The sequence below is a fragment of the Mucilaginibacter inviolabilis genome (assembly GCF_011089895.1).
In the GTDB taxonomy this organism is placed as follows: Bacteria; Bacteroidota; Bacteroidia; order Sphingobacteriales; family Sphingobacteriaceae; genus Mucilaginibacter; species Mucilaginibacter inviolabilis.
Map to the genome: position 1 here is coordinate 3,285,974 of NZ_JAANAT010000001.1, position 57,671 is coordinate 3,343,644.

Below are 57,671 nucleotides of genomic sequence, written 5' to 3' on the forward strand. Positions count from 1 at the left end.
TCCATACCTACAATAACTAACGCTATGATAATTGCAGCAACCAGCACCAATATAGCACTGCTTTGCAATTCGCGCCAGGTTGGCCAAGTTACTTTTTGAGTTAACTCGATGTATGATTCTTTAATATATTCAGCTACGCCTGCCATTTTTTATTGTTTGCTTATGCACGGGAACAAGGATTCGAACCCTGATCAAAGGTTTTGGAGACCTCTATTCTACCATTGAACTATTCCCGTGTATATTTTATAATAAGAAAACATAAGTTTGCTTTTTACAGTCAAACTTATGTTTCCAATTAACCTTTTTGAAATTTTTATTTCAAAATTTCAGTTACCTGGCCAGCACCTACAGTTCTGCCACCTTCACGGATAGCGAAACGTAAGCCTTTTTCCATAGCGATAGCGTTGATCAATTTTACAGTGATGGTAACGTTATCACCTGGCATAACCATTTCTACACCTTCGGCCAGTGAAATCTCACCAGTTACGTCAGTTGTACGGAAATAGAATTGCGGGCGGTATTTATTGAAGAATGGAGTGTGACGGCCACCTTCTGCTTTTGATAATACGTAAACTTCTGCTTTAAAGTCAGTGTGTGGAGTTACTGAACCTGGTTTGCAAATAACCATACCACGACGGATATCAGTTTTTTCAATACCACGTAACAATAAACCTACGTTGTCACCAGCTTCACCACGGTCAAGGATTTTGCGGAACATCTCAACACCTGTTACGGTTGATTTTAAGTTCTCAGCACCCATACCTAAAATATCAACAGCTTCACCAGAGTTGATTACACCACGCTCAATACGACCGGTAGCAACAGTACCACGACCAGTGATTGAGAATACGTCTTCAACCGGCATTAAGAAAGGAAGCTCAGTTAAACGTGGAGGGATAGGGATGTAGCTATCTACAGCATCCATCAACTCCATGATTTTACCAACCCAGGTAGGATCGCCGTTAAGACCACCTAATGCAGAACCCTGGATAACTGGGATATCATCACCTGGATATTCGTAGAATGATAATAATTCACGAATTTCCATTTCTACTAATTCTAATAATTCCGGATCATCAACCATGTCAACCTTGTTCATAAATACAACAAGTGCAGGTACACCTACCTGACGTGCTAACAGGATGTGCTCGCGGGTTTGTGGCATCGGACCGTCAGTAGCAGCAACAACAATGATTGCACCATCCATCTGAGCAGCACCAGTAACCATGTTTTTCACGTAATCCGCGTGACCTGGACAGTCAACGTGTGCATAGTGACGGTTAGCTGTTGAATACTCAACGTGTGCTGTATTAATGGTGATACCACGCTCTTTTTCTTCAGGAGCTGAGTCAATTGAATCAAATGAACGAGCTTCTGATAAACCTGCATCAGCTAATACTTTAGTGATAGCTGCAGTAAGGGTTGTTTTGCCGTGGTCAACGTGACCGATTGTACCGATGTTTAAGTGCGGTTTACTGCGGTCAAACTTTTCTTTTGCCATGATTTATAATTATTTTGTAGGTTAATTTATACTTAAAAATGTATTCTGTTTTACTCTTTGTTTTATTGAGCCAACAATGGGATTTGAACCCATGACCTCTTCCTTACCAAGGAAGTGCTCTACCCCTGAGCTACGTCGGCTTATTTTAATTATCGAATTAATGGTTTAGTGAACTATTGAATTTTAAAACCTCTACTCAATCACTAACTCAGCAATTCAATAACTCATTAATTAATTCCCGAGCGGAAGACGAGGTTCGAACTCGCGACCTATAGCTTGGAAGGCTATCGCTCTACCAACTGAGCTACTTCCGCAATTAAATGAGTGAATTATCGAGTTAGTGATTGGATGATTTAAAAATCATTCTATAATTCACTAATTCAACAATCCACTCATTAAGGTGTGGGGGGAGAAGGATTCGAACCTTCGTAGCCGAAGCAACGGATTTACAGTCCGTCCCATTTGACCGCTCTGGTATCCCCCCATTAGTTAATTCCGGATTTAAAATGTCCAAAGTTGAAGCTAAACACTTCAATCCGAAAAAAACTGAGCCTCCTATCGGGATCGAACCAATGACCTACTGATTACAAGTCAGTCGCTCTACCAGCTGAGCTAAGGAGGCTTATATTTATTTACCTTTTCTTATTTTATAACCCTTAAGAGGTTTCAAAATTGAGAGCGGCAAAACTAATAAGCTTTTTTATATTTTAAAGAACAATCCCAACTTTTTTTTCAGTGCTTAGCACCTCTCTGAAAGGGATTGCAAATCTACAAAAAATTAAACCCCTGCAAAATTTTTTATCAAAAAAAATCGACGAGTGGAAAACTCGTCGATTTTTGCCTAAAAAAGGGCTTTTTTATACTATAAATCGTCTTCAGCCGTCATCAACATAGCCTTTTTGGCGGCGGTGTCGGCAATAGTTTTCTTCTGTTTATGCTTTTCTATCTGCTTACGAAGGCTTTCAATGGCCAAGTCTGTAGCCTCTTCAAAACTTTTGCACTTCTCTTTTGCAAAAATCTGGTTACCCGGGAGCAACAATTTTATCTCCGTTATTTTATTTGCCTCATCTTCTACATTTTCCAGTTTTAAATAAACTTCCCCGCTAATTATCTGATCATAAAACGTATCCAGCTTATCTGCCTTTTTTTGAATAAAATCTAATAATTTTTTGTCTGCGGTAAAATGAATTGATTGCACTGTAATTTTCATGTTTCCTCCTTGAATTACGCCTTTGGATGGGCTTGTTTGTAAATAGACTTTAATCTTTCAACTGAATTGTGTGTGTAAATTTGGGTTGCGCTTAAATTAGCATGGCCCAAAAGTTCTTTTATCGAATTTAAATCGGCTCCGTTGTTGAGCAAACTTGTTGCAAACGTATGCCTGAGTACGTGAGGGCTCTTTTTATCCTGGGTTGATATGTTGGATAGGTATTTATGCACTATTAAATATATTAGTTTCGGATAAGCATCAGCTCCTTTATTTGTAACGATTAATGTTACCGAATTGTTATCAAAATTTTGATTTTTCTTTAACTCCAGGTATTTACCCAGCAGGGTGCGCAGTTCCGTGTTCACCGGTATAATGCGTTCTTTGTTTCGTTTACCTAAAACCTTTAACGTACCCTCATATTCATTAATATCCTGATCCTTAAGCCCCAGCAACTCGGCCAGGCGCATACCGGTGCCAAACAACATTTCAACAACCAGCTTATCCCGCTGGCCTATAAAATCGTTTGTAAATATTTCGTTATCATCCAGCATTTGGGTCAAACGGGCATCTTCAACAACCACAGGCAGGTTCTTGGGCGTTTTTTGCGACCTTATTTTGGATGTGGGATTATCATTAATGATGCCCTCCTGCAATAAAAATTTAAAGTACTTACGCAGCGTGGCCATTTTGCGGTTTACGGAACGGGCAATGATTTTTTGCCCCATGAGTTCAACCATCCAGTTACGGATGTCCTGATAGCTTATCTGATTAGGATGGGTAATAATAGGCTCCGGAATATGACCAGTCTCATCCGCATTGTTTAAAAAGCGCATAAACTGATCCAGGTCCGATTTATAAGCAGATACCGTGTGGGGAGAGTATCGCTTTTCGAACTTAATATATTGGATAAAACGCTCTAAAAACATAAAAACTATTTGAACATCCAGAGATTGAATGTACAAATAGTTTTAATATAGTGTTAAGAAATTTGAAAAATTCTTTTACAAGAATTAAACAGTTTCTTGATTCATACCTTGCTTGTAGATAGCATGTTTAACAACATGACGACGAGTTACAGATTTTTTCTCGAATGCCTGACGGCTGCGAAGCTCTCTCAACACACCTGTTTTCTCAAATTTTTTCTTGAAGCGTTTCAATGCTTTATCTAATGATTCGCCTTCTTTTACGTTGATAATGATCATAATTCCTAAAATACCTCCTTTCAAGGAGGGTCAAAGGTAAGCACAATTATTTGAAAATCAAATAAGATGCATATTTTTTTAGTATCTACCTGTTTTAATTTATGGTCTGTAACGAACAAAGGCTGCCTGAGGCAGCCTTTGTTCGTTACAGAAACTCATACTATTGTTTATCCCAATATACCCTGGTATTAAGCGCGTCAGGACCTTGACGAGCCACTACAGCGTTATAGTTAGCTTTGTTCAAGTCGATCTCTGTTTGAGGGTACTGTTGTCTACGCGGAATATTCTGGCCCGGGCTTAATGATCCTGGTACCGGATCGAGCAGTTTAGGTAAGCCTGTTCTGCGATACTCGGCCCATGACTCCCATCCGTCTCCTAAAAATCCGGCAATCCATTTTTGGGTGTGTATTTGCTCCATCGCAGTACCCACAGCGAACTTTATGGAAGCCTGATTTAAATACGTCTGTGAGTCGGCATCACTTACGCCATTCTGAGCTAAAGAAGCAGTTACTCCTTTATTATAAAAATCGGCAGCAGCACCATCTCCTCCTGGTATCCATCCTAAATGTGCGGCCTCCGCTTCAGTAAATAATACTTGCGCATATGAGGTCCATACGGTTGGTGAACTTTGATTTGATACAGCTAAACCTATTAATGACACATTGCCTGGATTATCTCTTGTACCTGCATTATAATCATTCAGAGCATCACCAAAAGTACCATAAGGCAAACCAACGTAAGTGTTGGTTGCTGTTGGCGCTACATAAACCGTTAAGCGCGGGTCATTAAGGGTAGTAAGTGTATTAACTACCAAACTACTTACGGCATAATCATAACGATTGCGGTAATTAGTAAAATATGGATTTTCATTTGTTTGGGCAGCCAGATAAGTATATGATGCATTATCGGTATTTGATACCATCAAACCAGCTGTTACTGCCTTTGCAAATTCGGCTCGCCCGGTTGTTGGATCAACCTTTGATAGTCTTAATGCCATAATAGCATGTAAAGAATTCGCCCAATGCTTCCATTTATTATTATCCCCGTTAAACAAAATGTCACTTGACAGTGCACCTTTATCATCAAATTGATTTTGGGCATCATCCAACTCTTTCATTAAAGCGGTGTATACATCTTTCTGAGCGTCAAAAGCCGGAGAGAAATTTGCATCTGCCTGTAATGCCTGAGAATAAGGAATATCGCCCCACCTATCGGTTATTGTCAAGAAGATAAATGCTTTAAGTATCCTTGCTGCCGCTATCTGATTATTGTTTGAACCGTATCTTAATGTAGTTGACTGATTTTTGGTAGCAGCATTTGTATTCACATCGATAACCGATTGCAGATCTTTTAAAGGTCCTGTATAATACGTTTGATAATCATATTGTTTTAATGCAAACAATGATTCATTGGTGTAAAACGTTTCGGACATATACTGAGAATATAATTCACCAGCAAAAGAATTAATGTTGGTAGTAGCACCCGCGCCATTTACACCACCTAAAAACTGTATCGCACTATTTAACAAATAGCCACCCTGCGCGTTTGGTGATTGATTGGGGTTAACATTAACATCGCCTCCCACTTTACATGAAGCCAGGATGATTACACCAGCCCCAATGATATATTTACTTATTATAGATATTTTTTTCATGATTTTTTGAGCTTATTAGAAGGTTAGCTTAATGTTAAACCCTAAGTTTCTTGTGTTTGGTAACTGCCCGCCTTCATAAAAAGAAGTTTGCAGTTGCGACGGGTCAACACCTTTAACTTTAGAGTAGATCATCCATGGGTTTTGAGAGGTTATACCAAAATAAGCTGTTTGAAATGGAGTTTTAGCCAACATTTTTTTAGGGAATGTGTAACCTATACTTACTTCCCTTAATTTAACATATGAAGCATCATAAGTCCATTTTTCCCATATTTGGCTGTATACCTGTTCATATAACGACCGTGTTTCTACATAGGTAGTATTAGGAGTACCATCAGCATGTACACCTTGTACCAAGGTACCACCGCCGTCTGCTACAGCGTTACGAACCGGATTACCTTTGGCATTATTACCAACAGTTTCAGCACCCAGGCCTGAACCATTTAAGTTTTGCTCGGTAACTGATACGAACTTACCACCTTTCTGAAAATCAAGAGAAAAAGCAAGCGTAAAGCCTTTATAGTTAAAAGAGTTTGTGAAACCACCGGTATAGCTTGGCAGCATACTACCTAAATTAACATTGTTATTTACAATTGGCATGCCTGTATCGTCAACTATGATATTCCCATTTTTATCGCGGGTAAAACCAGAACCAATTATCTGGCCATAAGAACTGCCAACTACACCATTAACGCCAAAGCTTGGTGAGCCAACAAATCCAAAGCTTTTTGCACCTGCGGTCTGGTTACCGCCAGATATTCCGTAACCGCCTAAACCATCGGGTGTAACTTGTAAACTATTTACACCAGGGTAAATTGAGATAACCTTGTTGCGGTTAAACGCAATGTTAAAATCAGCAGTCCAAATAAAATCTTTTGATTTAACCGGAGTACCGCCCAGACTTATTTCGATACCATGATTTTTGATTTCGCCGGCATTGACTATAGCAGTAGAGTATCCGGAAGTACCATTAACCGGCAATGGTAATATCTGATCTTTAGTATTACGTGTATAATAGTTGAAATCAAACTTAATTCTGTCTTTTATAAAATGCAGCTCTGTACCTATTTCATAAGCAGTAGAAAGGGTTGGTTTCAAGTTTGGGTTTGTCAGGGTATTGGGTACCGTCTGTATCGGATCACCGCCATGAGGAGTTGTACTCAGATCAAAAGTACGGTAAACCTGATATGGCTGAGCATCGGAGCCTGTTTTAGCCGCAGACAGCCTTAACTTACCAAAAGTAAATACATCATTTTTAGGCATCAACTCTGTAAAAACAAATGATCCGGAAGCACCACCATACCAATATGAATTATTGTTTATTGGCAATGTTGAAGAAATATCATTGCGTATGTTCAAATCCAAATATAAAAAGTCCTTATAGCCAAATGAGGTAAATCCATAATAACTGTTTACCCGGCTTAAAGCATTATAACTTAATGCTGTTGGCGCATCAATTGAATTGCCAAGAGTATATAACTCCGGAACGGCTAAACCACCGTTAGTGTTACCACTTGTATACAGATAGCGATCCTGACGGGTTTCGGCATATAAACCAGCTTTTAATGACAAATCACCAAAAATATGATTGTATGCTAAATTCGCTACATAATTATTCTCTTTGTAGGTATACTGACTTTGAGAATAATAGTCGACGTTTACTGTACCCGATCCAACGCGTGAATTATCATCTCTGTTCAAAAGATCCTCTCTTGCAATTATAGAGAATGATAGATCCTTTGTGAATTGATAGGATGCAGTAATGTTTCCATATATCCGGTTGCTATTGGATTTAGAAGTATTGACGTAAGCTTCTGTATAAGGGTTATCCCAATAGTGAGGAGACAAATCATCCGGACTAATTATATTCCAGGCAGTATAGGTTCCATCAGCTCTTTGATACTTTTTTAACTGATCGATTTCAATATCCCTATGAAACCACTGGCTAAATGAACCGGCAGTTTGTGTTCCGTAACCTTCTTGCGGAATATTGTTCGAATTAATTTGCGAGAAGTTAAAGTTAGCGCTTACTGTAAACTTTTTAGTTAACTTCAATTCACCATTCAAACCAACGTTGTTACGTTTTTGATCGCTATTGGGTGTAATACCCGTACGGTCAATATTGGTATAAGATACGCGGAAATTATAATTATCTGCGGCTTTAGAAAATGCAGCATTGGTATTATAAGTAACACCGGTTCTATAAAAATCGCGCACATTATTAGGCTGGGCAACAAATGGTTTTAATTTTCCGTAGTCTGGATTTGTTGGATCCCAAAAATACCAGGGGGCATACAGTGTACCATCAAGTTTGGGACCCCAACTTTCATCAACACCGTAGTTATAATATTTAACCCCATTAAAATTGGCATTTGAAGCCGGAGAAATTCCCGGCTGATAAGTATAGGTATTCCAATTTAAACTTGTACCGCCGCCATATTCATTCTGATATGCTGGTAATTGATATACCTTTTCAAAAGTAGTTGATTGATTAAATGAAACACCAACGCCTTTATCAACACCTTTTTTGAGTGTAATAACCACAGCTCCTTCAGATGCACGCTGGCCATATAATGCTGTTGCTGCCGGACCTTTCAAAACCGTTAATGACTCAATATCGTCATTATTAACAGCATTAGGATCTGTAACAACACCATTCACCACATAAATTGGGTTACCACCTGATAGGGAGTTAACACCACGAATACGGATAGTTGAGGTTCCAAATTTAGCACCAGATCCGCCCAACACCTGCACACCTGCAATTTTACCCGCCAGAGCAGTATTTAAATCGGATTGCTTGGTTACCGTTAAATCATCGCCTTTAACTGCCTGAGCAGCATAACCCAATGATTTTTGTTGGCGTGAGATACCAAGGGCCGTTACAATTACTTCATTTAAGCCATTGCTTGATGATACCAAAACAACATTTAGTTGACTGTTGCTACCCACCGGAACATCCTGGGTGGCATAACCAATAAAACTAAATGATAAAATTGCATTAGGAGGAGCATTTAAGGAAAACTTACCGTTGACACCGGTTTGGGTACCGGCACTTGTTCCTTTTACTTTTACGGTTACGCCAGGCAAGGGTAACCCATCTTCTTTAGCCGTTACTGTACCAGTAATGGTTCGGCTTTGCGCAAAAAGCTGTGTAACAGCCAATAACATACAGCACAAAACGAGGAGTATTCTTTTTTCCATAGAAAAGAAATTAGTTAATAGTTAAGCCGGTAAAACTACTTACGCTGGTCAAAAAAACAAACCAAAAGATGTAACATTTCTTTTACAAACATTTTTTTAACTATAATCAACTATTATTTTCAATAATTGAAAAACAAATTATTTTTTTGTTCGTTCTAACCGTATTACTGATTCATTCAGTTAATAATAAGACAGTTAATTTAGTTAATTAAAAAGGGAGAAAATACGCGAGGTATTTTCTCCCTTTATTTTTATAACTATCAGTTATACAGAGATTAATTCGTAGAAATATAAAACAAGAAAAGGATGGGAAAACCCATCCTTTTCTTGTTTTATTGAAATATACTTTTACTTATTTTGCAACTTTTTTTGCCGGGATCAATGGTAATATAATAACAGCTAAAAAGGCAACAACTTCTAATACAACTAACATAACTTTAATTTTTTTGATTAATATTTAACTCTTTTCTGCATGGCTTGCGGCTAAAAACATGCCATAGCCAAAAAGTTATTCCGATCAAAAAATTGTGTATTTTTTAGATTTTGCTGAAGTTTCCAAAACAATCAAAAAAAGAGCAGACTATTAAATTTTAAAGCTAATTTTCGATAAGAGCTGACAAAAAACTGATTTTCAACAGTAATAATTCTTGATTTATTAAAAAACACTGGTATTTATGCCGGATAAATCTGCCAGAACATCCAAAACCACTTAAAATCAAAAAGTTAAAAATTGGTTTTGCAATTTAATGGCATCGGTCATTAAGCAATGATCAATTTTGCATTTTCTTGTTAAATCAAATCCTGGAATTATCCGAATTCTTTTTCGGTTAGTCATCAGAGTGTAAATATTGTCAATTTGTCAGCAAGCATGACAAGCCACAACCTACTGACAAACAGACATTTAAAATAACCTACAAGTAAGAGCAAATTACACCGTTACCCTCTCAACACTTCCCTGCTGATCACGATCTTTTGTATTTCGGATGTGCCCTCCCCTATGGTACATAGCTTGGCATCACGATAGTATTTTTCTACCGGAAAATCCTTGATATAGCCGTATCCACCAAATATCTGTACAGCTTCATTAGCCGTACGCACTGCTACCTCCGATGCATAATACTTAGCCATAGCCGATTGTTTGGTTACCGGCAGATGCCTGGTTTTCAGGTCGGCCGCCTGCATCACCAAAAGTTCAGCTGCTTCTATTTCAGTAGCCATATCAGCCAGTTTGAAAGATATGCCCTGAAAATTACTGATAGCCTGACCAAACTGTTTACGTTCTTTAGAGTAAGCCACCGCGGCGTCAAACGCTCCTTTGGCAATACCTAAGGATAAGGCAGCTATAGAAATACGCCCGCCATCCAATATGGTCATGGCCTGTTTAAAACCTTCGCCCTGCTTACCCAGTAGATTTTCTTTGGGTACGCGGCAATTATCAAATATAAGCTCGGTTGTTTCCGAGGCACGCATACCCATTTTGTTTTCCTTTTTGCCATGGGTAAAACCTGGCGTACCTTTTTCAATAACAAGGGCCGAGATACCTTTTGAATCACCCTTTTCACCTGTCCGCACCATTACTACGGCCACATTACCCGATTTGCCGTGGGTAATAAAGTTTTTTGAACCATTCACTACATAATGATCACCATCCAATATCGCGGTAGTCGCCATACCCATGGCATCAGATCCGGTATTCGCTTCGGTAAGTCCCCAAGCGCCCAACCATTCGGCAGTGGCCAGTTTGGGCAGCCATTTTTGTTTTTGCTCCTCGTTACCAAAAGCCAGTATATGACCGGTACATAAAGAGTTATGTGCAGCTAATGACAGACCTATCGACCCGCATACCCTGGCTATTTCAGATATCACGGTTACATATTCGGCATAGCCAAAGCCCGAGCCGCCATATTGTTCAGGTACAACAACGCCCATCATACCCAGTTCGCCCATTTGTTTAAATAATTCAAGCGGAAAATGTTGCGCCTCGTCCCATTCGGCCACAAATGGCCTGATATTTTTTTCGGCAAAATCCCTGGCCATCTCACCTACCATTCGCTGGTTATCGCTAATAGAAAAATCAAACCCTACCGGGCTGTCTGTTAATAAAGAATCCATGTTTTATAATTGGTTATTAGCAAAGTAACGGATTAATTATCAAGATAGTTTGCCCCGGATATGGGTCGAAAAGAAGTACAAATTGGTATCTGGTATAAATTATAGGTTTAGTTGAAATAGGGTTATTTTTGAGGCAAAAAGAAAGACAGAAATTATTTTTCAGAATTTAACAAATTATTGCTTTTGCTGATATAACCCGAAGGAAAAGAGGAGTAATATCGAATAATGAATTCTGAATTTCCAATATTGAGATCAAAAGGTCTTCCGAGGTACCCTGCAGAAGCCTCTGAGGGGTTTAAAACAGGACAAATCATGGTTTACACTTTTTCACTACAAATTCAAACAAAATAACTGATTATCAATTATTTAAGTCAATACAAACCATAAAAAGTGTAAACCATGTAAACCCACTTTTTAGCAAAATAGGTCATGTTTATGAATGCATGTAAAAATATATAAGGGCGTTGCCTGCGGCCAGGCTTTACACTCATACTGCACGGGCCTTAAGCACTGGCCGGTACCCGTTTCAATCCTTAACGCAAAGAATGTATCTAAAGCCTATAATGACTTATCCATAGTAAATAAACCTGGAGCCTTCTTTTCGGAGTTTAAAAGCTTAATCACCTTAAATAAGATAAAAATGACTGCTGCCAATGGAAGTAATTCCAATAAGTTAAAAATCTTCCCTAAAAGCTTTTCGGGCAAATGTAAAAAAGGAGATATTATCTTTAACACAATTACCGATAACGATATTATTCCAAACAATCTAAAAGGATAGGCTAATATCGGGTTCCTGATCCTGAAAATGTTGATCAATACATAAGCCCGGATGATGATAACAAAAAGGTAATTAAAATACAGTTCAATCGTGGGATTTGATTGCTTACCCAGTAAAAAGGGCAAAGCAAACCTAATGATATTATATATTAATGCTACAATAAACGCTGTTATTATGGAACTGCTTTCATGAACATATTTTAAAACACCAATCAGATAAGCATAGGTAGTAACTACAGCAATAAACGAAAAAAAGTAAACTGCGTAAAGTACAGACGTATTCACCTGCACTGCATTAACCATGAGCATAAAGTAAGCCAAACCAATTATTAGACAAAACACACTGAGCCCAATAAAACCCCAGGTTGCTTTAATATTTACTTTTATGCTCATGTGACTGGTTTATTTAAATAACTATTGCGAGTAATCAAAAAACTAAATAACAACCACTTATGCACTTAATACTCGGCCAATACCACCAATGTGTCACTGATAGATGCAATCCGTTTGCGGCCCTCTAAAAAGCCCAGCTCAACCACAAACGAGAAACCCGCTATTTCGCAGCCCATTTCTTTGATCAGTTCACTCGCGGCGGTTACTGTACCACCGGTTGCCAGCAAATCGTCATGGATCAATACATGCTGCCCGGGTTCAAAAGCATCGGTATGACATTCGATAATAGCCGTACCATACTCCAGCTTATACGCCTTTTGTTTAATGGTGAAAGGTAATTTACCGGCTTTCCGTATCGGCACGAAGGGTACACCCAATTTGGTAGCGAGTGTAAGTCCGAACAAGAACCCCCGGCTTTCAATTCCGGCTATCACATCTATCCGTTTACCTTTTAATTGCTCAACAAAAGCATTAACAATGCTATCGCACAAAACAGGGTCTTTCAGTATGGGGGTTATATCTTTAAAAACAATTCCGGGTTTCGGAAAATCGGGAATATCACGAATGGCAGACTTTATTTGCTGGGTTATCATTTAAAAAGTAAATATGGTTCAATTTTACGCAAAATTCCGTCATCAAGTATGGCAATATTTTTCATATCGTCAATTGATGCATAATCACCATGCTGATTGTGGTATTCTAATATGGCATTGGCCTGTTTAAAACTTAAATACGGAAAACGCCTGAGTTCATTCAAAGAAGCTGCGTTCACATTCATTCTGGTAATATGTTTGTTATCTACAGTGATACCACCTTTTATCTCGGTATATTTAGCTTCATCAATACCAAACACCTCCTTCAATTGCTCTTTATTATAAAAACCACCAACGCGTTCCCGGTATCTGATAATACGCATAGCAAACGCAGGTCCTATCCCTCTGATGCGGGTTAATTTGGCAGAGTCGGCACTATTCACCTCAATTACTTCACCTGGTGCAGCTTTTTCGGTTCGATGATAGGTATCCGGTATGTTAATATACGGTTCTAATCGCTGATAGTCGGCATCGGTAATGGAGTATATTTTTTTCACATCGGACTTGGTATAAAACCGCCCTCCTTTTTCCTCATAATTTTTGATCACCTTGATCTGACGTTCACTCAAACCTAATTTTTGCCACCCTGCATCAGATAATTCATTGGGATTAAACGTAAAAAGTACTGCATTAGCTATTTTCGATTCATTAGCCCAGGAGCCACTTGTTGAACTTGCTTTTTTACCCTTACTTAGCAGGGCAACGGCTTTGTCAAACTCATTAAAATTTATTATATTATCTTTGCGGATTGTTTGATAAACATAAGGCGCTGCTAAAATCAAGGCTATTAAAATAATAAACACCACCATACCGTTCCACTCTTTTTTGGTTACAGACAGGTAGTTTTTAAAATATGGCTTCATTTATAGCGTTTATCGATTGTTAAAATAAATAAATTTTCAGGATATTTATAAGTTAATTAAAACACCCTTTTTATAAAAAATGAAAGTAATAACCACCGAAGAGTTTGCCAAAGCCACCAAACTGGATAAGTTGAAAATGCCGGGCCTGGCCGCTTTATTGATGGAACTCATGAAAATTAACCAGGTCAATGAACTGTTTGCGCAGGCCCAACCCAAAGAAGGCCCCGATTTTGTTGACGCCATTTTAGAGGGTTGCGGTATTGATATTGAATTTGACGAACGCGAGTTACGCAACATACCCAAAACCGGTGCCTTTGTTGCCATAGCCAATCACCCTTATGGTGGTATTGAGGGCATGGTACTTTTAAAAATATTATGCATGGTAAGGCCCGATGCTAAATTGATGGCCAATTTCCTGCTCAAAAAGATACCTAATCTGAGCGATTATTTTATAGCTGTTAACCCTTTTGAAAATGTAGAGCATTCGTCAAGTATCAGCGGCTTAAAAAACACCTTGGAGCTTTTGAACAACGGTACTCCTATCGGTATTTTTCCGGCAGGCGAAGTATCCACCTTTAAAGTTGAGCAAAAGCAGGTAACTGATCGCCTCTGGCATCCGGTTGTGGGTAAGATAATAGCTAAAGCTAAAGTGCCTGTTGTGCCTATATATTTTCATGGCAATAATGGCTTGCTGTTTAATTTGCTTAGCCTGATACATCCTGCACTTCGTACGGCCAAATTACCATCGGAGTTGTTTAATAAACACGGCCACACTATTAAATTACGCATTGGCAAGCCTATTAATGTAGAGGATATTCCCGATCATAATAATAGCGCTAAACTGCTTAACTTTTTACGCGCCCGTACTTACGCTCTCGGTACCGGACTGGAAGAGGAAAAAAAGCTATTCAGCCCGCGTAACCTGTTTAAAATAAAACGCCTGCCAGAAGCTGTAGCTCCTGAAATCGATTCGGCTATATTAGAGAACGAAATAGCTCCGCTACGTGAAAATTATAGAATATGGACCGAAAAGAACTATGAGGTATTTATTGTACCCACTTCAACCATCCCGAATGTTATACGGGAGATAGGTCGCCTGCGCGAAATTACCTTCAGGGAGGTTGGTGAAGGCACCAACAAGGCTATTGACCTTGATGAATATGATATTTACTACCACCACCTGTTTATCTGGGATGTTGAAGCTAAAATGATCGTGGGCGCTTACCGTATAGGTTTGGGCGACGAGATATTTTATAGCGTTGGCAAAAACGGATTCTATATTACCGAACTGTTCAAACTTAAAACCCAGTTTACACCGGTATTGCGCAAGAGCCTCGAATTAGGCCGCTCATGGATCCGTAAGGAGTACCAGGCTAAGCCTCTCCCACTATTCCTATTGTGGAAAGGTATCCTAAAATTCCTGATCGATAACCCTAGGTACCGCTACCTTATTGGGCCGGTAAGTATCAGTAACTCATTCTCCAAGTTCTCCAAATCGCTTATTGTTGATTACATCAATCGTAACCATTTTGACCATGAGATGGCGCAGTATGTAAAACCACGCAAGAAATTCAAGGTTGATTTTGCCAAAATAGACACCGACCTGCTCATGGCCGGCGAGGATACTTTCAAAGGGCTCGACAACCTGATATCTGAGGTGGAAACCCGCAATATGAAGGTTCCGGTGTTGCTGCGTCAATACATCGCGCTTAATGCTAAGATCATCAGTTTTAATATCGACCCTAAATTTGCCGATTGCCTGGATGGTTTCCTGGTACTCGACCTGGAGAAGGTACCCCAGGATATTTTGGAAAAACTGGGCAAAAATTTATAGTTAATAATGGCTCAAAAAACTTTTTAAACCTTAAATTTTAACACTTTCCTGTTCAAAAACAGGGTAAAAACGTTTGAATTTTGGCCATTTTAACAAAGCTTTAACCCCATTTTAACACTTTTTAACAAATTTTTAATGGGTTTTGAAAGGTTTAAAAAGTATTAAATATTTGGCTATCAAATAACCACATACCAAACGGTCGTTTTTTGATCTCTTTTGTTCTTTAACCAAACAGCCCGGCTCTCCTTTTCAGGAGGCCGGGCTGTTTGCCGATATAAAGATACGAAATTTTTGTCTGAATTTGAATTAGTATTGCCTCAGGGTACCTGTCCGGGAAATTGTTAAAAATTTACAACAGTAGGCGTAGGATTCCAAACCTGGTTTACGCTTGCTTGAAACCCGTTATTATTGCTGTCCGTTCCCCCAAAAAAGTTACCTGTGTAAATTGTTTGCTGATTTTTCTGTATGCTTACGTTTGGGAAATATTGCTGTGCGAGTAAGCGCCCTCCAGCAAAACCTTGTAGCGTAAATGCAACTATCGTAGGTGTACCTAAAGCTATATAATCAAATTTAAAATCGCTTTTCCCAATAGCCGACGCCGGTATATTTATAGTGCGGTCCGGAAGCGCCCCTTGTGTAGCTGCCTTGGAATTGAATATGGAATAACTTCCTACTCCAATGGTTGAAAATGTCATAACAAAACTGGTAGCATTTGCTGGAATGGGATCCTTAATATCTAATTGAATATCTGCTACTATCCGTTCTAATGTAATTGTTTGATTGATATTGCTATCAGTTATGGCTACCGTCACTGTTTTCGCATAAGTATCCTTCCAAATATTTGACGGATAAGATATTACACCTGCAGAAGGACTGGCAACAAGACCTTTCTGACCTGCATAAAACGCTATTACATAAGTACCGGAAAGCAATGAATCCGTAATTGAATTTGTAAAGCTTTTTGTACTGAATGATCTAAAATTTATCAATTTACCACCGGTACCGGACGTATAAACTGCATAGCCAATACTATCAAACATAGCTTTTATAGAGCCCGTATCAGAAACAACACCGTTTGTATTTAACTTGCTGTTATTACTCGCTAAAATTTGTTGTTTAAATCCATCCAACTTAAAACTGACCAGGTATTTTTTATTATTGGCTATTCCGGAACCTTTATCCTTTTTGCAGGAAAACAGTACTATTAGTAAAAGTAATAATATATATGCATTTAAATTTTTCATGTCCTTAACGTTTCAAAAGTTTGAGATATGACTATTCCAGGTGGGATCAAATGAGATATTAAAACCAGTCGATACCACATCACTGGTAAACATTTTACCGGTAAGTAAAGTAATTTTGTTCGACTGGCAGGTAACGTTATTTATTACAATAGGAGAAACAAAAATCGATCTCGGAAAGCGATAGATAGCAACCGTAAATGGCTTTGTTAAATTAAAAAAACGCGTACTTATTTTATAGTTAGCGCTACCTCTTTCTGCCGGCTTAAACGTATGCGAAATTACCCGGGTGAATTCTGTATATCGTGAAAGGTTTGAAACGTAAAGACCCGCATAATCATAATTAAAGCTTACTTTGATGCTATCCACATAGGGGGATATCACATCAGTAGCCTGTATCTGAACCTGTGAGGTAACTCTGTCTAAACTAACCTGCTGGTTAATACCCGCATTGGTAACTGTTATATTAAGTTTTTGATAAAAAACATCTGGAAGGGAAGCTACATCAAAATAATCATTAGATAAACCCAGCCCTGTATTTACAACTGCATTTCCTACAAAAATCACTGTATAAGAACCCGGGCTAAAAAAATCTGAAATATTGCCCAGGTTTGTTGTGGTAGAATCTTGATTTATCCTGTGTATTAATCCGTCATTACTATATACCAGATAACTAAGTGTTTTTACATACTTTTTAAAAGTATCTGCAACACTGTTTGTTTGAAGCTTACTGCTGTTTGTTGCCACTTTTCCAAGATCACCTACGGTAAAGTTAACAGCGAATTTTTGCCCGGAGGAGTCGTTGGTTTTTGAATGGTCTTTTCTGCACGAAGAAAGAAAAAAAGCCCCAATCAGTATTAAAAATAGATAATTTTTCATGTATTAGGCTTGAGGTTAATAACAACTAATGGTATATGATGTAATAGTTTAGGCGATTTAAATCTAACCATTTATTTATTAATAAACAAACGATATACAGCCAGTAAAAGTAAAAAGCTGGATGCGTTTATTTGATATCCAAATGCGCTCTTTGTATTTGAAATTGAATATATTGCGATAAACAACCTTAACCACTCCACATGGATGATAACCAATCCGGCAATCACGCCGAAACCGCGCAACTGAAACAGGTGCTGAGCCTCCCCACCGGAATTTTATTGGTAGCCGGTATCATGATCGGCTCGGGTGTGTTCAAGAAGATTGTTCCCATGTCGGAGGCTTTGCATAGCGAAACGTATATCTTGCTGGCCTGGATCATTGGGGGTGTTATTACCATGTTTGGCGCTTTTACTTATGCTGGCCTGGCTACTATGACCACGCAAACCGGCGGCGTATATGAATATCTGCGATTGATTTACGGCGATTTCATCGCCTTCCTCTTCGGGTGGACGATCTTTACTATTGTTGGCAGTGGGGCTGTGGCAGCTCTCTCTTTCGTTTTCGCGCAATCTGTTAATACCCTTTTGCCCTTGCCCGAGTTTTTATCGTCTTTGAAAAATACAGGTATCGGCAATTCTATTTTCCCCTTTGCCGATTCGGGTATCAAAACGCTGGCGGTTCTTACTATTATAGCCCTCACCTGGGTAAATTATAAGGGCGTAAACAAAGCTGGGGTTTTAAACAACATTGTCACCTCAGCCAAAATACTGGGTATCCTGCTGCTTATTATTGCGGGATTTCTGTATAGTGGGCGCCCGGTAGTAGTAGAAAGCACCGAAGCAATTGAAGCACCTCATGGAGCAGCTTTATTTAGCGGCCTTTTTGGCGCTATGCTCAGTGCACTTTGGGCATACGACGGTTGGGCCAATATCACCTTTGTAACCGGCGAGATCAAAAATCCCAAACGGAACATCCCCCTGGCTATTGTTGGCGGTGTAGGCATCGCCATGATTTTGTACGTATTACTCAATTACGCTTACATGAAAGTTTTACCGGTATCGCAACTGGCCTTATTGGGCAGCAATAAAATAGCTGCTGCCGAAATAGCGGGTATCATCATGGGAAAACCTGGTGTTATTATTATCGCCGTGCTGATCATGACCTGTACCTTTGGGGCCTTAAACGGCTGTATCATTTCGTACCCGCGGGTTTATTTCCGGATGGCACAGGAAAAGGTTTTCTTTAAAAAAGCGGCGCTCATACATCCGGGTTACCGTACCCCGCACATCGCCTTACTTTATTCGGCCATCTGGAGTATTATACTCGTATGCAGCGGCACGTTCGATCAGATCACCAACCTGGTTATTTTTGCCTCTTATGCTTTTTTCGCCCTGGCAACCTGGGGCTTGATCCGGATGAAAATCAAGGGGGTGATCAAATCAAAAGTTATAGGTTACCCCGTGATCCCTGTTATTATCATCTTATTTTGTATCGCACTTACCATCAATACCATCATCACCCAGCCGCTGGCATCAGTGCTCGGTCTACTGCTCATTTTAAGCGGCGCGCCTTTTTATTGGTATTTTAAAAAGAGGGTATAGCACTTAGTCTGAATCAGACAAAACCAAAACACCCTGCCATTTTACCGGCAGGGTGTTTATTTATTGTTTTAGTTGAGTTTTGTTCGGTATTACCAGCTGTAACGTACACCAAACTGCATTTGCCAGCGTGATGCAAACAAGTCAACAGAATATGGCACTCCAGGATCCTGGAATGTATATTTTGGATATGTTGTTGGCACATTGCCAAATGATGGAGTACCAGCTTTTACTGCCGTTAAACCAATGCTTGATGTTGAGTTATAAGTATTAGCCGAGAAATAGTACTGACCCCATTTCTTATTCAACAAGTTGGTTAGGTTGATGATGTCATAAGTAAAGGTGATCATCTGTTTGTGTTTACCATTACCAAATTTAAAGTCTTGCGTAAAACGGAAGTCCAATTGGTTATTCCATGGCGTAAACGCAGCATTACGTTGTGTAAAATCACCACGACGTGTTGAAAGATAGCTATTTTTATCAATAAAGGCATCAAACGCTGCTGCTTGTTGAGCTGCGGTTTGTCCACCAACTATATCAGAGAAGAAATTCACGGTTTCACCACGTTTAGGGATATAAGCTAAACTTAATTGTTGACCGGTTCCGTCGATAGAGTTTGGATAGAAGCCATAAGTGTAAGGATTACCAGACTGAGCACTGAAGAAGAAACTAAAGTTTGCGGTATAATTCTGGGTTGCATCCCAATCATGTCTGAAATTGATGTTCGACACGATACGATTACGAATATCAAAGTTTGAGTTGGCCAGACCTGGGTTGTTAGGATTTAATGCCTGGTTCAATTGCCAGTTTGACTCCATTGAGTTACGAATACCGTTGGTTACATCTTTAGAGTGACCATAAGTATAAGCAACGGATACGTTTAATGCACTGGTTGGAGCAAACTGCGTATTTTTAGCTACCTGGGCGGTTGCGCTGTAACGGTAACCCTGGCTGGTGTTTGATAACAAATAAGCATTAGTATATAATGGGTTAATACCTTTGTTTACAAATATTGGCTGTTGATGTTGTGTATCATACGGATAATAAGCAACCTGATCGGTAGTATTTACCTGTTGAAACTTCAAGTCATGAATAACCTTGGTATAAATACCTTCAGCTGTGAATTTCCATTGATCTGGCGTGGTGTAATCAACAGCTAAACTGCTTCTCCACACTTGTGGCATTTTAAAGTTATTATCAATCAAATCCACTTGTGTAGCACCACCGGGAGCAAAGGTTGGAGGTTTTGGCACACCTGCAGCAGGTGATTTGTTATCATAAGCACCATAAGTATTACCGTTATTATAAAACGCATAACCAAACCATGCAAACGGAACACGACCAGTAAAGAATCCGCTACCACCGCGTAAAACTACACTTTGGTCGCCGTTGATGTCATAATTAAATGCTGCACGTGGGTTCCACTCTATGTTACCAAGATAGTTTTGTTTAATATCTTTAGGCTTAGTATAGGTAAAGGTATTACCATAGTTGGGGTCAACCGGAGCGTTTGTTGTTTTATCACTCAATGGTTGTTTGTTTGGAACACCGGCGTAATCGGCACGTAAGGCTATGGTTAATTTGAAATTATCAGTTAACTGAATTTCGTCCTGTCCGTATAAACTCAGCAAGTTAACTTTAAACTGAGCTGATGGATTAGCTAAAATATAATCACGGCTGTTATTGGTATAATTACCATTATAACGTACGCGGCTAGGCTGCGCAGCAAGGAAATTATCGATACTGCTATAAGCGGTACGACCATTCCATGAATTTACGAAGTTATAAGTGATATTATAAAACTCATTGTGTGTACCAAAAGTGAAAGTGTGTTTACCTTTTGTCCAGGTTAAGTTATCGGTAAACTCAGCAGTTTTCTGGTGCATATCAAAAATAGCGGCCTCACGATCGGTACCCATAAATATAGTAGTACCAGGAGTACGGCCAGTGATTTCGATCTGAGGTAATGATGGATCTGAGTTAGGATCACGATAATCATGTACGTTTGAATAACCTAATACCAAGCTATTGCTCACACTGTTTGAAAATCTTGATTTTAACTCGGCTACAGTTGAAGTAGAGTTATTGTGCGAAGTATAGTCGATACCACTAAAGCGGAAGTTTTGCTGATCGCGCTCTAAGTTGGTTGCTTTTGAAATAATGGTATTGTTACGAACGGTTAACTGGTTGTTATCATTGATATTCCAATCCAAACGGTTAAAGAACTTGTTTGAGTTGGAGAAAATGGAAGTATTACCATAAGTACCTGGATCCTGACCATAATAGTTCTTAAATGCAGCAGTTAAGTTCTGGGCATCCTGTAAGCTTAATATCTTTGCCGAACCAGCAGTTCCTGCTGCAGCAATAACCGGATCCTGTCTGCGGGCAATTTCTTCGTTAGTAAAGAAGAATAATTTATTTTTAATAATTGGGAAACCTATACGGATACCTGTTTGATAATCATGGAAAGTTGATGGTAGTTTTGAGCCATCACCACCAGAAGCAGCAGCGGCGTTATTAGGACCTACCATAAACGCACCACGGCCAAATCCGTAAACCGAACCGGTAAAATCATTGGTACCACTACGTGTTACAGCGTTGATACTACCACCCAGTACGTTACCAATTTTAATATCATAAGGAGCAACCAGTACCTGGATATCCTGTATCGCATCTAACGATACCGGGCTGGTACGGGTACTGCTACCTACTTGTCCTGAAGCATTGTTCTGACCACCTAATGATGGGCTAAAACCAATCGCATCGTTATTGATAGCACCATCCAGCGTTACGTTATTATAACGGTAGTTGGTACCCTGAAATGAGTTATTATTACTTTGAGGTGTGTTCCTGGTCAAATCCTGTAAGCTGCGGTTAATAGAAGGTGCTGTACGGATTTGGTTTTGGCTGATACGTGTGCTTGCACCTGTTCTGGTGCCACCTGCTGTACCTCTAACCTTTACTTCCTTTAAGGTAGTTGTTTCGTCGGCCAGCGCAAAGTTAAATGTAGTAGTTCCCAGACTTAAAGTAATGTTTGTTCTTTCGTCTTTTTTAAACCCTACAAAAGAGGCCGAAATAGTATAAGGGCCACCTGGGTTTACGTTAGCGATAGTGAAACGACCATCAGAGTTAGTTTGCGCGCCGTAACGTGTTCCTGTACTGGTGTTCAGTGCAGTTACAGTTACGCCAGGCAGGGTAATCCCCTTTTGGTCAGTAACTTTTCCGCTTATTAATGAGGTTGTAATTTGCGCTTTGGCAACGTTAGCAATTCCAATAATAAGCACTGATAAAAAGATAAAGTAAAGCTTTTTCATGTGTGTTTATTTAAAACACAAAGGTTCGGCTACAATATTAACAGCATGTTAAGAAGAGATTATTTTTAACCCCAATTGTTAACATTAAGTGAAAATGGATAATTAATACTTAAGCGATAATCTTTTAAGTATAAGGTGCAGTAAATAAATAGGGCCAATGAGCAGAAACTTAACATCATCTAAAAATGACGGCTTTTTACCTTCAATTTTATGCCCTATAAATTGCCCTATCCAAGATATGAAGAAGATGATTAATGAAACCAGCCATAGCGCCGGGCCACCTGCCTGGTGCCAGTGTTCTATTTGAATGATACCATAACTAAAGCCAAATAATATCAGCAACATAATGTACGATAGTACCGGCGAAAGTTTCAGATAATAATAAATGCTGAAGGCAATTAAAAAGGAGGCCCAGTTAAACACACCATTATAACTACCCAGAAATTTTAAGTATGGAAAGGGAATAGACCAAACCAAACCCAGCAAACTGAATACGATAAGCGGTATACAGATAAAATGTATGGCCTCGTTGGTTTTATTATGATGGCTTTCGGCGTACTTGGCAAAATAAACATCCACCAGCCGAATGTTGTCAGCACCGCCGGTACCCTGTTGTGGTGTATTTGATATATTGGATGAGGCCATAATTTAATCTAATATATGGAGAAAAGAATCAAGAATCAAGCCCACAGCTAAGCAGGCACAACTCTCCTGAACACAAAAAATATAACAACGTGTATAATGGAGCAGATCAAAAAGCCGAGGGAACTAGTTCTATCCCTAAATAAAATTTTAAATCTAAGATTATTGTTTTTAGATAGATGATTTGAAAGCTTTGGGGCTTTTCTATTGCATTTCCAATAAAATTAAAGCATCTTGTCGGTTCAATTAAGGTTTGCCATTGCAAACCAATAAACCATTACCCTATCCAATTATTTTTATTTTTTCAGTTTATGAGTAAAACGCCTCAGTATCTAGAATCTAAAAACCATTATGAAATCCTGGACGGGCTGCGCGGTGTAGCCTCTCTTATAGTAGTAGCCTTTCATATTTTAGAAACCTACTCCGGCGATCGTTTCCATCAGATCATTAATCATGGCTATTTAGCCGTTGACTTCTTTTTCCTGTTATCAGGTTTTGTGGTGGCTTATGCCTATGACGACCGTTGGGAAAAGATGACCCAATGGGATTTTTATAAACGCAGACTTATTCGTTTGCAGCCTATGGTTATTATAGGCACGCTTATCGGGGCTGCATTATTTTACTTTCAGGCCTCGCCCGTGTTCCCACTAATTAGTACAACTCCTATTTGGCAAATGCTGCTGGTTATGCTGATTGGTTTTACAGTGCTTCCCATACCCGTATCCATGGATATTCGCGGCTGGCAGGAAATGCATCCGCTTGACGGCCCTGCCTGGTCATTATTCTTTGAATATGTTGCTAACATTCTTTATGCTCTTTTTATTCGTAAGTTTTCTAAAAAATTGCTTACTGTGTTTGTAGTGCTATCTGCCCTGCTCCTTATCCATTTTTTAATAATGGGTTCGCAAGGTGATGTTATCGGGGGCTGGAGCCTGAATGCGCCTCAGCTTCATATAGGCTTTGCCCGTTTGCTATATCCGTTTTTTGCAGGCATATTGCTTTGCCGCATGGGCAAACTGATCCATATTAAAAGCGCATTCGCGGTGAGTAGCTTGCTCATTATCATTGTTCTATCTATTCCAAGAATAGGCGGCAGCGAGCATCTTTGGATGAATGGCTTGTATGAATCGTTCAGCATTATTATTCTTTTCCCGCTAATTGTTTCAATTGGTGCAGGCGGAAAAATAACTGGGAAATTTGCGATGAAAGCGTGCAAGTTTTTTGGGGATATTTCATACCCCCTTTATATTACCCATTACCCGTTGATTTATCTGTATACCGGTTGGGTAGTAAAGAATAAGGTACCGGCGAGTCAAGGTTTTGGGTATGGGTTATTACTATTTGTTGGCAGTATAGCTATAGCTTACGCATCCCTTAAACTTTATGACGAACCTGTTCGCGAGTGGCTCAAAAAACGTTTCCTGTCGAAACGGGCTTAATCCTGGTTAAAGAAATTAATGCCACCTGTTCAAGTGCGTCTGTTTACACAAACGAATAGCTAAATCCTAAATAGGTAAGAAGGATATTTTAATCTCCCGGGGAGCGGAATATTTTTTTAGAAAAAAGCCCTCCCCCTGAGAAGGAGAGGGCTTGAATGGGTTTCTTATTTAGCAAACGCTACCGAACGGGTTTCCCTGATCACGGTAACTTTGATCTGACCTGGGTAAGTCATTTCAGTTTGGATACGATTGGAGATATCTGCTGCCAGTACTTCAGACTGGGCATCAGTTATCTTCTCGCTTTCAACCACTACCCGCAATTCGCGGCCGGCCTGTATAGCGAAAGTTTTTTCGACACCTGGATAAGAAAGAGCTAATTCTTCCAACTCTTTTAAACGTTTGATGTAGCTTTCAACTACCTCACGACGTGCTCCCGGACGTGCGCCGGATATAGCATCACAAGCCTGGATGATGGGTGATAACATCGAGGTCATCTCAATTTCGTCGTGGTGGGCGCCTATAGCGTTGCAAACTTCTGGGTGTTCTTTATATTTTTCGGCCAGCTGCATACCCAAAATAGCGTGTGGCAGCTCTGGATTATCATCGGGTACTTTACCAATATCATGTAACAAGCCGGCACGTTTGGCCATTTTCACATTCAGGCCCAACTCGGCAGCCATAGTAGCGCAGAAGTTGGCTACCTCGCGGGAGTGCTGCAGCAGGTTTTGCCCGTATGATGAACGGTAACGCATACGGCCAACCATACGGATCAGCTCCGGATGTAAACCATGTATGCCCAGGTCGATCACTGTGCGCTCGCCTATTTCTACTATTTCTTCTTCAATTTGTTTTTTGGTTTTGGCCACCACCTCTTCAATACGAGCAGGGTGTATACGACCATCCGTTACCAGACGGTGCATAGCCAAACGGGCAATTTCGCGCCTTACCGGATCAAAGCCTGATAAGATGATAGCCTCAGGAGTATCGTCAACGATGATCTCGATACCGGTTGCAGCTTCCAATGCGCGGATGTTTCTACCCTCGCGACCGATGATACGACCCTTAATTTCGTCGTTCTCGATATTAAATATCGAAACGGTATTTTCAATAGCGCTTTCGGTAGCGGTACGCTGTATGGTTTGAATAACTATCTTTTTAGCTTCTTTGGTAGCAGTGAGCTTGGCCTCGTCAACAATGTCCTTGATCTGGATCATAGCTTTTGTGCGAGCCTCTTCGCGCAGGGTATCTACCAACTGGTTACGGGCATCATCGGCAGACAAGCCGGCAATGGTTTCCAGTTGTTGCACGTGTGAATTTTTCAGCACTTCAACCTCTTCTTGTTTTTTAACAACAATTTCTGTTTGTTTCTCCAGGTTTTTGCGGGTATTGTCTAACTCGCTTTCTTTACGGTTCATGTTTTCCAGGCGCTGGTTTAATGATTGCTCCTTTTGTTTCACACCGTTTTCGCGCTGATTGATCGCGTTGTTTTTATTATTTACTTCCTGCTCGTGCTCAGCCTTCATTTGTAAAAACTTTTCTTTGGCTTCCAGCAGTTTATTTTTCTTCAATATCTCGGCATTGTTTTCAGCATCCTTCAGTATCTTTTTTACTTTATTTTGGGCCGATGCCTCCTGGTCTTTAAAAAGCTTCCGTAGCAGGAAGCGACCGATAACTATGCCCAGGCCAACGCCAAGCAATAGTCCGATTATTCCGTATAGTAATATGTCCATCTTCTTTTTTAGGGTGTAAGGTTATATATATAAATAAAAAAACCGCAACTAATTTTTAAGTATCATGTATTTAAAAACTTCATTTCGGATATTGGGGATCATGGTTACGTTAATATAAATAGTAACGCATGCCTCTTTGATCCGCTTAATATTGAAGCGTTAAGTTTTTAATAGTGAAACCTAAAATTTAACTGCGGTTAAATCTTAATTGTGCTCTTTATGTTATGTAAGAACGTTAATTACTTTGAGAAAAATTCAGACAGCAAATGATCCAGCTGATAAACCTTTTCGGCAATATCGGTATCTTCAACGGTAACTTTCTTCTCGGCTTTTAATGATGATGTAGCATAATGCAACACCGCCATCGAAAGCAAATCCTGCTTATCCCTTACCGCGTAGTTTTCCTGATATTCCTTTATCCGGTCATTGATCAGTTTAGCCGCCCTGCGTATTATTTCTTCTTCTTCCATGTTTACCTTTAAGGGGTAAACTCTGTCAGCAATATTTATTTTTATTGAGATTTCTCCCATTGAGCTTTTCACTTTTTGTACTATTTCTTCAATAATACAATACACTTATCTATTTCCTGCACAAAGTCGTTAATTTTTTGCTTTATATCAAGACTTTTTTCATTTGTTTCTGAAAATGATTTGGCAAGCTTCAATACACGAAGCTTTTCTTCCAGCTCCTTTGTCTTATTTTTGCTGGCATCCAGGGCTACGGTCAAAGCCTCGCTTTCCAGTTTTAACAGATCGTTTTCCTCCTGTAAAGCAGCACAAAGCTCAATTAACCTTTCGGTTTTGTCTACAATTTTATTTAACTGTTCTGCTACAGAAGGCATCTTTTTTATTTAGTAAATTATTGAATTAGCGATTTAGTAAATTGATGATTTTTTAATTACTCAGGTATCCAATTGTAATTCTAAAATTTTAAGCTCTAAATCCGAAATCAAAATTCCAAAATCCGAAATCAAAATTATTTTCTGATCTCCGCTCCGGCTTCTTTACCTAAGTTATAAATTAATTTTTGCATAATGGCATCAATCGCTTTATCGGTAAGTGTCTTTTCGATATCCTGAATGATAAAGCTTAATGCGTATGATTTTTTACCAGCCGGCAATTTATCTCCCTGGTAAACGTCAAATACACTAACTTCTTTGAGCAGCTTACGCTCGGTTCGCTGGGCAATTTGTTTTAACTGGCCAAAAGTAACCGCCTTATCTATCAGCATAGACAAATCGCGACGTACAGCCGGGAACTTGGAAACCTCCTGGTAAACAATCTTGTTTTTGCGTACGGCTGTCAATATCAGGTCGAAATTAAAGTCGGCATAAAATACTTCCTTATCCACATCAGCTTTTTTCAAAGCTTCGCCGGCAACGGCGCCAAATTTAACCAGCTGCTTGCCGTTCAGCATATATTGCAGACCGTAAGCCAGTTTTTTGCAGGTAGCATCTTCTACCAAATAGCCGGTAATATTCAGGCGCTCTAAAATACTATCAACAATAGCTTTCAGGTTGTAGAACGATACCGGTTTTGGCTTTTGGTTCCATTGTTCAGCAGTAGTTGCACCGGTCAAAAACACCGAGAAACGTTGTACTTCGTTGTACTTATCATCCTTTACGCTGTAAACCTTACCAAACTCGTAGAATTTCAGATCGGCAGCACGACGGTTTTGGTTATAAGTGATAGCTTCCAGACCAGAGTATAGCATGGTTTGACGCATCACATCCAGATCGCTGCTCAATGGGTTCAATATTTTTACCGCAGTATCCAGGTTATCTGAATAAGCAGATTTGGTTAAGGAGTTGGATAAGATCTCGTTAAAACCATTGGCTGTAAGCAAGTCCGACAATTGATTTTGCACCGTGTCTTTCTCAGCCCGTTGAGAGTTATTTAATGATGCCCTGATCTGGGTTGGGATCTCGATATTGTTATAGCCGTAAATACGCAGTATCTCCTCAACCACATCCACTTCGCGGGTAACGTCAACACGGTAGGGTGGCACTTGCAAAGAAAGCGTTTCTTCTGTTTCACTCACTACCTTAATATCCAATGCCTCAATAATGGCCTTGATCTCGGTATGCGGGATAGCCTTACCTATCAGCCTGTGAATATTTTTATAGCTCACCTCAAAAGCAAACGGAGCCACAGGTGCCGGGTAATGATCAAAAATTTCTGACGATACTTCGCCACCAGCTACCTGTTGTATGAGCAAGGCCGCGCGTTTCAAAGCGAACACGGTCATGTCCGGATCGGTACCACGCTCAAACCTGAACGAGGCATCCGTTTTTAAACCATGCCTTTTAGCTGTTTTACGCACCGATACGGAATTAAAATAAGCACTCTCCAAAAAGATGCTGGTGGTTGATGCCTTAACACCCGACGTGATACCGCCAAACACACCGGCAATACACATAGGCTCTTCGGTGTTGCCAATCATCAGGTCGTTTTCTGATAGCTTGCGTTCCACCTCATCCAGGGTTTTAAAAAGAGTTCCTTCCGGATAATTTTTCACCAATACTTTGTTGCCTTTTATTTCGTCGGCATCAAAGGCGTGTAATGGCTGTCCTAGTTCATGCAACACATAATTGGTTACATCCACAATATTGTTGATGGAGCGGACACCGATAACAGCCAGCCGTTCCTTTAACCATTTTGGTGATTCTTTTACTTCCAGGCCGGTCATGGTTAAACCAGAGTAACGCGGACTTGCCTGCTCGTTCTCCACCACAACCTCCACAGTTCTGTTGTTATTGGCGATTTTGAACGCGCTAACATCAGGCCGGGTAACACCGATCTTTAAAAAAGCAGCAATATCACGGGCAGTACCCAGGTGCGACATAGCATCGGCACGATTTGGTGTTAAACCTATCTCGTACATATAGTCGTCGTTCACCTTAAAATAATCTTTAGCCAAAGTACCAACAGGTGCATCAGCATCCAATACCATAATACCTTCGTGACTGGTGCCTAAGCCTATTTCATCCTCAGCACAGATCATCCCTTCGGATACTTCACCGCGTATTTTTGATTTTTTGATAGCGAATGGCTCACCACTAACAGGATATACCGTAGTACCCACCACAGCTACTACTACCTTTTGCCCGGCAGCTACATTAGCCGCGCCGCAAACAATTTGCAGATCCTCCGGACCGCCTACATCAACCTTGGTTACATGCAGGTGATCAGAGTTGGCATGATCTGTACACTCTTTGACGTAGCCAATCACCAGGCCTTCCAATCCGCCGGGAATAGCCTGTACTTTTTCCAGACTTTCCACTTCCAAACCGGTACCGGTGAGGATAATGGAGATTTCCTGAGGCGTTTTATCCGTGTTAATAAATTCTTTAAGCCAGTTATATGATATTTTCATTATTCAGCAGCGATAATCGGCAAAGATATAAAGATTTCGGAAGTCGGATTTGGGATTTGGGATTTAATTGTATTTCGGATGTAGGATTTTCGATTTCGAATTTATTTAGTTTTGATTACAGATGTCAAATTTGGTATTTCTAATTTATTTATCGAGCAAATCCATTTCCCCCAAAATCAAAAAATTACAAATCCCTAAAATCCGAAATCGAAAATCCTACATCCGAAATCATAAGATTCCTTCATCCCCAAAGCTATAATAGCCATTGTCTGTGATGATGAGGTGATCAAGCACATTGATATCTAACAAACGACCTGCAGCGCTTATTTTTTTGGTAAGGTCGATATCCTGGTGACTGGGTTTCAGATTACCCGATGGGTGATTATGCACCAGGATGATACCGCTGGCCTGTTGTTGCAGCGCCATATAAAAGATAATCTTGGGATCGGCAACGGTGGCCGATAAGCCGCCTTTGCTCACTAACTCTTTGGCCAGTACTTTTTGCGAGCGACCAACTAGCAATATCCAGAATTCCTCATGGTTTAGATCCATCAGATGGCGGCGCATAATATTGTAGGCATCACGACTGCTGTTGATATATTCGATGGCTTTGGTTTCAGTATCGTTGCGGCGGCGGCCGATCTCCAGCGCGGCGATAATAGAAATCGCTTTGGCCTCTCCTATTCCCTTGAATTTTGATAGTTCGCTGATGGAAGCTTTGCCCAGCTTATTCAGATCGTTTTCATAATGGTGCAGAATACGCTTACTTAACTCAACAGCGGTTTCGGTGCGGCTACCCGATCCTATGAGGATGGCGATCAGTTCGGCATCGGTGAGCGCACGGCGTCCCTGGGTGCTTAGTTTTTCGCGCGGGCGGTCTTCCTCGGCCCATGATTTAATGCTGATCTTCTCGTTATAGTTTTCCACGGTATTCAAATATGGAGAAAACTATCAAACAAAAGAAATTGCGGCGTAGTGCAGCCTCCGACATCGCTGCAGTAAGCATCTTTTTCTCTACGTGTCATTGTGAGGAGGAACGACGCGGCAATCCCCAATATGCAGAGTCGCTCTGTATATTGAGGATTGCCACGCTGCGCTCGCAATGACGCGTGTAATAACAAAAAAGGGTCATACTTTTCAGTACAACCCTTTTTATATATTTTAAGTTAAGCGATTAGCTTAAGCCATTTACAAATTTAGTAAGCTTTGATTTATTGTTCGAAGCTTTGTTTTTGTGAATAACATTCTTTTTAGCTAAACGGTCTAACATAGAGATCACTTTACCTAACAGTGCACTTGCATCAGCTTTAGTAGTAGTGTTTCTTAATTTCTTAATAGCGTTCCTGGTTGTTTTAGCCTGGTACCTGTTACGCAGACGCTTCGCAGCGTTTGACCTGATTCTTTTTAAAGACGATTTATGATTTGCCATTGTATAGCTTTGTTATTCTTTTTTCTATTTATTTTAAGGACTGCAAATATATGCCGATAATTTTAAATATGCAAGTGCTTTTTTATTAAAGTTTTAAAGCCTTATTTAATCAACTGTACTCCCCGAATGTATTTAAGCCCCACAGGCAACCATTGTAATTAATAACACAACTAAACTACAGCACAAGTGTTAATTTAGCAACAGCTTACTTCAAACCATGGACAACACTAAAAGATTCAGTAACCGGGTGACCGATTATGTCAAATACCGTCCCCACTATCCCAATGCTATCATTACTTTTTTACAGGAAAGCTATCAGTTGACTACCGATAAACTCATTGCAGATATTGGTGCAGGTACGGGAATATCCACCCAATTATTTCTGGATGCCGGTTACCGGGCCATTGCTGTAGAGCCCAATGCCGAAATGCGTGATAAAGCGATAGAACTGCTTAGCTCCTACCCAGGTTTTACCGCCGTAGATAGTACCGCAGAAAATACAGGCTTGGCGGACGAAAGCATCGACGCGGTTATTGCTGGTCAGGCTTTCCATTGGTTTAATGCGCAAAATGCCCGTGCAGAGTTTAAACGGATCCTGAAATCCGGAGGAACAGTAGTGCTCATTTGGAATGAAAGAAAAACAGCTTCAGCATTTGAAATGGAATATGATCAATTGATCATCACGCACGGGCAAGATTATGTAAAAGTTGGTCACCGCAATATCGACTTTGATAACATCGGCGCTTTTTATGATCCCAACCCTTTTGAACTACGGGTATTTGAAAATCAACAGGTATTTGATTTCGACGGGTTAAAAGGCCGCCTGCTTTCCTCATCATACAGCCCCACAAAAGCAGATGCCGGATATGAGCCTATGATCAATGATCTGCAGGTGCTTTTTAATCGTTACCAGCAAAATGGGAAGATCACTATACATTATGATACTAAGGTTTATGTGGGAAGTTTATAACACCCGGTAAAACTTAAAAACTAAACGCCATATTTACCTTCATGAAACGGCGCATCATTTTAAGCTTATCAGGCATTGGTTTAATGCTGCTATGTTCATCCTGGGGTTTCTTTGCGCATTACCGCATCAACAGGCTGGCTGTTTTTACTCTACCCAAGGGCATGGCTGGTTTTTACAAAGCCAATATCGGTTACATTACAGAACATGCCGTGAGTGCCGACAAACGCCGCTACGTAGACTCTACCGAGAACCCTCATCACTTTTTTGATGCCGACCATTATGGCAAAAAGCCCTTTGCCGCTATGCCCCGGCGATGGGCCGACGCTGCTGCCAAGTACTCCGCCGATACGTTAAATAAATATGGCACCGTTCCCTGGACCATCCAATACCAGTATTATAGATTGGTACGGGCATTTAAAGCACATGATACCACGGCTATCCTTAATGCTTCGGCCTACCTGGGGCATTACGTTGCCGATGCACACGTACCACTTCACCTTGCCATGAACTATGACGGGCAATTCACCGATCAGATTGGCATACATGGTTTGTGGGAAACCCGGCTTCCGGAGCTTTTTATCAAACAATATAATCTCTTTGCTGGTCGTGCCCGTTATATCGATAATCCACTCAGCGAAGCATTTAAAATTTGCCAGGTATCCTTCAAAAGTGTCGACTCTGTGTTACAATTTGAGCGAATAATTAACAAGAGCTTTCCATCGGATAAAAAATACAGCCCGGTGATGCGGGGTAAAAGAAAACTTAACGATTATTCTGTGGCCTACAGCCATGCTTATCATAAAATGCTGAAAGGTATGGTAGAGCGACAAATGCGGGCATCGATACGCTCTGTTGGAAGTTTCTGGTACTCGGCTTGGGTAGATGCAGGCCAACCCGACCTTAACAAGCTGATAGCACAACCCTTAAGTTCGGAAGATCGTATTAATTTGCAATATGAAGAGGCCATGTACAAAACCGGAAAATGTATTTACCAGCCAATGAAATAACCCAGAAACTTATTCAGGCATACTTACTATGCCGAAGCCTTTTTATTTCCCCTGCTTTTGATGGCTGCATAAATTGGAGGTACTACAGATATCAGGATAATAGCCATCACCACCAGGGTGAAGTTTTGTTTGATTACCGGAATATTGCCAAAAAAGAAACCAATAAATAAAAAGCTCAGCACCCATGATGCGCCACCCACTATATTATACAGGCTATAGCGTAAAAAAGGCATACGCCCTACACCAGCTACAAAAGGGGCGATGGTTCTGATAATAGGCAAAAACCGGCTAAAGATAACTGCCTTACCGCCATGTTTATCAAAAAACGCTTTGGTATTGAGGTAATATTCCAGTTTTAATATTTTGTTATTTTCTTTAAAAACCTTGGGACCTAAATAATTCCCCAGCAAGTAATTAACTGTATTACCGGTAAAGGCGGCTATAACCAATAGAATGGCCACCAAGGCAATGTCTAATCCGGTTTTACCATTAGCAATAAGGGCACCTGCGGCAAATAACAGAGAATCGCCGGGTAAAAAGGGAGTAACCACAAAACCAGTTTCGGCAAATATGATCGCAAACAGTATAAGATATGTCCAGCCCTTGTAGTCGCTGGTAATCTGGCTCAGATGCACATCAATATGCAGTATAAAGTCGATAATGTTTTTTATTACTTCCACAGTATTTTAAATTTTGGCCAAAAATAGGAATATAAATCAGAATCAGGTATCAAGTAGTTAGTATCAAGTATCACGACTCCCTAAACGCGGTAGTTAGCATTCGCAAAAAATCTTGATACTTGATACTAACTACTTGATACTACTTCGTGGTTTTCAGCAGTAAATTATTGGTAAGGATTGCCGCGCCAAATGCAACCGAGTCTGTACGACCTACAATCCCTTGTGTATAAATGGTATAAGCACGGCCATCTTGTATAGTAACATTGGGTAGCCGGAATTGAACATTGCTCGATGAACTGGTTAGGTTAATGGTAAAATTGTAATTACCCACGGGCAACTGAACATACTTTGATACCGAATCAAAAGCGATATTTGTCCATTGTTTTGCTGTACTGTCATTAGCTCTCAGATCAAGCGGAGCAGAGGTTGGCGAGCAATGCACAAACCGTACGATACCCCGTCCTAAGGGAGGAACAGTAGCTGTATCTAACAACAGAATAGATTTTTTTATAGAATTATCGCTCTTAAAACCGGTAATGAACAAGGTGTATTTTGAGTTGGCTTTTAATGCTACGGTACTATCGACAGTAACCAGGTTTATCGGAGCCAATGTTGCTGAACGTAATTGTATAGGTGGCAACAGCGTGGATATAAAAAAATAGCCCGAATTGTTGGGGTACGTATAATTGGTTGTATTTTCCTTAATAAAATTAAGATATAAATTTACCGGCTGTATATCCGGGCTCAAATTAACAATTTGCAGCTGTGTATTTAATCCGGTGGGATTAGCATTGGCACCTTTGCCACATGATGATACGAAAGGCAATAACAAAGTGCCAACAATAACCAAAAGCAAGGAAACCAGGAAGCCGTTTTTATTGGGTTTAGTCATTAATTTTTAATTTACTGATTAACTATTAAACTGGTGCCAAGTGCCTGGTTGCCTCCAGAACCTATGGTTCCATAACTAACTACAGTATAAATTCTGCCTGTGCTAATTGTCACGGTATCCTTTTTAGGATTGTTTGGAGAACCAGCCTGGTAAACACTTAAAATAAGCGAACCTGTTGTGCTTGGTGTAACATTCAAAAAATCAGTTGTTGTTTTATAAGCTATATTACTAAACTGCGGCGTACTTACCGGAGTAGCACCCGAAGTTACAAAAGCCAATGTAAGAGGTCCGGCATCCGGTGATGCATTTACAAACCTGAGCTTGGCGGTGTTATTGGTGGGCACAGTAGCCGTATCATTGGTAAAAAAAATACTCTCTGGTGTTTGCCCGCTTACATATAATGAATATACTTTTCCCGAATCAAGCGTAAGGGGTAAGGTAAACAAGTAATTAGGAGTCGATGGGTCTGCTAACTTAACCTGATAGTTTTGCAAACCTGCCTTTACCGTTAAATTACCCAGCGTTCCCCCGGGATAGTAATTGGAAGTATTATTGATACGGGTGCCATTCTGGTAAAAATTAATCATGTTGTTTGACGCATTGATTACATTAATACGGGTAGTTGACTGAAACGCAGGCTTATCATCATTTTTTTTACAGGATGCCCAGCATATTGCAATGGCTATAATAAAACTAAAAGCTCTGATCCTGATATTCATTAGAGATAATTATTGAGTTAGTGAATTAGTGATTGAGTGATGAGTAAATTAATCATTAGAGTATTATTCACTAAATCGCTAATTCACTAATTCAAAATTAATTTATATAACTGTTTCCTGCGATTTTTGTTATCTGCGACGAACAAAAAAGTCCGGTTTTTAAAGCCGGACTTAGTTTTGGATTTATAATTTAAGTTTACACTTAAGCATAACTGTTGAGCATCACTGGCATAACCAGCATCAGCACATCTTCATTTTCATCGCCACCCTGAGGCAACAATAATCCGGCACGGTTCGGTGTCGACATCTCCAAAGATACTTCTTCGCAACTTAAATTCTTCAACATTTCTATTAAAAAACGTGCATTGAAGCCAATTTCTATGTCTTCGCCCTCGTACTGGCAGCTTAAACGCTCATGTGCTTCGTTGGCAAAGTCAATATCTTCTGATGATATATTCAACTCGCTGCCACTTATTTTAAGCCTTACCTGATGGGTGGTTTTGTTGGCATAAATAGCCACACGGTTCAACGAACCCAGGAAGGTAAGCCTGTCGATATTTAATTTATTGGGGTTTACTTGTGGTATAACCGCCTCATAATCCGGGTAGCGCTCGTCAATTAAACGACATACCAGGTTAATATTACCAAATTTAAAGAACGCGCTGGTGGAGTTATACTCTACTGATACATTCACATCATCAGTCGGTAACGACGATTTTAATAATGTTAACGCTTTTTTAGGTAATATAAATGAAGTGGTGCTTGCTGCCTTAGCATCTTTACGACGGTAACGTACCAGCTTATGTGCATCGGTAGCTACAAAAGTAAGGTGCTGGGTGCTTAACTGGCAGTATACACCGGTCATGGCAGGGCGCAGTTCATCATTACTTACCGCAAAGATGGTTTTGTTAATAGCTTCGGCTAAAACAGAAGCCGGCAAATTTACCGATGATGCATTCTCCACTACCGGTATCTTTGGGAAATCCTCACCATTTTCGCCGCTCAGTTTATACTTTCCGTCGCCCGCGTTTATTTCAATAGCAAAGGTGTTATCATCTACAGAAAAAGCTACCGGTTGTTCTGGTAACGACTTTAAAGTTTCCAATAATATACGCGATGGTATGGCAATGCGGCCATTCTCTTTAGCCTCAACAGCTAATGACGTGGTCATGCTGGTTTGCAAATCGGTTGCAGAAATGGTTAAGTTTCCATCCTTTATCTCGAACAAAAAGTTTTCCAGTATTGGCAAAACAGTGCTATTGCTTAAAGCCCCGCTTACAGCCTGCAGTTGTTTGAGTAATGTTGATGTAGAAACAATAAATCTCATAAGGGAATATTTTATCAATCAAAAATATAAAATTTAATGCGCATACTTCCGTTTACGGATGTAATGTTGAAAAATAGCACATATTAACACTAAAAGCAAAGGCCCAACCGTATTTACCAGCTGCCAGTACATTTTTTCGTTACGGATGCGGGCCCGGTTAAGCAAACGTAGCTTGATTTCCTTGGCACGCAGCGCTATCAGCCCAGAGTCATCAGTCATATAATCAGCAATGTTCAGCAACAGGTTTTTATTACCATAAGTTTGCTGGGTATAATGATCATACCCCAATGGATATGGTGAACCATCGCTGCCTATTTGGTTTTTCAAGATATCCCCATCGCTGATCACAATCATCTTGGTGGGTACACTCTCCGGCTGTATAGCCGCCTGTTCGGTAAGCCCTTCCGGCAGCGGACGATTGCGCCAATCGGAAACAAATTTACCTTCCAGCAACACGCCTACCGTTTTGGGTGTACCCTGAAAATCTTTAGGATTAGGTTCCTGCTCCAATGCCTGTAACGACAGCATATGCGGCGCGCTCATTTTTTTATTATACGGCGACGAGGTAAGCAGGATGGTTTTCTTTACATCTTTAGTATCCAGCAGATCGATAGTACTGGCAAATTCACTGCTGATGCCGTCCAGATTTTTCACCACCGGATGTTTGGACAGCGGGATAAATATGGGATAAAACAACCATGGCAACATTTGTATCTGCGCCTGCCCACCCACGCTACCGGTAGTAACCGGAATCTGTGAACAGTTCATATCCGCTATCAGGTCATAATTAATCCGTACACCATATCTAAAAAGCTGATCGTCCAAATTCAATTGTTTGGCAAAGGCCAGCTGCTCGCCACCATGCCCACGCAGGCTATCCAATTCGGCGCTAACCTGGTCAATCGTCCACAGTACGCGGCCGCCATGCATAATATACTGGTCGAGTTTGAATTTTTCCAGTTCGGTAAATTTTTTATCGGGCTTGGGTATCACCAGCAGCTTTACCTTTTGCAGACCGGCGGTGCTGATAGTACTTAAGTTAACCCGGCCAACCTGGTAACCGTCCGAAAGCGATTTCATGGCATCATTCAGTTGCAGATCGCTCAGTTCGTTATGGCCTTCGGTAAAACCAATTTCGGGCTTGCCGCCGCTGGTTGCTTTTTTTATGGCCGATGAAAAGGCATACTCCAGGTTTTGAATAGAGTTATTCAACACTTCATCTGGCGAAAGGCCTATCCTGCTCAGTAATAATTTTACAGCAATATCTTTACCATTAGCCGATACCAACGCACCCGGGAATATCAGCTTTTGTGATACACCATCATCGGTTTTTACGCTCAGGTTGGTTGGCTCAATGCCTTTGGCTTCCAGGTTTTGGATGGCCTCATTTTGCTGATCGCCGGATAAGTTTTTCAGGGGATCAACAAATTCAAACTGTAACTTGCGGTGACTGTAGGCCTGCAGATCATTCAGCATATCACGCGTGGCACCCTGCAGCCTTTTAAACCCACCCGGTAAATTACCGCCCTGCAAGTACACGGTAACTTTTACCGGCTGCTGCAAACCATCCATTATCTGTGTGCTAATAGGCGAAAGGGTATATCGTTTTTCGGTAGTAAAATCAAAACGGGTAAAAGCGATATTACCGATAATAGCTACAACCAGCAAGCCCCCCAGCCCCCTGAAGGGGGAGCTAGAAATAATATTTTTTTTACGCTGACGGATGATCACGAACAGTGTAAGCCAAATGAACAGGCCTGCTAGTACAACAAAATAGGCCAGATCGCGCGTATCCAACACGCCGCGGCTTACGGATTGGTAATGCTCCGTAATACCCAGGTTTTGCAAACCCAGGTCCTGTAACGACAGCAGTTGACTCAAAGAATCAAACCCGCTGTAAAAAAAGAAACACAGGAAAACTGCTACCGTAAAGGCGATAATCTGGTTTTTGGTAATGGATGATGCGAACAGGCCAATGGCAGCAAATGTCGCTCCTAATAAAAACAAGCCTATGTAGGAGCCAATGACTGCCCCTGTATCAATATTACCCTGCGGCGTACCCAGCGTGCTTACCGAAAAATAATAAACCAGTGTAGGTAACAAAGCGAAAAGCACCAACAGTACACTGGCCAGGTATTTCCCCAATACAATTTGCCAATCGGTAAGCGGACGGGTAAATAACAGCTCAAAAGTGCCTTCTTTACGTTCCTCGGCCAATGATCGCATGGTAATAGCCGGTATCAGGAACATGAACAGGTATGGTGCGGTGCTGAAAAGGCTTTCGAGCCCGGCATAGCCATAATCTAAAATGCTAGAATCCGGGAACACCCACAAAAACAAACCCAGCACCAATAAAAATACGCCAATGGTAACATAGGCTACCAGCGAACTGAGGTAAGAAATGATTTCTTTTTTAAGGATGCTTAGCACTTTCTTGATTGGGTGTTGAGCGCCGAAATTACAATATTTTTTTATTGGTTTATGGGTTCAATTGCTCATTGGTTTATTAGTGCTAAAAGAAACACACACGCGTTAGCAAAGGAATCAATAGCTTTTTAAAAAAAGTGGGTTTACATGGGTTTACACTTTTTACGGTTAAAATAATTATAAATAATTGATAATTAATATATTATCAAAATAAAAACTCTAATATGATGGTAAAAGTGTAAACCATCATTTGGCGTGCGCGTACCATTCCATCTAGGTGGCATTCAGTAAGATATTTTTAAATAAAGGGTCCTGAAACAGCTATCTGTTTCAGGACCCTTTATTTGATTATTCGTTTCTTAGAAACGGTATGCCAAACGCAGATTGGCCTGGTTAAGGGCGCCGCTGTTTGACCAGCTTTCAAACCTCGCCCCAACCTCTATACCATTACCAAAAGTATAGCCCACCCCTGGTGACCATGCAAATGATGTTTTGTAATTAGGCCCTTTAATAGCGAATGCAACACCAGCCTGACCTTCAACAAAAAAGCCATGACTAACATAATACTTGATGCCCACCTTAACCGGCACGAAACTGGCACCTGTGCTATTATTACCCTCAGCCTTCAGAAAACCTTTTTCAAAACTGGTATATGGCAGGTAAGTATATCCTGCCGATATGGTAAACAGGGTTTTGGTGGCGATAGGCAACTCATATTTGACCGATGCCCCCCAGATAGCTGTGGAATTACCCCGAACATGATTCAAAGTAACTCCACCCTCCAACCCAAAACTGAACTGAGCATGATCTGCCGGAGAAGACGGTGTTGTTGATGTTGTACCAGATGCTGATGTTTGAGCAAAGCTGCCCCACACTGTGCCGCATACTGCGGCCAGCGTAAATAGGATTTTTTTCATATTGAATGTGTGTAAAGTTAAATTACCGGCCACACAGGGTACCACTGCACCAGCCGATTGATAAAACAGACGCTTATTTTTACAGGATATTATTTCAGCCTATAGCTTTTAACATTCATTAACATAAGCCTTAATAATAAATAAGGCCCGGTGATATGCTCACCGGGCCTTGAATTTGAATGGCTATTTCTATCTAAAACGGTAAGCCAAACGCAAACCCGCCTGGCCAAGCGTACCATCCTTAGCCCAGCCTTCGTAGCGGAGGCCGATCTCAAAACCTTCCCTAAAGCTATAGCCAATTCCCGGCGAATAGGCAAATGCTGTACCACTGGCCCTTCCGGTATAAAAGGCAGCACCTATCTGGCCTTCAGCAAAAAAGTTTCTGTCAAAATAATATTTAATACCCACTTTTAAAGGGATGGCATTAATGGCAGGACCGCCAATATCGCTGTATACCCCTTTTGGCTGGAACGAGTTATAGCCACCCGATATGGTAAACCAGGTACTGCGTTCAATCGGAAGCTCGTATTTGAGCGAAGCGCCTAATACCGAACCAAAAAGATGGTGTGCGTCGCCGGTAGGTAAACCGGCTTCAAAACCGATACTGAATATTCCGCTGTTTCTGCCCCTGGACTGCGCAAAGCTTTGCATTGCAGTAACTCCAATAATAAATAAGGCTAATAAAATTTTTTTCATGACTTTTTAGATTGTGTGATTTTTAACAATACAGCGCTGTAGACATATTGTTTGCCTTATGTTGGATAGTTATGGTATTATCCCTAGTAATAGCCCACATTCATTTGGTTATGATTATATAAAAAGAGCGCCGGAATAGTATTCCGGCGCCCTCCATTTATTGTTGCTATTTGCTTAAAAACGGTATGCTAAACGCAAACCAAGCTGACCGATAGTACCATTGTTTGACCAACCTTCATAACGAACACCCGCTTCAAAGCCACCGGCAAAAGTATAACCAATACCTGGCGAGTAAGCGAATAAGGTACTGCTACCGCTATTGGTACCAAAGGCAGCGCCTACCTGTGCTTCACCAAAAAAGTGCCCGTCAAAATAGTATTTGGCACCCACTTTCACGGGGATTATGCCGGCAGAACCACCGTCGCTGTGAAACTGGAAACTGAGCTCCGGATCGTTATAGGAATAGTCGAAACCCTTAATATGGATGCTGCTATACCCGGCCGATGCGGTGATAAATAAATTATTGGCTACAGGATACTCATATTTGAGCGAACCGCCAATAATATAATTAGAGTAGTTGTGGAAATCGCCAACAGGCAATCCACCTTCCAAACCGATGCTGAATTTACCGCCGTCTCCGGATTTAGTTTGAGCGAAAGTTGTGCAAGCCGTGCCTGCAATAAATGCTAAGGCTAATAGGATTTTTTTCATAAAATAATTTTGTAATAAGATTAATGCGGGTTTGTTTTTTACCGCTGTCGGTTTATTTGACGTGTATGATCACACAACGTTTAATACACCATAAAATATTTATAATAATAAAGCCCGGAGATAATATCCCCGGGCTTTTAAAAAATCTGTAAATTCAATCAACATCTTTTCACAAGTACTTCATTAACTTTTATAAAAATTTACTAAAATATTCTTTTAGGTTCAATACCAAGACTTAGAACATTACCAGTTGTTATTTCCCTCGTATTATAATTAGTACCGTCAAATGATGTGATTATAGGCTGGTCGAAGCTTAATGTAGCCTCCCCTAAAAAATCAGATGCCAAGGTTGTCTTTACACTAACTGTTCTTTTTTCGCTGGTAGTAGCGCTCGCACCGAATTTCAAGCCTATCTTTTCGGTTATAGAATTAGTTATTTCAAAATTAGCAGCAAATGTGCTTGTATTTTCATAGGTTTGGGTAATCTCTTGCGAGTTATCATATTCATAAACTATAAACTTCCACGCTGTACCATAATTTTGCAGATCCCATGGCACTAATTCCACATTTGGATGATATTCTTTTGGCGTAATTGAAGTAACTCTGTAATGAGGAAAAACGCCCTCCTGTTTAAGTGTAAATTGAACATCAAACAAATCGGCAGGATTCACACTTAGCACTTTATTTATATCATTCCCTAAACCATTTTTCGCGTTTATTAAAATAGTTATCCTAAACTCAAAATTACCTTCCGTCCATATCCCAAAAGGCTTCTTTGGTACCTCGCCTTCTTTCAATTTAGGATCACCATCTTGATCCGCTATCATATTCAAAGCATTTGGAGTCAAAAATCTCATAGAGGTTATAAATTCACTATAATTATTCTTGAATTGTCCCCTGGGTTGGCCGGCTGTTAACCCGTAATATATATAATCCCGATGCCATTCATCTCCTGAATTATAGGCAGCAATATTAACAGGATCTATACCACTCGAATTGGTTACCCTGTTTGGGTTTAATTTATTAACTTTTGTTTTGGGATTTATATTATTAAACGCATCATCGGCGAAATTTAGGACCAGACCACCATTATTATAAACTGTTGAGGATTGCGAGTTTGACGCAACGCTATTTGATGCTAATTTATTACCAGTTCCTACTATAACCCTTTCATTTTGTTTGATTACAAGTACAGGAAAACCAGGTATTTCGTCGGCCGCCAAAGCATTTTCTTTGCCTTTATCATCATAAAATAACACATTGCTATTTGCTGTGTTTGAAACCGCTACTACCGGGACCTCATTACTTGAATTCCATTTTTCAGGTGAAAAATTGGGTAATGTAGGTACAAATATGGTTAACAACGGTAATTGCTGTTCCACAGCTTCCAACTCTTCTTTCGAAGCAGCAAACCGTATTAATTTTTCATGAACAGTTTCAGCGCCATTGATTTTTGTATCTTTAATCATTTGATAAAGTATATCATGGTCATTATCAAACTGCTTTAAGCTTTCATCTTTCAAAAATGACCTTAATGGAGCATCATCTTTAACTGCTTTAGCTAAAATTTTGGCAAATGTAATTTGAGAGTTGTTTACTGCTGAATTCTCAGCCGTATTGCTTGCAGGAATAGGAGTGTTATTTTTTGTATCGATGTCTTTTTTGCAGGATTGCATCAATACAACGCACGACAAAGCCATGCCAATAACGGATAAGTGTTTTTTCATTGTTTTTCTTTTTAGGTTCGAAGGTGTGATAAAGAAATATTGATTAAGGCAAATATATATCGTTTAGGATAATAATAACAATTAGCAGTGAAATATTAACATAAAATAACAATAAATTAATTACCATAAAGATAAATACCCGAACCATACGCATCTGCATTGATATTACAGATCAACAAAAAAGCCGGAGAGCAATGCTCTCCGGCTTTTTATTTTTAATTGCTAATTTATTGTTTAGAAACGATAAGCTAAACGCAGGCCCAATTGGCTGGTAGTTCCGTTTTTTGACCATCCCTCATAACGTACGCCTGCTTCAAAACCACCATCAAACGTATAACCAACACCTGGGGAATAGGCAAATGCAGTACCATAACCGCTTTTTGTCCCAAAAGCAGCACCTAATTGACCTTCAGCAAAAAAGCCTTGTTCAATGTAATATTTCACACCTACTTTTACTGGGATAAAGCCAACAGATCCAAAACCCAAATCCTTTAATACACTTTTTGGATGGAAAGAGTTATAACCTGCAGAAACGGTAAACCAGGTACTTGCAGCTATCGGAAGCTCATATTTAAGAGAGCCACCTATTACATAGTTGTAACCATTGTGTGAATCACCAACCGGTAATCCGCCTTCAAGACCGATACTGAATTTACCACTGTCGCCAGATTTAGTTTGCGCGAGGGTTGTGAATGCCGTGCCAGCAATAATAGCTAAGGCTAATAGAACTTTTTTCATAATTTATTAGATTGATGTTTGTTTGTTAACACAACGTTAATAGGATTTTCCTATAACGCAGTTTTTTCTGAGACTATAGACGCTGCTATTAAGCAAACGTTACAATCTCTTTTTAATATTTTATTAAATACGTGATTTTAGCATATTAATCAATAGATAATATGGGAGATACTCACCCTGGGCGACGGTGATTTTGTATCGGTTTAATTCGTAAATAAAGTAATAATCAATAGAATAATACAGGTACTCACCATGGGCGGCAGGGAGTTAGTATCTATTTTATTTGTTAATAAAGTAACTAGGCGGCACAAAAATAAAAGTTTATTTTAAAAATCAAAATATTTAATTGTCACCGGTAAGTGATATAAATATCTGCTCCAGGGTATGATCATTATTTTTTTGACGAAGCCCCTGCAGGGTATCATCGGCTACAATTTTACCTTTATTAATAATAATTACCTTATTACATGCGGCCTCTACTTCCTGCATAATATGGGTAGACAGGATGATGGTTTTTGTTTTCCCCAGTTCCAGTATCAACTGGCGGATACCAATGAGTTGGTTAGGATCGAGTCCGGAGGTGGGCTCGTCCAATATCAGCACATCCGGGTTATGTAATATAGCTTGCGCCAGTCCTACCCTTTGACGATAGCCTTTTGAAAGCTGTCCTATTTTTTTATGCTGTTCGGGCCCCAGGCCTGTTTGTTCAATAATAGCAGCTATGCGTTTTTCGGGGTCTTGTACCTTATGAATACCGGCAATAAAGCCCAATGATTCTTTCACATACATATCCAGGTACAGCGGATTGCTCTCGGGCAGGTAACCAATGCGCCTGCGAACTTCCAATGGTTGTGCTATAACATCAAATCCGCAAACCGATGCCGAACCTGAAGTTTGAGGAATAAAGCAGGTGAGGATTTTCATGGTGGTTGATTTACCAGCACCATTAGGACCTAAAAAACCCAGCACACCAGGCGCTGCACTAAAGCTGATACTATCAACCGCTTTTTGTGTCCCGTAAACTTTTGACAACGACTCAACCCGGATACTCATAGCTCAAATGTAAAAGAGTATTTCGGATTTCGGAATTTCGATTTCGGATTTATTGATTTTTTGTCAATGATGTTGTGTTACTTTTCAAAAATAACAGCATCGGCTTTTGCTCCCAGTTTTTCCAATATCCCGGTTATTTCCTGCACCATGGCATCGGGGCCGCAAACATAAAAGTGCTTGTTAAAGTCCTTTACTTCGGCTTTTAAAAAGTCTTCGTTAATACGGCGCTGATCATGCGTGCTGTCTTTTTGATTAGTTATGGTAAATAAAGCGTTTTCGCCCAATATGCCTTTCAATTCATCGGCCAGGATAATATCCTGATCGGTTTTATTAGAGAAGAAGAGTTTATTATCCGCTATAGCACCTTGTTGGTTAAGATGCCTCAATATGGCTATAAATGGCGTAATACCGGCACCGCCGGCAATAAAGTATCCTGGCCCTTTATATTCAATAGCTCCCCAGGCTTCACGCAGTATCAGTTCATCGCCTACTTCCAGTTCGCCGAGGTGATTGGTAACACCCGGATGATCATTGTATATTTTAATGGTAAACTCCAGGTAATGCTGGTCGGCAAGACAGGTAAACGTAAAAGGGTTCCGTTGCCCTTCCCATTGCGGTTGATTGATGGATAGTTCTGTTGCCTGCCCCGGTGTAAATGTAAAACCATCGGGCTTTTCTACTATAAACTGTTTAACGTTATGGGTTACGTTATGGATATCCAGTATTCTCACAATTTGTTCCATAGTGGCGGTAATAAATTAATTGGTTTTATGATAATGAATTTAGTGATGATTTGGTTTTAATTAAAGTAATTTAAGTCTTGATTTTTATATGCTTAAGCTTTTTGCCTTTCGCTTTCAGCTTTCTCCCTAAATTGTATCTTTGCAGCTATTATGAGCAAATCAACCGACGAACTTTTTAAAAATGTTATATCACACGCCAAAGAATATGGCTTTGTTTTCCCTTCAAGTGAGATTTATGATGGCCTGAGCGCTGTTTATGATTACGGGCAGTTTGGCGCCGAATTAAAAAACAACATCAAAACTTACTGGTGGAAAAGCATGGTGCAAATGCATGATAACATTGTGGGTATTGATTCGGCCATATTTATGCACCCCAAAATATGGAAAGCCAGCGGGCACGTTGATGGTTTCAGCGACCCGATGATCGATAATAAAGATTCAAAAAAACGTTACCGCGCCGATCAGTTGCTGGAAGATAAGATTGAGCGCTACGACAAGGATGGCAAAACTGACAAAGCCGAACAGCTACAGCATGATATGGACGAGGCCCTAAAAAATGAAGACCTGCCACGTTTAAAAGAACTGATCATTGAGCACGAAATTGCCTGCCCGGTAAGCGGTACCCGTAACTGGACCGATGTTCGCCAGTTTAACCTGATGTTCAGTACCCAGATGGGTGCTGTTGCCGATGATGCCGATCAGATTTACCTGCGCCCGGAAACTGCTCAGGGTATATTTGTAAACTACCTGAACGTACAAAAATCGGGCAGGATGAAGATCCCTTTTGGTATAGCTCAAATTGGTAAGGCTTTCCGTAACGAAGTGATAGCCCGTCAGTTCATTATCCGCATGCGCGAATTTGAGCAAATGGAAATGCAATACTTTGTACGCCCCGGCACTCAAAAAGAATGGTTTAACCAGTGGAAAGAAACCCGCCTCAAATGGCACCTGGCCCTGGGCACTGATGCTGCCAAATACCGCTATCATGAACATGCAAAATTGGCTTTTTACGCTGATGCGGCTTTTGATATCGAGTTTCAATTTCCATTTGGCTTTAAAGAAGTGGAAGGTATCCATAGCCGTACCAATTACGACTTAAGCCAGCATGAAAAATTCTCAGGTAAAAAACTACAGTATTTTGATCCGGAGGTTGATCCGGAAACAGGTAAGCCATACGGCAACTACGTGCCTTATGTAATTGAAACCTCTATTGGTTTAGACCGGATGTTCCTGTTAACCATGATCAACGCCTATGAGGAAGAGGATCTGAGCACCGAAGAAAAACAGGATAGCCGCACCGTATTGCACCTGCACCCATGCCTGGCCCCGGTTAAAGCCGCTATTTTCCCGCTGACCAAGAAAGATGGCCTGCCGGAGAAAGCCCGTGAGATCATGGATAAACTGAAGATCGACTTCAATATACAGTACGAGGAGAAAGATGCTATCGGCAAACGCTATCGCCGCCAGGATGCTATTGGTACTCCTTTCTGTATCACGGTTGATCATCAGACACTGGAAGATAATACCGTAACCATCCGCCACCGCGACAGCATGCAACAGGAACGCGTTCCTGCCGACCAACTCGACAAGATCATCGGCGACCTGGTTAGCTGGAGAAATTTATTGAAATAAGATATTATCCAATAAAATAACAAAGAAAGCCCGCTTATAAAGCGGGCTTTGTTCGTTATTAGCTCAACGGTAATCAAACTTCTTGTTTATTTAATAACTGTATATTCATTAACACACTTCGTAATGTTTATTAATATACATATTAATATAATATACCCTCAACTATTAAAGGGTTAAACTATCATATAACCACTTTATTATCAATATATTTCAACTCAAAGGAGTACGTTTTTACCTTTCCATATTTCTAATGGCACAGCAATTGTTAATAAGTTCTTATTAAAATTTACTTAAAGTTAAAAACTTAAAAAACAGCACTATGAAAAAGTTTACATTATTAGCCGTATTGGCATTTATCGGCTTCAGCTTCACAGCAAGCGCACAAATACAGAAAGGTAACGTTTTAATGGGTGGCGATATCGGCAACTTTTCTCTGGGTTTAAACGGCGCTAAAAATTTCAGCATGGATCTTACCCCCAAAGCAGCATGGTTTATTAAAGACAACGTAGCATTGGGTGCTTATGGTAAATTAGGCATAGTAACCGCCAAGGGTGCCGGTACCGATGTTACCTATGGTGTAGGTGCATTAGGGCGCTACTATACCGGATCTGATGTGGAGGTGTTAAAACATGGCCGTTTCTTTGGTGAAGCTACTGTTGGTTTAGGCGGACACAATCCAAGCGGTCCGGGTGGTTCAACCAATGGTCTGGATTTTAGCTTTGGCCCTGGTTTTGCCTATTTTATTACCCCAAGCATTGGCTTAGAAACCTTACTGAAATATAATGGTACTGCCGGTTTTGGTAGCTTAGGTTATCAAAACAAACTGACTTTAGATTTTGGTTTCCAGATCTACTTGCCAGGTCAAAGTACCTTGAACAAGGTTAAAAGAGATGTAAGATAAGGTTCAAAACATCCCAAATAAAAAAAGCCAGGCAAATTCGCCTGGCTTTTTTTATTTGGGATGATATTTAGTGACTTACCGGGTTATCACCTTTATTTAAGGTACCGTTGATATATAATACCTGGTTCACCTTTTTAGGATCGCCCTGGTAAACCCAAACAATGTTATTGATATACTTGCGGAAAGCATCGCTCACTTCTTCCAGTGTCAGCTTTTTAACATCGTCAACCATGGTTAATGATCTTTTCCAGTTATTAAACAGCACTTCGTTAGAAGCCATAGAAAATGCCTGTGCGCTGTTGGTTTCATTTTTATAATAGAAACCTGTTAAATAAGTCACTTTCATATTAGCAACTTCTTCGCTTTTAAAACCTTCTGTTTTTATTTTATCAACCAGTTTATCAAATACGGCAATATATTTATCGGGCTGGGTTGTTGATACCGAGAATCTGGCTGTAGATGTTTGCCCAACGCTAAACCAGGCCTGCGGCGCGTATGATAAACCATTGTTGGTACGCACATCTAAAAAATGACGATTAGCAAATATCCTCATGGCTACGTTAAAGGCATCAAAATCAGGAGCACCGGGTTGTGGACCGCTGGTAATACCTTCTACATAGTTGGTAGCCAGTTCGCGTGATTCGGCGTTGAATGAGTTTTTATATACGCGGAAAAATGATTTCTTAAACTCAAACGGAGCACCTTGCTTGATACCATTAAGCATACCTTTCACTTTTGCCTCAATAACTGCCTTATCCAAATCAGCTACAACCACGATAACCAGGCGCGACCGGGTTAATATGGATTGATAATAGGCCTTGGTTTCTTCGGGAGTTAATTTAGATACGATATCTACGGTACCATTAGGATCTTTTGCATAATCGCGATTAGCAAATGCCGTTTTATTTGCCAATTGATCAATCGCGTGGTCTGGCTGCGAATCAGCTTGCTTAATATTATTGATCGCATCCTGTTTAATGCGTGCAAACTCTTTAGCATCAAAACGTGGTTGCGTTAAAGCTTCAACATACAAAGGCCAAACTATATCAAAATCGCTCTTGATACAATTCATACGCATGGTAGCGTAGTTTTTGTTGCTGCTACCATCAACCGTAGCGCTCACTTTATCCAACTGATCTTTAAAAGCGTTTTTATCGTGTTTAATGGTTCCACATTCGGTTAGTGCGGCCATAGCCATGGCTTCAATACCCATTTTATCGGTCTTGTAGTTTTGTACGCCACCTTTTATAATAGTTTGTATCTCTACAATATCGTTGCCGCTTGGCTGCACAATTACCTTTACACCATCAACTGTGGTTTCGTAAGCTTTATTTTGTGCCTGTACCGTTTTTATATTTCCTATCGCCGCTGCAATCAGCAGGGTGAACACATATTTCTTCATCATGATAAGATTTTAATTTACTTAGCTACAAAAAATGAAGCTACATTTTGTTGTTTACTTAACTCTGGTGCTATAATAATGCCTGCTGCATATGGCTTACCTGTTATATAGGTGCTTACATATTTTTGTATATCGGCACGGCTCACTTTCTGGTAATTACTGTCCAGATCGGTATAATAATCAAGCGAGGTACTGCACCACTGATAGCTCATCTGGCTTGCCAATGTAGACGGTTTCTCTTTGCGGTGAACGCTGTTTCTTAATAAAATAGCTTTGGCATCATTTAACTGCTCGTCGGTAAAATAATCAGACTTCACAAACTGGTTAACCTGGTTAAGCAATTCATCATAACATTCCTTTAATTTACCGGGATTGGGAACCACAAAAATATCAATTGGCCCCACAAAACGACTGGTAGTATATCCCAAAGAAGCAGAACTGGCTAAACCTTTATCAATCAGCGATTGTTGAAATTTGGACGAGTTTAATCCAACAATGGTCGAAAATACATCAGCGGCAACGGTTGAAGCAGAATCGATTAAGTAAGCCGGGCCTTGCCATGAAAGCTGCATATATGGTGTTTGCGCAATAGTGGTTTCTTTGATAAAATACTCGCTCTTGGTTAAAGGCTTGAATGGCGGAATAGGATATTTTTCATGCGGATTAAAGCCACTGCTGGCCCAATCGCCAAATATGCTTTCGGCCAGGGCAAATGCGGCTTCATGCTTTACATCACCACAAATGGTCACCAGGCTATTATTCGGAAAATAATATTTGTCTTTGATCACCATCATCTTCTCTGGTGTGGCAGTATTGATCACTTCATGTATCCCGATAGGGTTTTTACGGGTGATAAGATCGCCCCAAAGCTTTTGCTGGATACCATACCAAAGCTGGAAGCCCGGATCGCTCTCGGCACGCTGAAATTCGCCGTCAACAACAGGGCGTTCCTTTTTCATATCTTCTTCGCGGTATATCGGGAAGCGGATAGCCGCGTTCATGAATTTTAAACCTGCTTTAAGGCTATCGCGGTCAAACGTAAAGAAGTAATTAACCCGTTCCACATCCGTAGTACCATTCCAGATGGCGCCCAGCTCCTGTGTACGTTTTAAAAAAGCTTCCTGGTTTGGATAATCTTTATTGGCCTTAAAAAACATGTGCTCAAAAAGGTGCGATAAACCGCTGAATTCAGGACCTTCGGTATAGGCCCCGTTTTTTACAGCAATTTCAATGGTAGCCAGCGGCACCTTACTGTTTTCAATAACTACTACTTCCAGGCCGTTCGGAAGCTTTTTCCAGAAATAACCTTCCGGCAATCGGGGTTGCGCAATCGCGCAGCAAACGCTAAAAACCCCAGCAACACTTAGTGCTAAAATTTTGGTAAAGTTTCGGGTCATATACTATAATATTTTATACCTATAAATATATTTAGTATATTCCATAAAAAGTAAGGGTTAACAATATTTTACTCCTACTTTTAACTATGTGTTTAGTTTTGGTGGCTTTCGCATATCTACCCCACAATTACCGGCTTTACAAGGCAAGTCTTAAATACCCGACTTGATGCTATTGTATGCCAAGCCCAGATCGTCAATAGAGTATTGGGTAAGGACGCTATCTTTAAGTGTACAATAATCGCCCCGCTGGGTTACAATGAGTTTTTCTACCCCATCTTTATTGTCGCGTACAGGTATAGTTTTCGATACAGCGGTCCCTGTATGATCAAATTCAATAATATATACCTCTTTTTGGGGGTCATTGATTTCTGTAAAGGGAACAATCAGCGTATGATTACTATCGTCGATGAACTTTCCCAGGATGTTTTTGCCTTGTATCTCATTAGGATCTAGCTCCAGCAGATGCTTGGCATCCTGTGCAGATAAGCCCTTGATATTTAAGCGCACAATGGTGCCGTCAGCATCTTTCAGGGTATCCTGCATGGTAGTTACAGAGGCATTGGGATATTTGGCGATGGCATAATAGTTATCAGGTCCCGTATTTTTATCATTGTGGCCGGGCAGCATGTAGCAAAGTTGCAAATTGCTCAATGCCGAACTATCCGCTTTAATTTTGGCGGCAATATTGAGCAGATCGGCCTGACTTAAGCGCGCGCCGATGTTAACAGTAAGTTTACTGGCGGTATCACTTTTAATTACTCTTGATATGGTATAATGTGGTACATCTCTCTTTTTACAGCCAAAAGCGGCCAGCACGATTATTAAACAAAGCAGGGTATTTTTCATAAGGGGCAAAGTTAACCGTTGATTTTTGTGATTGCGTTGATTAGGCTGATTTTTCTTTTATTATGAACCTTGATTTATAGGATTATGAGATTTTCATGATTTCTTTTTTCCATTATCCTTGCTCTATAAGTCCTTTTATCCCATTAAATAATTCCATGCAGGGCTCCGCCTTTTTCGCCCATTTTATCAACCAGTTTTTCAACTTCGGGATCTTTTTCGAGCACAGGGGCATGATGGGGTTTGATACGGGCATCGATAATGAGCGGACCTGTACAGCCCCAATGCTTATGCTCAGTAAAACTACCTACACCATAAATATCATGCGAAGGGTTACTACGGGTAAAAGTTACCCAAACAAAATTATTTACGTTTTCGGCTGCAAAGGCGGCATCGTCACAAAGTACAATCAACGGGAGACCATCCAGTTCTTCTTCCTCTTCTTTTAGCCTGTACTCAATAATGCTGATAATATTATCAATATCCTGGTGATTTACATGTTTGGGTACTTCTACCATCAATACACCCGGTATAGCCATTTTATAATTGTTGACTGGCCTTGGCAGGTCGAACCATGACGGCAGTTCGGTCCACAATTCACGCTTGATATCCCCTGCTACGGTGATGGCTACTTTACTTCCGGAGTTTAATCCACTACCGCTATAATCCAATGTATCAATAGTGGTACGGGTATAAAAATGCAGATCGCGCGTTAGGTCGATCCGTTGCAGGATATGATTTAAAAACGCCTTGATATTATTTACGTCCAAAGCAGGATTATCTTCCTTTGCGGCAATCAGCAGGTATTTGGCTAAACTCAGCTGGCTTTTACCCAGTATATGATTGGCAATGGTTAATATTTCCTGTGGCTTGCGCTCTTTGATATAAGGCGTATAACGTTCACTGCCGATAGCAAACAGCAATGGGTGTACTCCAGCCGCATCAACGGCGTTAACCGCATGCAGACCCGGTATTTCCTTGGGAATAGCTGCACCACTAATCTCGTGGATCAAAGCCCCAAAACTGGTATCTTCCTGCGGCGGGCGACCAACAACTGTGAACGACCATACCGCATCTTTACGATGATATACATTGTGCACTTTGAGCAAGGGGAACGGATGTACCAGGCTGTAATAACCCAGGTGATCGCCAAAAGGGCCTTCGGGTTTATTATCATGAGGCATTACGGTTCCGGTGATCACAAAATCGGCATCAGAAGAAATACAAAACCCCTCATCATCATAAAAATAACGGAAACGGCGATTGCCCAGCGCACCGGCAAAGGTCATCTCTGACAATCCTTCGGGCAGCGGCATTACAGCAGCTACGGGGTGCGATGGCGGGCCGCCTATAAATATGCTTACTTTTAAGGGCAGTCCCTTGGCATTTGCCTTGGTTTGATGCACGCCTATACCCCGGTGAATCTGGTAATGCAAGCCTATTTCCTCATTCAGAATATATTCGTTACCAGCCAGTTGTATGCGGTACATACCCAGGTTGGCATTCATAATGCCAGGTTTATCGGGATCTTCGGTATATACCTGTGGCATGGTTACAAAGGGACCACCATCCATAGGCCAGTTCACTATCTGCGGGATGTCGCTTATTTTGCAGCGACCAAAATTAACGGGAGCTCCGGCGCGTTTTTTCATCGGCAGGGCCGATAAAGCCGTAAGCGCCACGTTGGTATATTGAAAAGGATGTTTAATGGCCTTTAAAGGATCATTCTTGAGCTCAACCAGGGTTTTGATCTTATCCAGCGTATCTCTGAATATAAATTTAGAGCGCTCCAGCGTACCGAATAAATTAGATACTGCCGGAAACTTGCTGCCTTTCACTTTTTCAAACAATATAGCCGGCCCCTCGTTTTCGAATACCCGCAAGTGAATAGCTGCCATCTGCAAATAAGGATCAACTTCCTCCTTAATTCGCACCAGGTGACCGTTTTTTTCGAGATCGGCAATGCAGGCTTGTAAACTTTTGTAACCCATGCCACGAAAGTAGTAAATTTAGTTATTGAGACATTTAGTATTGAAGTCATTTTTACTTCCAGGGCATGTATTTAATGATCAGGACATTAAGTGTTTGGTTATTTTATCTGTAGATCATATAGACATTTTTAATACATAATCTCTTTCTGATTCAACGACTTAAATGATCAAATTTTGCTACTTTCGCAGTTCAAGTTGACTGCAAATGATGTCGGTAATTGTATTAACGCTTATCCTTTTTATCGGCTCGTATTTTGCGGGTTTATTAGGGTCATTAACCGGTTTGGGTGGTGGTTTTGTTATTATACCACTGCTTACGCTGGTGTTGCATGTAGATATCCATTATGCCATTGGCGCCTCGCTGGTATCGGTAATTGCCACATCATCCGGTTCGGCAGCAGCTTATGTGAAAGAGGGTATTACCAACATCAGGCTGGGCATGTTCCTGGAAATTGCCACTACAGCCGGAGCCATGGTTGGCGCTCTGATAGCCGTTTATATCCCAACTAATTTTATCGCAATTCTGTTCGGTATTATCCTGATCACATCAGCCATCATGTCGTTACGCAAAAAGGCTGAGCAGATTAATCAGGAAAAAAACTTACTGGCCGAAAAATTAAAGCTCAACAGCAGCTTCCCTACAGCTAACGGACCTGTAAATTATAGCGTAAAAAACGTAGGTGGCGGCTTTTTCATGATGCTTTTTGCCGGTGTGATATCAGGCTTACTGGGCATAGGCTCAGGGGCATTAAAAGTATTGGCGATGGATACCATTATGCGTATCCCCTTTAAAGTATCAACCACTACCAGTAATTTTATGATAGGCGTAACAGCCGCCGCAAGCGCTGTTGTTTATTTACAGCGCGGTTATATTGACCCGGGCTTATCTATGCCTGTGGCAATTGGTGTATTACTAGGTGCTTTAAGCGGTTCAAAAATACTGGTGCATACCAACTCGTCGGGCTGGTTACGCTGGGTGTTTGCTGTGGTGGTAACCTTTTTGGCATCACAAATGATATATAACGGATTCATGGGGAAAATATAGTTTAGGTCATTGATAATTGTTTATAAATCATCAATGTAAATGACTTACTGACACCAATGACTTAATGACCAAAAGATAATGAACAAAACCTTTAGAGATACCGACATGCAGGCCGTTATCGGCTGGATATTACGCCTTGGTGTATTGCTGTCTATGAGTATTATTTTTATAGGGGGTATTATATACCTTTACAGGCATGGACAGGTTACTGCCGACTACCACACGTTTAAGGGCGTCCCGGATTTTGTGCATAATACTCGGGGGATACTCAACGGTATCATCACTTTCAGGGGACGGGCTATTATACAAGCAGGTATTATTTTACTTATTGCTACACCTATTATAAGAGTAATATTTTCGGCTATTGGTTTCATACTTGAAAAGGATTACCTATATATTGGCATCACCATATTGGTTTTACTCATCATTATGGCCAGTATGCTTAGCGGCCATGCCGGCTAAACATTTAAACAATAATTAAATATTTAAAACTTTTTTCTGCCAATACATATTATAATATATATGCAACGGCATGTAGTTAAATCAGCAGCATTAAATAGCCTTGGTTACGATCCTTCGGCTAAAATTTTAGAAGTAGAACTTAGGAATAGTGGCGGTATATGGCAATACTTTGGCTTCCCTGTTACCGCTTACCAGAAATTTATCAATTCCGATTCCCTTGGCAATTACTTTGCCACTAAAATTAAAGGCAAATATCCTGAGTTACGCGTCAGGTAACGGTTAGTTACTACCGGTACGCCGTTGTTCGTCGGCATTACCCGTATTATGCTTACTGGCCGACTTAACGGATGTTTTACCAAAACGGTAGGTAAAATTGATCATCACCCTGCGGGTTTCTCTTTTATCAATACCTGTAAAATCAACATTCTGATAATCTACATGATACCGATACCTATCACTGTTAAAAATATCAATAACGCTTAATTTTAGGTTACCGCGTTTATTAAATACCTGCTTACCAATGCCCGCATTAACCGTATAACTTTGTTTAAGCTCATTGACCCCATATAAGGTTGGCGATTCATACTTTCCGGATATCTCGGCGGTTACCGTGTTGCTCAGTGTAAAATTTTGTGTAGAATTAAAAATAATATCCTGCATGCCCCGGTTAAAATTACCAAATATGGCATAAGAAGTATAACGCTGATAAGAGGCATCCAGGTTAAAACTGGCGTTCCACCAGCTGTTAAATTGAACCGGGGCATAAAATGTGGCCCCATAAACAAATATCCTCCCAAAATTCCGTCGTATGGTTACATTAACTTTTGATGAGTCATTTTGCTCATATACCGGAAAATCATAGGCATCGTTAGTAACATTATAATACAGAGTGGTTATAAAAGTGCTATTGTAGGTGTGTGATAGTTGTATAGAATTGGTATACTCCGGTTTTAAATTAGGGTTACCCGAATTATAGTCGTACAAATCTGTATAGTATAAAAACGGATTAATATCCTGGTAATCGGGCCGGTGAATACCCCGGTTATAGCTCAGGTTCAACACATTTTTCTTATCCACCTCGTAACTGAGCTGAACCTGCGGAAAAAGGTTAAAATAGTTATTCTTGTTACTTAGCAGAGTAGATTGATCAACCCCTACCGAACTGCCGGTGGTATTCGTTTTTTCGGCCCTCAGCCCTGCTGTAATATTAAACTGACCAATCTTATTTACATAATTCAAATAAGCTGCGCTTACAATTTCGGTGTATATAAAGCGGTTGGTATAATCAGGATCGGCCCGATAGGTATTATTTACCAAAGGACCAAATATCAAATTATTATTACTTTGGATGTGATTATATTTCACACCGGCTTCCAGCCGTGAGGTTTTAGAAAGAGGATTCACATAATCTACCTTTGATGTCCATATGTGGATATTTGACGGAGAGAGATTTTCCAATTGCAGCGAATCCCGGTATTTTACACCAGCCGGAGTATAAAAATTATTGGTTATATACTCGTTCGAGTGGCGGTGATAGATTGAATAATTCACATCAGCCGACAGATTTTTGCCGCTTTTATCCAGTATGCCGTTATAATTGATATTATAATTTAAAAGACTGCTCCCCCTATCTAATGTTGATTTGGCAATGATTACTGAGTCGAGCCGGTTTTGGTTGGATATATTCAAGTTATTATTTTTCAAAAAATCATCTTCCCGCACCACTCCGGTTACCAGTACACCTATGGTTTGTTTGGGTGATATGGCATAATCGGCCCCAAGCTTAAAATTGTGATTGTATGTTTTTTGGATGTTGTTATAATCAACATCATAATTACTTAAAACATCCTTATAAATAATATTCCTGTTAGTGTTAATGTATCTATTAGTCTTATTATCATCAAATGTATAATTACCGAAAATATTGAGCTTGGCAGTGCGGTTGTTAAAGGTGATACCCGCCCTGCTTTTGTAATATTTACCGTATCCCCCACCCAGGGTAACTGAGCCGTTGGAGCCCACATTAGTGCCCTTTTTTGAAATGATATTGATGATTCCCCCTCCTGAGGCATCATATTTTGCCGATGCGCTGGTAATCATCTCAATCTGGTCAATAGTACTGCTTTGCATGCTGCGCAACAGGTTTACCAGATCGTCGCCGGTTAGGTTAGTGGGTTTGCCATCAATAGTGATCAAAGCAGGCTGCCTACCGCTGATCATCAGGGTTTCGTTGGTACTATTTACGTGTACCCCAGGCGATTGCCGGAGTATATCATAAGCCGAGTTGCCTTCGGCGGTTAAGCTATTCTGTACGTTAAGTACTATTTTCCCGGGCTTTACCTCAATATATGGTTTTTTAGCAACCACCTTAACTTCTTGCAACTGGTTGCTTACCCGCTTTAGA

General features: G+C 40.4%; 48 protein-coding genes and 5 tRNA genes (2 of these 53 running past the window's edge). 10 read left to right on the forward strand and 43 right to left on the reverse strand.

From position 1 onward, the window contains the following. The 16 genes from secE to G7092_RS13525 form a co-directional block, all read right to left on the reverse strand. On the reverse strand, positions 1 to 146 hold the 5' portion of the coding sequence (gene secE, locus G7092_RS13450) for a preprotein translocase subunit SecE (protein ID WP_076374892.1). Its footprint begins 49 nt before the window's first position; the window shows 146 of its 195 coding nt (coding positions 1–146); the start codon lies at positions 144 to 146; its stop codon lies beyond the left edge, outside the window. 19 nt (positions 147 to 165) lie between these two features. Beyond that, positions 166 to 236, reverse strand: a tRNA-Trp gene (locus G7092_RS13455). Between the two features lie 77 nt (positions 237 to 313). Beyond that, positions 314 to 1,501: an elongation factor Tu gene (tuf, locus tag G7092_RS13460; protein ID WP_166090114.1), complete on the reverse strand. Its 1,188-nt coding sequence runs from the start codon at positions 1,499 to 1,501 to the stop codon at positions 314 to 316. Positions 1,502 to 1,569: 68 nt separating this feature from the next. Then, positions 1,570 to 1,641, reverse strand: a tRNA-Thr gene (locus G7092_RS13465). Between the two features lie 101 nt (positions 1,642 to 1,742). Beyond that, positions 1,743 to 1,815, reverse strand: a tRNA-Gly gene (locus tag G7092_RS13470). Between the two features lie 89 nt (positions 1,816 to 1,904). Continuing rightward, positions 1,905 to 1,985 (reverse strand) — tRNA-Tyr (locus G7092_RS13475). Between the two features lie 65 nt (positions 1,986 to 2,050). Next, positions 2,051 to 2,123, reverse strand: a tRNA-Thr gene (locus tag G7092_RS13480). A gap of 240 nt (positions 2,124 to 2,363) precedes the next feature. Beyond that, the gene (gene hpf, locus G7092_RS13485) at positions 2,364 to 2,711 is read right to left on the reverse strand and encodes a ribosome hibernation-promoting factor, HPF/YfiA family (protein ID WP_166090116.1); all 348 of its coding nucleotides are present in this window, start codon (positions 2,709 to 2,711) and stop codon (positions 2,364 to 2,366) included. Positions 2,712 to 2,725: 14 nt separating this feature from the next. Then, entirely contained in the window at positions 2,726 to 3,673 is a 948-nt protein-coding gene (locus tag G7092_RS13490; RefSeq protein WP_317169994.1) for a tyrosine-type recombinase/integrase, read from the reverse strand. Between the two features lie 48 nt (positions 3,674 to 3,721). After that, positions 3,722 to 3,913 (reverse strand): 30S ribosomal protein S21, encoded by a 192-nt coding sequence (gene rpsU / locus G7092_RS13495; protein WP_166090118.1) that lies wholly within the window; start codon positions 3,911 to 3,913, stop codon positions 3,722 to 3,724. Between the two features lie 160 nt (positions 3,914 to 4,073). Further along, complete coding sequence (locus G7092_RS13500) at positions 4,074 to 5,567, reverse strand: SusD/RagB family nutrient-binding outer membrane lipoprotein (protein WP_166090120.1); 1,494 nt, start codon at positions 5,565 to 5,567, stop codon at positions 4,074 to 4,076. A gap of 15 nt (positions 5,568 to 5,582) precedes the next feature. After that, the gene (locus G7092_RS13505) at positions 5,583 to 8,768 is read right to left on the reverse strand and encodes a SusC/RagA family TonB-linked outer membrane protein (protein WP_166090122.1); all 3,186 of its coding nucleotides are present in this window, start codon (positions 8,766 to 8,768) and stop codon (positions 5,583 to 5,585) included. A 936-nt stretch (positions 8,769 to 9,704) separates the two neighbouring features. Further along, positions 9,705 to 10,880: an acyl-CoA dehydrogenase gene (locus G7092_RS13510; protein WP_166090124.1), complete on the reverse strand. Its 1,176-nt coding sequence runs from the start codon at positions 10,878 to 10,880 to the stop codon at positions 9,705 to 9,707. Between the two features lie 558 nt (positions 10,881 to 11,438). Next, positions 11,439 to 12,050 (reverse strand): hypothetical protein, encoded by a 612-nt coding sequence (locus G7092_RS13515; RefSeq protein WP_166090127.1) that lies wholly within the window; start codon positions 12,048 to 12,050, stop codon positions 11,439 to 11,441. A gap of 65 nt (positions 12,051 to 12,115) precedes the next feature. Next, positions 12,116 to 12,643, reverse strand: coding sequence for an adenine phosphoribosyltransferase (locus tag G7092_RS13520; protein WP_166090129.1), 528 nt, complete (start codon positions 12,641 to 12,643; stop codon positions 12,116 to 12,118). Next, positions 12,640 to 13,506, reverse strand: coding sequence for a ComEA family DNA-binding protein (locus G7092_RS13525; RefSeq protein ID WP_166090130.1), 867 nt, complete (start codon positions 13,504 to 13,506; stop codon positions 12,640 to 12,642). Before G7092_RS13525 ends, G7092_RS13520 begins: the two co-directional genes overlap by 4 nt. Positions 13,507 to 13,585: 79 nt before the next feature. Between G7092_RS13525 and G7092_RS13530 the strand changes: the two genes are divergently transcribed. Continuing rightward, positions 13,586 to 15,340 carry a bifunctional lysophospholipid acyltransferase family protein/GNAT family N-acetyltransferase gene (locus tag G7092_RS13530; RefSeq protein WP_166090132.1) on the forward strand — a complete coding sequence of 585 codons (1,755 nt, stop codon included), beginning with the start codon at positions 13,586 to 13,588 and terminating at the stop codon, positions 15,338 to 15,340. Positions 15,341 to 15,681: 341 nt separating this feature from the next. Here the strand turns inward: G7092_RS13530 and G7092_RS13535 are convergent, their stop codons facing one another. After that, positions 15,682 to 16,584 carry a hypothetical protein gene (locus G7092_RS13535; protein ID WP_166090134.1) on the reverse strand — a complete coding sequence of 301 codons (903 nt, stop codon included), beginning with the start codon at positions 16,582 to 16,584 and terminating at the stop codon, positions 15,682 to 15,684. A gap of 12 nt (positions 16,585 to 16,596) precedes the next feature. Beyond that, positions 16,597 to 17,460, reverse strand: a complete 864-nt coding sequence (locus G7092_RS13540; protein WP_166090136.1) for a hypothetical protein — start codon at positions 17,458 to 17,460, stop codon at positions 16,597 to 16,599. Positions 17,461 to 17,660: 200 nt separating this feature from the next. Here G7092_RS13540 and G7092_RS13545 point away from each other — a divergent pair, with 200 nt between their 5' ends. Then, on the forward strand, positions 17,661 to 19,061 hold the full coding sequence (locus tag G7092_RS13545; RefSeq protein WP_166090139.1) for an APC family permease: 1,401 nt from the start codon (positions 17,661 to 17,663) through the stop codon (positions 19,059 to 19,061). A gap of 89 nt (positions 19,062 to 19,150) precedes the next feature. Here G7092_RS13545 and G7092_RS13550 read toward each other — a convergent pair whose 3' ends face one another. Further along, positions 19,151 to 22,372 (reverse strand): TonB-dependent receptor, encoded by a 3,222-nt coding sequence (locus G7092_RS13550; RefSeq protein ID WP_166090141.1) that lies wholly within the window; start codon positions 22,370 to 22,372, stop codon positions 19,151 to 19,153. Between the two features lie 102 nt (positions 22,373 to 22,474). Further along, positions 22,475 to 23,017: an Mpo1 family 2-hydroxy fatty acid dioxygenase gene (locus G7092_RS13555; protein ID WP_166090143.1), complete on the reverse strand. Its 543-nt coding sequence runs from the start codon at positions 23,015 to 23,017 to the stop codon at positions 22,475 to 22,477. A 308-nt stretch (positions 23,018 to 23,325) separates the two neighbouring features. Here G7092_RS13555 and G7092_RS13560 point away from each other — a divergent pair, with 308 nt between their 5' ends. Beyond that, a complete protein-coding gene (locus G7092_RS13560) occupies positions 23,326 to 24,453 on the forward strand; it encodes an acyltransferase family protein (RefSeq protein WP_166090145.1) in 1,128 nt (375 codons plus the stop codon). 164 nt (positions 24,454 to 24,617) lie between these two features. On the opposite strand, the gene rny is transcribed toward G7092_RS13560, so the two are convergent. The 6 genes from rny to rpsT all read right to left on the reverse strand — a co-directional run bounded on the left by rny (position 24,618) and on the right by rpsT (position 30,987). Continuing rightward, positions 24,618 to 26,183, reverse strand: coding sequence for a ribonuclease Y (rny, locus tag G7092_RS13565; RefSeq protein WP_166090147.1), 1,566 nt, complete (start codon positions 26,181 to 26,183; stop codon positions 24,618 to 24,620). Positions 26,184 to 26,422: 239 nt separating this feature from the next. After that, positions 26,423 to 26,713, reverse strand: coding sequence for a cell division protein ZapA (locus G7092_RS13570; protein WP_090473157.1), 291 nt, complete (start codon positions 26,711 to 26,713; stop codon positions 26,423 to 26,425). 20 nt (positions 26,714 to 26,733) lie between these two features. Then, a complete protein-coding gene (locus tag G7092_RS13575) occupies positions 26,734 to 27,024 on the reverse strand; it encodes a hypothetical protein (protein WP_076374860.1) in 291 nt (96 codons plus the stop codon). 134 nt (positions 27,025 to 27,158) lie between these two features. Further along, on the reverse strand, positions 27,159 to 29,558 hold the full coding sequence (pheT, locus tag G7092_RS13580) for a phenylalanine--tRNA ligase subunit beta (protein WP_166090149.1): 2,400 nt from the start codon (positions 29,556 to 29,558) through the stop codon (positions 27,159 to 27,161). 228 nt (positions 29,559 to 29,786) lie between these two features. Beyond that, positions 29,787 to 30,485, reverse strand: coding sequence for a RadC family protein (radC, locus tag G7092_RS13585; protein WP_166091005.1), 699 nt, complete (start codon positions 30,483 to 30,485; stop codon positions 29,787 to 29,789). Positions 30,486 to 30,732: 247 nt separating this feature from the next. Continuing rightward, entirely contained in the window at positions 30,733 to 30,987 is a 255-nt protein-coding gene (gene rpsT / locus G7092_RS13590; protein WP_076374856.1) for a 30S ribosomal protein S20, read from the reverse strand. Positions 30,988 to 31,204: 217 nt separating this feature from the next. Here rpsT and G7092_RS13595 point away from each other — a divergent pair, with 217 nt between their 5' ends. Together G7092_RS13595 and G7092_RS13600 are read left to right on the forward strand one after the other, a co-directional pair. Continuing rightward, positions 31,205 to 31,957: a class I SAM-dependent methyltransferase gene (locus G7092_RS13595; RefSeq protein ID WP_166090153.1), complete on the forward strand. Its 753-nt coding sequence runs from the start codon at positions 31,205 to 31,207 to the stop codon at positions 31,955 to 31,957. 41 nt (positions 31,958 to 31,998) lie between these two features. Further along, positions 31,999 to 32,964: a zinc dependent phospholipase C family protein gene (locus G7092_RS13600; protein ID WP_166090156.1), complete on the forward strand. Its 966-nt coding sequence runs from the start codon at positions 31,999 to 32,001 to the stop codon at positions 32,962 to 32,964. 26 nt (positions 32,965 to 32,990) lie between these two features. Here G7092_RS13600 and G7092_RS13605 read toward each other — a convergent pair whose 3' ends face one another. The 12 genes from G7092_RS13605 to G7092_RS13660 form a co-directional block, all read right to left on the reverse strand. Further along, positions 32,991 to 33,644 carry a DedA family protein gene (locus tag G7092_RS13605; RefSeq protein WP_166090158.1) on the reverse strand — a complete coding sequence of 218 codons (654 nt, stop codon included), beginning with the start codon at positions 33,642 to 33,644 and terminating at the stop codon, positions 32,991 to 32,993. Positions 33,645 to 33,783: 139 nt separating this feature from the next. Next, a complete protein-coding gene (locus G7092_RS13610) occupies positions 33,784 to 34,536 on the reverse strand; it encodes a DUF4397 domain-containing protein (RefSeq protein ID WP_166090160.1) in 753 nt (250 codons plus the stop codon). 11 nt (positions 34,537 to 34,547) lie between these two features. Then, complete coding sequence (locus G7092_RS13615) at positions 34,548 to 35,255, reverse strand: DUF4397 domain-containing protein (RefSeq protein ID WP_166090163.1); 708 nt, start codon at positions 35,253 to 35,255, stop codon at positions 34,548 to 34,550. A 202-nt stretch (positions 35,256 to 35,457) separates the two neighbouring features. Continuing rightward, positions 35,458 to 36,582, reverse strand: a complete 1,125-nt coding sequence (dnaN, locus tag G7092_RS13620) for a DNA polymerase III subunit beta (RefSeq protein WP_166090165.1) — start codon at positions 36,580 to 36,582, stop codon at positions 35,458 to 35,460. 33 nt (positions 36,583 to 36,615) lie between these two features. Then, the gene (gldG, locus tag G7092_RS13625; protein WP_166090167.1) at positions 36,616 to 39,012 is read right to left on the reverse strand and encodes a gliding motility-associated ABC transporter substrate-binding protein GldG; all 2,397 of its coding nucleotides are present in this window, start codon (positions 39,010 to 39,012) and stop codon (positions 36,616 to 36,618) included. A 356-nt stretch (positions 39,013 to 39,368) separates the two neighbouring features. Beyond that, positions 39,369 to 39,926, reverse strand: a complete 558-nt coding sequence (locus tag G7092_RS13630; RefSeq protein ID WP_166090169.1) for an outer membrane beta-barrel protein — start codon at positions 39,924 to 39,926, stop codon at positions 39,369 to 39,371. A 189-nt stretch (positions 39,927 to 40,115) separates the two neighbouring features. Continuing rightward, positions 40,116 to 40,622 carry an outer membrane beta-barrel protein gene (locus G7092_RS13635; protein WP_166090171.1) on the reverse strand — a complete coding sequence of 169 codons (507 nt, stop codon included), beginning with the start codon at positions 40,620 to 40,622 and terminating at the stop codon, positions 40,116 to 40,118. A gap of 174 nt (positions 40,623 to 40,796) precedes the next feature. Continuing rightward, complete coding sequence (locus tag G7092_RS13640) at positions 40,797 to 41,333, reverse strand: hypothetical protein (protein WP_166090173.1); 537 nt, start codon at positions 41,331 to 41,333, stop codon at positions 40,797 to 40,799. Between the two features lie 203 nt (positions 41,334 to 41,536). After that, entirely contained in the window at positions 41,537 to 43,060 is a 1,524-nt protein-coding gene (locus G7092_RS13645; protein WP_166090176.1) for a hypothetical protein, read from the reverse strand. A 234-nt stretch (positions 43,061 to 43,294) separates the two neighbouring features. Continuing rightward, complete coding sequence (locus G7092_RS13650; RefSeq protein ID WP_166090178.1) at positions 43,295 to 43,798, reverse strand: hypothetical protein; 504 nt, start codon at positions 43,796 to 43,798, stop codon at positions 43,295 to 43,297. Between the two features lie 342 nt (positions 43,799 to 44,140). Next, positions 44,141 to 44,851 (reverse strand): ATP-binding cassette domain-containing protein, encoded by a 711-nt coding sequence (locus G7092_RS13655; protein WP_166090180.1) that lies wholly within the window; start codon positions 44,849 to 44,851, stop codon positions 44,141 to 44,143. A 77-nt stretch (positions 44,852 to 44,928) separates the two neighbouring features. After that, positions 44,929 to 45,594: a ferredoxin reductase domain-containing protein gene (locus G7092_RS13660; RefSeq protein WP_166090182.1), complete on the reverse strand. Its 666-nt coding sequence runs from the start codon at positions 45,592 to 45,594 to the stop codon at positions 44,929 to 44,931. A 150-nt stretch (positions 45,595 to 45,744) separates the two neighbouring features. On the opposite strand from G7092_RS13660, the gene G7092_RS13665 reads away from it, so the two are divergent. Both G7092_RS13665 and G7092_RS13670 read left to right on the forward strand, forming a co-directional pair. After that, positions 45,745 to 47,226, forward strand: coding sequence for a glycine--tRNA ligase (locus G7092_RS13665; RefSeq protein WP_166090186.1), 1,482 nt, complete (start codon positions 45,745 to 45,747; stop codon positions 47,224 to 47,226). A gap of 319 nt (positions 47,227 to 47,545) precedes the next feature. Continuing rightward, on the forward strand, positions 47,546 to 48,127 hold the full coding sequence (locus G7092_RS13670) for a hypothetical protein (RefSeq protein ID WP_166090189.1): 582 nt from the start codon (positions 47,546 to 47,548) through the stop codon (positions 48,125 to 48,127). Positions 48,128 to 48,194: 67 nt separating this feature from the next. On the opposite strand, the gene G7092_RS13675 is transcribed toward G7092_RS13670, so the two are convergent. The 4 genes from G7092_RS13675 to G7092_RS13690 form a co-directional block, all read right to left on the reverse strand. After that, positions 48,195 to 49,532, reverse strand: a complete 1,338-nt coding sequence (locus tag G7092_RS13675) for a M16 family metallopeptidase (RefSeq protein WP_166090191.1) — start codon at positions 49,530 to 49,532, stop codon at positions 48,195 to 48,197. A gap of 14 nt (positions 49,533 to 49,546) precedes the next feature. After that, positions 49,547 to 50,926, reverse strand: coding sequence for a M16 family metallopeptidase (locus tag G7092_RS13680; RefSeq protein ID WP_166090193.1), 1,380 nt, complete (start codon positions 50,924 to 50,926; stop codon positions 49,547 to 49,549). Between the two features lie 150 nt (positions 50,927 to 51,076). After that, positions 51,077 to 51,772, reverse strand: coding sequence for a hypothetical protein (locus G7092_RS13685; RefSeq protein WP_166090195.1), 696 nt, complete (start codon positions 51,770 to 51,772; stop codon positions 51,077 to 51,079). A 143-nt stretch (positions 51,773 to 51,915) separates the two neighbouring features. Next, entirely contained in the window at positions 51,916 to 53,760 is a 1,845-nt protein-coding gene (locus G7092_RS13690) for a UbiD family decarboxylase (protein ID WP_166090197.1), read from the reverse strand. Positions 53,761 to 53,968: 208 nt separating this feature from the next. Here G7092_RS13690 and G7092_RS13695 point away from each other — a divergent pair, with 208 nt between their 5' ends. The 3 genes from G7092_RS13695 to G7092_RS13705 all read left to right on the forward strand — a co-directional run bounded on the left by G7092_RS13695 (position 53,969) and on the right by G7092_RS13705 (position 55,543). Next, a complete protein-coding gene (locus G7092_RS13695) occupies positions 53,969 to 54,805 on the forward strand; it encodes a sulfite exporter TauE/SafE family protein (RefSeq protein WP_166091006.1) in 837 nt (278 codons plus the stop codon). 78 nt (positions 54,806 to 54,883) lie between these two features. Next, positions 54,884 to 55,267 (forward strand): DUF1634 domain-containing protein, encoded by a 384-nt coding sequence (locus G7092_RS13700; protein ID WP_166090199.1) that lies wholly within the window; start codon positions 54,884 to 54,886, stop codon positions 55,265 to 55,267. Between the two features lie 60 nt (positions 55,268 to 55,327). After that, complete coding sequence (locus G7092_RS13705) at positions 55,328 to 55,543, forward strand: KTSC domain-containing protein (RefSeq protein WP_166090202.1); 216 nt, start codon at positions 55,328 to 55,330, stop codon at positions 55,541 to 55,543. A 3-nt stretch (positions 55,544 to 55,546) separates the two neighbouring features. Here G7092_RS13705 and G7092_RS13710 read toward each other — a convergent pair whose 3' ends face one another. Then, positions 55,547 to 57,671, reverse strand: the 3' portion of a protein-coding gene (locus tag G7092_RS13710; RefSeq protein ID WP_166090204.1) for an outer membrane beta-barrel family protein. 326 nt of this gene lie beyond the right edge of the window; only the last 2,125 of its 2,451 coding nucleotides appear in the window; its start codon lies beyond the right edge, outside the window — the gene reads right to left on this strand; its stop codon occupies positions 55,547 to 55,549.

Excerpts from the sequence above, each read along its gene's own strand:
- hpf (WP_166090116.1), bottom strand. The coding sequence starts at position 2,711 with ATGAAAATTACAGTGCAATCAATTCATTTTACCGCAGACAAAAAATTA.
- pheT (WP_166090149.1), bottom strand. The coding sequence starts at position 29,558 with ATGAAAATATCATATAACTGGCTTAAAGAATTTATTAACACGGATAAA.
- G7092_RS13660 (WP_166090182.1), bottom strand. The coding sequence starts at position 45,594 with ATGGAACAAATTGTGAGAATACTGGATATCCATAACGTAACCCATAAC.
- G7092_RS13520 (WP_166090129.1), bottom strand. The coding sequence starts at position 12,643 with ATGATAACCCAGCAAATAAAGTCTGCCATTCGTGATATTCCCGATTTT.
- G7092_RS13515 (WP_166090127.1), bottom strand. The coding sequence starts at position 12,050 with ATGAGCATAAAAGTAAATATTAAAGCAACCTGGGGTTTTATTGGGCTC.
- G7092_RS13685 (WP_166090195.1), bottom strand. The coding sequence starts at position 51,772 with ATGAAAAATACCCTGCTTTGTTTAATAATCGTGCTGGCCGCTTTTGGC.
- G7092_RS13575 (WP_076374860.1), bottom strand. The coding sequence starts at position 27,024 with ATGCCTTCTGTAGCAGAACAGTTAAATAAAATTGTAGACAAAACCGAA.
- G7092_RS13555 (WP_166090143.1), bottom strand. The coding sequence starts at position 23,017 with ATGGCCTCATCCAATATATCAAATACACCACAACAGGGTACCGGCGGT.
- G7092_RS13650 (WP_166090178.1), bottom strand. The coding sequence starts at position 43,798 with ATGAAAAAAGTTCTATTAGCCTTAGCTATTATTGCTGGCACGGCATTC.
- rpsU (WP_166090118.1), bottom strand. The coding sequence starts at position 3,913 with ATGATCATTATCAACGTAAAAGAAGGCGAATCATTAGATAAAGCATTG.
- G7092_RS13690 (WP_166090197.1), bottom strand. The coding sequence starts at position 53,760 with ATGGGTTACAAAAGTTTACAAGCCTGCATTGCCGATCTCGAAAAAAAC.
- G7092_RS13550 (WP_166090141.1), bottom strand. The coding sequence starts at position 22,372 with ATGAAAAAGCTTTACTTTATCTTTTTATCAGTGCTTATTATTGGAATT.
- G7092_RS13560 (WP_166090145.1), top strand. The coding sequence starts at position 23,326 with ATGAGTAAAACGCCTCAGTATCTAGAATCTAAAAACCATTATGAAATC.
- G7092_RS13655 (WP_166090180.1), bottom strand. The coding sequence starts at position 44,851 with ATGAGTATCCGGGTTGAGTCGTTGTCAAAAGTTTACGGGACACAAAAA.
- G7092_RS13595 (WP_166090153.1), top strand. The coding sequence starts at position 31,205 with ATGGACAACACTAAAAGATTCAGTAACCGGGTGACCGATTATGTCAAA.
- G7092_RS13525 (WP_166090130.1), bottom strand. The coding sequence starts at position 13,506 with ATGAAGCCATATTTTAAAAACTACCTGTCTGTAACCAAAAAAGAGTGG.
- G7092_RS13705 (WP_166090202.1), top strand. The coding sequence starts at position 55,328 with ATGCAACGGCATGTAGTTAAATCAGCAGCATTAAATAGCCTTGGTTAC.
- G7092_RS13500 (WP_166090120.1), bottom strand. The coding sequence starts at position 5,567 with ATGAAAAAAATATCTATAATAAGTAAATATATCATTGGGGCTGGTGTA.
- G7092_RS13615 (WP_166090163.1), bottom strand. The coding sequence starts at position 35,255 with ATGAATATCAGGATCAGAGCTTTTAGTTTTATTATAGCCATTGCAATA.
- G7092_RS13670 (WP_166090189.1), top strand. The coding sequence starts at position 47,546 with ATGAAAAAGTTTACATTATTAGCCGTATTGGCATTTATCGGCTTCAGC.
- G7092_RS13640 (WP_166090173.1), bottom strand. The coding sequence starts at position 41,333 with ATGAAAAAAATCCTATTAGCCTTAGCATTTATTGCAGGCACGGCTTGC.
- G7092_RS13510 (WP_166090124.1), bottom strand. The coding sequence starts at position 10,880 with ATGGATTCTTTATTAACAGACAGCCCGGTAGGGTTTGATTTTTCTATT.
- G7092_RS13535 (WP_166090134.1), bottom strand. The coding sequence starts at position 16,584 with ATGAAAAATTTAAATGCATATATATTATTACTTTTACTAATAGTACTG.
- tuf (WP_166090114.1), bottom strand. The coding sequence starts at position 1,501 with ATGGCAAAAGAAAAGTTTGACCGCAGTAAACCGCACTTAAACATCGGT.
- rpsT (WP_076374856.1), bottom strand. The coding sequence starts at position 30,987 with ATGGCAAATCATAAATCGTCTTTAAAAAGAATCAGGTCAAACGCTGCG.
- G7092_RS13695 (WP_166091006.1), top strand. The coding sequence starts at position 53,969 with ATGTCGGTAATTGTATTAACGCTTATCCTTTTTATCGGCTCGTATTTT.
- G7092_RS13545 (WP_166090139.1), top strand. The coding sequence starts at position 17,661 with ATGGATGATAACCAATCCGGCAATCACGCCGAAACCGCGCAACTGAAA.
- G7092_RS13680 (WP_166090193.1), bottom strand. The coding sequence starts at position 50,926 with ATGACCCGAAACTTTACCAAAATTTTAGCACTAAGTGTTGCTGGGGTT.
- G7092_RS13600 (WP_166090156.1), top strand. The coding sequence starts at position 31,999 with ATGAAACGGCGCATCATTTTAAGCTTATCAGGCATTGGTTTAATGCTG.
- G7092_RS13505 (WP_166090122.1), bottom strand. The coding sequence starts at position 8,768 with ATGGAAAAAAGAATACTCCTCGTTTTGTGCTGTATGTTATTGGCTGTT.
- G7092_RS13530 (WP_166090132.1), top strand. The coding sequence starts at position 13,586 with ATGAAAGTAATAACCACCGAAGAGTTTGCCAAAGCCACCAAACTGGAT.
- G7092_RS13700 (WP_166090199.1), top strand. The coding sequence starts at position 54,884 with ATGAACAAAACCTTTAGAGATACCGACATGCAGGCCGTTATCGGCTGG.
- dnaN (WP_166090165.1), bottom strand. The coding sequence starts at position 36,582 with ATGAGATTTATTGTTTCTACATCAACATTACTCAAACAACTGCAGGCT.
- G7092_RS13630 (WP_166090169.1), bottom strand. The coding sequence starts at position 39,926 with ATGAAAAAAATCCTATTTACGCTGGCCGCAGTATGCGGCACAGTGTGG.
- G7092_RS13610 (WP_166090160.1), bottom strand. The coding sequence starts at position 34,536 with ATGACTAAACCCAATAAAAACGGCTTCCTGGTTTCCTTGCTTTTGGTT.
- G7092_RS13675 (WP_166090191.1), bottom strand. The coding sequence starts at position 49,532 with ATGATGAAGAAATATGTGTTCACCCTGCTGATTGCAGCGGCGATAGGA.
- G7092_RS13665 (WP_166090186.1), top strand. The coding sequence starts at position 45,745 with ATGAGCAAATCAACCGACGAACTTTTTAAAAATGTTATATCACACGCC.
- G7092_RS13570 (WP_090473157.1), bottom strand. The coding sequence starts at position 26,713 with ATGGGAGAAATCTCAATAAAAATAAATATTGCTGACAGAGTTTACCCC.
- G7092_RS13645 (WP_166090176.1), bottom strand. The coding sequence starts at position 43,060 with ATGAAAAAACACTTATCCGTTATTGGCATGGCTTTGTCGTGCGTTGTA.
- G7092_RS13540 (WP_166090136.1), bottom strand. The coding sequence starts at position 17,460 with ATGAAAAATTATCTATTTTTAATACTGATTGGGGCTTTTTTTCTTTCT.
- rny (WP_166090147.1), bottom strand. The coding sequence starts at position 26,183 with ATGGACATATTACTATACGGAATAATCGGACTATTGCTTGGCGTTGGC.
- G7092_RS13635 (WP_166090171.1), bottom strand. The coding sequence starts at position 40,622 with ATGAAAAAAATTTTATTAGCCTTATTTATTATTGGAGTTACTGCAATG.